Here is a 57,671-nt window from a genome sequence, read left to right as displayed (position 1 = left end):
GCTTCATCTGTTTTAACGTAATTTGCTTTTTCGTAGAAATAATATCCACCAAAGCCTACTAGTAATAAAATCACAATGATTCCAACAATGTTAGTAACCAATAAACGACTTTTACTCATCGGAATTCCTTCTTTCTATAGTTAGTATATTATACAGAGGTTTCTTCTGTTTGAGGTGCCGGCAGCATTTTTCTTTCTTCTTGCGGCTCAGCTTCTTCTTGAACCTCTTCTTTTTGAACAAGAATTCTATTTTCACCGCTCCACGCTTTACTTAGTGAAGCAATGAGCATAATTACGCCTAAAATACCAAGCATGAAAAATAAGTTGTGATACGCATGTAAAATCGATGCTTTTTTAGCGCCTGCTATAACAGCCGTCACAGCCGATGTTTTTGCGTCTGCTTGACTCATTCCCATACCCATATAGCGTTTGATCATTTCAGACAGCTGCATCTTCACCTGAGGATCTACTGAGCTAATTTGACCTCGAAAATCTTCATAATAAATCGCATTTTGTCGAACAACAAACCACCCAATCACAGGTGCTACGATGGCTCCTAATAAATTTCGAATGGAGTGCAGTGAAATGGAACGCATCGAAGCTTGATGTAAATCTCCGGCTAGTGCCGCTCCTAGTGCACCGGATACCAGTGCCATACTAACACCCATACCAAAGAGCATAATGTGAACATATAAACTTACTAGTGATGTATCAGCTGATACGTTCACCCAGCTAAATCCTACAATGACAATAAGAAGTGATCCAATTGCTCCAAGGTAACCTGGACCAAATTTGTCATATAAGAATGTCGTTGTAAATGCTGAAATCAGTACCCCAACAAAAAAGTATAAATAAAAATAAGAAAGCGTGGTGTACGATGCATTTTGCACATTTTGCATGACGCCATTAATACCTGCAATGGCTAGAATATACGCCATATGACCGCCAATGGCCATAATTGTACCCGCAACTGGTTTTACGGCTAGCAGTGATTTTAATGGTACTAACGGATTTTCAGCCGCTAAATCAACTAAGACAAAAATGACAACTAATCCTGCTGCAGCTAGTAAGAACGGCCACACTTGGATAGAAGCAAATCCTTCGTATCTTAGTTCATACAGTGGATAAACTAATAAAATCATAATAAGGCTAAGAATAAAGATACTTTTCTTATCCACTGGACGGTCTTCTTGCTGAGTTGGATCATGAGCAGGTAATACCTTATACCCAATAAACAGACAGACAAGAGAAGCTATTATTCCTAAAACAAAAACCCAGCGCCAATTATCCATGCTAAGAGATACAGCACCTAAAAAGGCTCCAATCGCCGTTGAACCGAACAGTCCGCCGATCGCTAAGACTAAAAAGAAGTTTCGGATTTTATTCGGAAACGAAATCAGCGCAGCTGGAATAATGGTTAAAAACAGCATTCCTGAGCTTAAGCCTTGAATCAGACGACCAAGGGATAAAAACGCAACGTTTTCGGAAAAAACGTTGATAATCGAACCTGCTAAAAAGACTAAAACGAACGTTAAGTATGCTTTACGCACGCCATATTTTTTCGTCAGCATCGGACCAATAGGTACTCCAAGTCCAAATGCCAAGTTAGAAATAATAGATGGCAATAGTAAGCTTTGTGTACTCGCATCAAATCGATTTTGAATTAATACTTGATTGACCGTGTAGGATAAATTCAAAAAATACTGAGGGCCAATTGAAAATAGCGTTAAAATCGCCATAATTAAGTATTTAGGTACGCTTAAACCTTGTTTGTCGGAGGCTACTGCTGGATTATTCTGACTCATATTTATTCCTCCTTTTATTAAATTCTTTTCATAAGACTAACAATTCCTTACATATTTTATTGTACAAGTTGTATCATGCAAGTTATAGCAGCACTACATATTATACATCTTTTAAAGAAGAAATCAACTTCTTTGTTTCAACTTAAAAAGACTATTTTTCAATAGCCTTTTTGTTCATCTATATGTATTCGCTTTAACATCCATTACTGCGCCATCTTTTAAAATCGAGATTCAAGCGTGATAAACTTTTTTCCAGTACTAAAACCTCTTCTTCCGACCAATCTTCTAATACTTCAGCATAGGCTTGTTTACGCTTGCTTTGTACATGCTGTAAAATATCTTTCCCTGCATCAGTCATTTCAATTAAACTAATCCGCCCATTTTCTGGACTCGGAAAGCGGCGAACAAACTGTTTGGTCTCAAGCGCAGATACTTGCCGGCTAGCTGTCGATAAGCTCAGTTTTAAATTTTCAGCTAATGCATTAATCCCCAGCGGACTGCGCTGATCTAGCTCGCTTAACAGTAAATATTCAGACCGGTCCAAGCTTCCAAGCTTGGGACTGTGCGTCGTTGTTAGACGAACAAGCAGCGCAATTTCGTGCTCAATGGTTTGCAGCGAGTCTCGCTTCACCTCTGTCTCCCCCTTTATCTCATGAAACATTCTGTACTTTTTAATATGTTTACTATACCGCAACCGTTCGCGTGAACCAACCTTTTTTCCGTTTTTCTTCTATTATATAGAAAGATATCATAGATGGGGTACATTTAATTCTAGCATCACAGGACAGTGGTCGCTTCCCATTACATGCGGATGAATAGCAGCTTCTTGAATAACGTCTTTCATTCTCTCCGATACGATAAAATAATCAATGCGCCACCCGATATTTCGTTCTCGCACTTTGTTCATATATGACCACCAGGTATAGGATCCTTCTTGATTCGGATATAAATAGCGAAATGTATCAAGAAATCCACTAGCAAGAAGCGTCGTCATTTTCCCTCGCTCTTCTATAGTAAAACCAGAATTCCCTCGGTTTGGCTTCGGATTACGCAAGTCAATTTCTTCGTGTGCTACATTTAAGTCTCCGCACAAAATCACCGCTTTACGGCTATTTAATTTGTTTAAGTACACGAGCAGATCGTCTTCCCATTGAAGCCTTTCTTCAAGCCTTGCTAAGTCTCTTTTAGAATTTGGCGTATACACATTTACTACATAGCATTGTTCAAACTCAAGCGTGATAATACGTCCTTCGTCTTCCGATTCTTTATCGACACCGTATGAAACGGATAAAGGCTTTTGCTTGGTAAAAACAGCCGTTCCAGAATAGCCTTTTTTCACGGCGTAATTCCAGTACTGATAATATCCTTCTAGCTGCAAATCAATTTGTCCTTCCTGCAGCTTCGTCTCTTGAATACAAAATACATCCGCATTCACTTCTTGAAAATAATCTAAAAATCCTTTTCGCACACACGCGCGAATGCCATTTACGTTCCAGGAAATCAACTTCATAAACTCTTCACGTTCTCCTCACTCGATTTATGTATCAGTGTTTAGTGTAGACAATTTCTTGCATGAGTTCAAATAATTTAAAGCGTATACTTTTCTTTTCAATGTATTCCTGATATTTCTTCTTATTTTATTTTCTGTACCTCAAACACTAGATACAAGAGGTGAAACATAATGTCAACAAACCACACGTATGAAAATAACGAAGAAGTTTCTACTGTTTCTAAAAAAGAAGAGCACCCTACTAAAGAATGCGAAACACAGAATCAAACGGCGCTTACTAAAGAAGATTTTTCTTTAAATGATTCTGCTATTAAGCACTTTAGCAGGTAATTCATAAAAATAAAAACCCGTTAACTGGTAGCAAGACTTGCTGTCTCAAGCTCTTGCTATCCATTTCTTAAACATAAGGTGGTCGTATGCTAAAAACCATTCAAATGATAGAAGCCATTAAAAAACATTCTATGCCTTTTGCTGATGTCGATGACTTACTGCCGCTTATTAACACAGCAAGCCGCGCTCAATACGTACTTCTCGGAGAAGCATCTCACGGCACATCTGAATTTTACGAAATTCGAGCAGCTATTACGAAAGAATTAATTCAGCATCATGATTTTTCCTTTATAGCAGTGGAAGGAGACTGGCCTTCGTGTTTTGAAGTTAATCGCTATATTAAAGGATATACAACTCAATACGCGAATGCCGAAGATGTCTTAAAATCTTTTAGCCGCTGGCCTTCATGGATGTGGGCCAATCAAGAAATAAAAGAATTGATTGAATGGCTTCGTGATTATAACAACAACTTGCCAGCACATCAGCCAAAAGTAGGTTTTTACGGCTTAGATGTATACAGCCTGTGGGAATCGATGGAAGCTATTATTGAGTACTTAGAAAACAACCACGCTCCTGATGCAAAGAAAGCGAAAAAAGCCTTTGAATGCTTTGAACCTTTTCATCGCGAAGCACAGATGTACGGAATTTCTTCTGCCCTTTACGGAAAAAACTGCATGTTAGAAATCTTAGAGCTTTTACAAACCATTCAGCAAAAAAAAGATACCTATACTCATGAGCCTGAGGCTGCGCTTAGTATGCAGGTAAATGCGCTGGTAGCAAGCAATGCTGAAGCTTACTATCATACGATGATTACTAACGACAATGAATCGTGGAATATTCGCGATCGTCATATGGTAGAAGCTTTAAAATATATTCAAGCTTACTATAAAGATAGCGCTAAAGGAATTGTATGGGAGCATAACACTCACATCGGAGATGCAAGAGCAACGGACATGAAAAGCAGCGGCATGGTGAATGTAGGTCAGCTTACCCGTGAAGAATACGGACAGAAGCATGTTTACGCCGTCGGATTCGGAACTCATCACGGCACGGTCATTGCTTCTGATAGCTGGGGTAATCCTCATCAGGAATTAACCGTTCCTCCAGCTATAGAAGGAAGCTGGGAAGATGCCATTCACCGAGCAGGTGCTTTTGATCAATATCTCATGTTCACAGAGGAAAACCGAACATTTTTTCATTCAACGATAGGCCACCGCGCCATTGGTGTTGTATACGACCCAGAGATTGAACAATACGGAAATTATGTTCCTTCTCGCTTGTCAAAACGATATGATGCTTTTATGTATGTAGAAAAAACACACGCCTTATCGCCACTCATCTTTTAATGAAATAAGCGGGCTTCCAACGAAGTCCGCTTATTTTTATTGCAAAAAGCTACGAATCGTATCTGCCACAAGTGCATGATCTTCTTCTTGCGACATACCTGATACGGTAATGGTTCCAATTACGCCGACGTTTTTAACCGAAATTGGAAATGACCCTCCTACTGCTTCGAATTCCTGAGGATTCGCTGCGTAAAACTGCGCGTAAGAACGATCTTTTAACTCGCAGTACAGCTTCATATAATACGAGCTGTGATGGTGACGAAGAACGGTGTTTGATTTTCGTTTAATCCATTCTTCATGATCGGGAATAGCCCCTTCCATCGCATGTTGAAAGAGAGTTTGACCATTTCGTTTAATACTTACGGTTACTGCCTTACCTTTGCTTTTCGCTTCATTAATAATGGCCGTTCCGATCTGTAAAGCCTGGTCATTTGTAAATTGATGAAAGATCAGTTCTTTTTCCTGTTGAACTACTTTTTCAAGCAGCGTCTCTGCCGAATGATTACTCACTGTTTCTCGCTCCTTAGTTAAAATAAACCGCTCGTTTTTCTTTGCTGCTTTCAAATGCCGCTTCAATAACTTTAACCACGTCACGAGCTTCTTCTGCTGAAACCGGAAGTTCTTCTCCTCGAAGCAGGCTGTGGGCAATTTTTTGATAATACGTCACATAAGAACCGTGCAGCGTTTGAATTTCTTTCGTTTCGCCTTCGCCAGTTGTCAGCTTACCGTAGTGTTCAGGATGATCTGCTCCCCACGTATCGTCCACAGGCTTCTTGCCGGCTCTTAGCATATCTTCCTGGCCGTCAATCCCGTATTTGATATAGCTTGCTTTTGTTCCATGAACTTGAAAGCGAGGCCCGTTGCTTGGCACAATGGCGCTTGAATGTAAAATAACGCGAAGAGAACCGTATCCAAGCACTACGTGGAAGTAATCATCCGTACGTGCATGATCTCGCTGCCCAAACACATCAGCTTGAACAAATTCAGGCATTCCAAAAAGGTGTAAGGCTTGGTCGATTAAATGAGATCCTAAATCGTAAAGCGCTCCTGACCCAGGTCCTTCATTTTCTCTCCAGCGGTCTCGAACAGCTGGACGATAGCGATCAAAATGAGCTTCATACATTTTAACGTCGCCTAATTTCCCTTCTTCAATCAGCTGTTTCACCGTCAAATAATCATTATCCCATCTACGGTTATGATAGACGCTTAGTTGAACACCTTGTTCTTTTGCTAATTGAATTAATTCATTTGCTTCTTTTTCTGATACGACCATCGGCTTTTCAACAATTACGTGCTTACCTGCGCGTAGTGCGTCTTTTACCATTTCATAGTGCATGCCGCTAGGCGTTGTAATAATAACTAAATCAATGCTGTCATCTTCTAGAAGTTCAGATAGATTGCTCACTACTTCAACATCCTCTAAGTCACTCTTTACTTTTTTAGGATTTGAACTCATTACCTTTGAAATATGAAATTCGTCTAACACGCTTAAAAGCGGCGTGTGAAAGACCGTTGCTGAAAATCCGTATCCTACTAATCCTACTTTTATTTTCTTCATTGTGTTTCCTCTCCTTTATCAAAATCTGTTACGATAAGCTGCACTTGATTTTGTTCTATTTTTTCTTTTACATCCGCTTCTGGCGCTTTATTTGTAATTAGGATATCAATGTCGCTCATATCACATACTCGATGTAAAAATTCACGTTCAAACTTTGTATGATCCGCCAGCATAATCACTTGTCTTGCGCATTGAATCATCTGTCTTTTTAAAAACGCTTCTTCTTCACTTGGAGATGTAATACCATCTGCACCAACGCCGCACGTACCTAAAAACAGCTGATCTACTTTGTATTCCTGCAACGTAGAAATCGTTCTTGGCCCGGTGACGTTACGGTTTTTCCCGTTAAACTTGCCCGGCAGCAAAAACGTATCACACGCTGTATATTGATCGAGCAAATCCACATTATCGATGGAATTCGTAATAACGGTTACATGCTTTACATCCATATACTTCGCCATCAGTGCGATAGTAGAAGACGTATCTAAAAGCACGTCATACCCCTCCGACATTAACGAAGCTGCTTCTTTAGCAATTTGTTCTTTCGCTTTGGTAGGCGTCCGTTCACTGTAATCAATGATATGACTTGACGATAGCGTCGCTCCGCCTTTAACTCTCATAACCTCGCCGTTTTCTTCAAGCTTGACTAAATCACGCCTCGCCGTATCTTTTGAAACGGTAAACATATCGCAAATTTCGTCTAACGTAATCGTACGGTGTGTATGAAGGTATTCAACAATCGCACTCATGCGCTGTTCTTGATACAATGAAATACCCTCCTTTTTTACTTTAATATGAGCTAATTGTAGCGCAAAGAAAAACTAAAAACCACTAAAAAAACTTAAAAAGATTAATTTTTTTAAGTTTTTAACTTAAATTATAAAAGATTGTTTAAACAAATTCGAAAAAAAGCATAAAAGTGTACAAACGCTTTCTGGAAATAACTATCTTATTTTGGATAATACTTCTTTTATATCTGATACCCTTTCACGCTTTTCGCTAATCGCTTATGGTTAAGACTTCCGGCAAACGTATAGGCAAAAAAAGCGGGAATCGTAAAGATTCCCGCTTTTTCGTTACATCTTATGTTCAAGCGCCTTGAAGTTTTCTTGAAATTGCTCCAAGCGAACAAGTCCTTCTTCACGAAGGCGTTTATTTTCCTCTTCAATTGCTTTTGTTTCCTGCATTCCTTTCATAATAATATTCCACGTTTGCTCCATCGTTTCTACTTTTACGCTAGGGGCACCGGACATTTTAGCGATTTTAACGCTTTGCTGTGAAATATTTTCTGCATTTCGAATGAGCAGTTCATTTGTACGTTTGTCTAATTCGTTCATCGACTCGGCTACTAAATTTTGACGCTTTGCTGCAATGGCGTTAATGAGTCCATTTTTAAAAATGGGAATCGTTGTAATAAACGCAGAATTGATTTTTCCGATCAGCTTTGCATTTCCTCGCTGCAGCATGCGAATTTGAGGAGCAGATTGATAAGATACTTGTTTTGCCATTTCTAAATCATATAATCGCTGCTCCATCAGCTCAACCGCATTTTTTAAGGTTTGAAGCTCCATTGCCGCCAGCTGATTTCCACTCGACGCTCTTTCTTCAAGCACCTTTAGCTCTTGTTTTAACTCTTCTACTTTCACTTCGCCCGCTACAATGTATTTTTCAAGCTCCATATAATACTGATAGTTTTGCTCGTAAAGCTGTTCAAGTGTTGTGGTTGAGTGCTTCATTTCGGTTTCATATTTTGTGATTTCAACATATACTTTATCAATTTCAGAGCCCATCGTCTCATATTTTTGAAACAGCTTGTCTACTATTTTTTGACCGCGTTTAAAAAGCTTAGAGAAAAACCCTTTATCTTCAACAAAATCCTTTGCATCAAATTTATCCATAATCTTTCCAAGCTGCTTTAATAATTGACTTGATTCTTCCATGCTAGACGATTTAATTGTACTAAGCACTTTTCCGGAAAAAGAGGAAATTTCATTAGCTGTTTCTTTCCCATACTCAAGTAAAGCCAGCTGATTTTTATAATCAATTTGTTCTGCCAAGCGACGTACTTCTGGCTCTTCTCGCAGTTTTGCTTTTACTTCGTTAGGCTTTGTTTCTAAAACTTCTTCGGCTTCATTTAAATCTAAAGGCTGTAATTCATTTGTTGCCATTTAAAAACCCTTCTTTCTTTAAAAGATTCGTTTTAACCATTTTTGAATGAGCGACGGCTCTTTGAATTCTTCATTAAAGCTAATATCTTCTAGCCAGTGCATATCGAAATACTTTTCTTCGACGAACGCTTCTATATCCAGTTGACCGGTTGGATTAAAGAGAACAATATCAACGCCGAATTCATTTAATAGAAGCAGTAAAGCTGCATCTTCACGCGTAAACGCTTCTCGTTCATTTCCATGATAAATAATGAGACGGGGTACATGCTGCGTATAATCAAACTTTTGAAGCATGCGAAGCACGTTGTTTGGAAGCTTCAAAGACTGATTAAACAAGTACATTTGATGCTGATACGCATCTTCATGATCTAACCGAAGAAGCTTTGAATGTGCACAGTACCTGGAAATAGCTGCAGCTAGCCCTTGCTGAAGCCCGATAGGCAACTCTTTATAGCGCCACCAGTTGCTTTCAATCATTTTATCAGGACTGAGCGTGCCATCACTTCCGAGAGCTCCTTGATAGTGAAAGTGATTATTTCCTTCTATTTTTTTGGCAAAAGGAACAGAATCAATCGTCAGAGCTAACTCATTTTCCGTTTGCATGAGCTCATGCACTTTACTCCAGTACTCTTTTCGGTTTTTAGAAATACCAAGTACTTTTGAAAACAAGACCGGCACGTGTACATATGGCTTTGACACTTCAAAATTAGGACGAATAAACGCCCGTTCTCTCATTAATAAAAAGATTTCATCATACGTCGTTTTGAGAGTAACTGAAGTTGGAAAATACGAACGAAATTGCCACGGTTTATACAGCATGGACTCCTCTGAATGAAGCACTTGCTCAATTTCTTGAGACGCTCTAAATGCTACCGTACCTTTTCGAACCGGTTTATCTTTTGGAAAAGGTACAAGCGAGCTAGTAGAAGAAAACGTATAAACCGTTGTTAAATGCTGATTTTTATCTACTTCTTTTAAATTATCTTTTCCTTCTGGATGAAAGGTAAGGACGTCAAAGCCTAGTAAAATTAAATAATAGAGAAAATACTGCTCGCTTTTATTTGCATCTCCGTACCACATGATGCGAGGCGCGTGCTCTGGAAATGCTTTATCCAGCAGCCAAGGTGTTAGATTATTCCACTGCCACTTTATTAAATCGATTAATACGCGTTGAAAATGCCCGTCCATAAAGCCCTCTGCGTGCTGTTCTTTAAAACACGTTAACGTTTCAATGAATTTTTCACGTACTCTCCTATGTATAGCGGGATTTTCTGACTTCACGATCAGCTTTTTTCCTTCTAAAAAAGCAAATAGCCGATTGACAGAAAGGCCGCGCTCTTCTTGATTAATTTTAAGGATCGTTTGTACTTCTTTTAATCTATCATTAGAAATGGACTTATCAAGCTTATCTTGCAAGACAATAATTGATGGTGATGAATGCGCAAGTTCATAAAGAAAAGCTGCGTACTCGTCCGCATCAAGATGAGTGCCTAAATATCTGCCTGCCACTTGTTTATAGGTAGTTTGCTGCTCATTTTGTACAAAGTCACCTCGCAGAGAAACATCTTTAGAAAAAAGAGAAGTTCCATCCTGCTCGTTAAGATTAATCATATGAGGATCAATTAATTTACTCACACCTTACAGCTCCTTTCTTTTCAGACATATACATGCTAAAAAGAAAGGGTACTCGTTAAAGCACCCTTTCTTTTTCATTTATCGCATGCCTTTTTTATACGGATAACCCGTAGTTGCGGCAAAGATCGGCCAATCCGCCAGAAAAACCGCTGCCAATGGCATTAAATTTCCAGTCGTTTCCGTGCTTGTATAGCTCACACACCACAACAGCTGTTTCGATTGAAAAATCTTCGCCTAAATCATAACGAAGCACTTCTTCATTTGTTTCGGCGTCAATAAGACGAACAAACGCATTGGATACTTGTCCAAAGTTTTGTCCGCGAGTATCTGCATCGTGAATGGTGACGCTAATTCCGATTTTTTCAACGTGGTCAGGAAGAAGAGAAAAATCAACGGCGATTTGCTCATCGTCTCCATCTCCTGCACCTGTACGGTTGTCACCGGTATGCTCCACAGCTCCGTTTGGACTTTTTAAATTGTTGTAAAAAACAAACTCTTCGTCATTTACAACTTGGCTTGATTTATTGGCTAAAAATGCACATGCATCTAAATCGAAGTCCTGAGACCCAGCATATTTATTTGTATCCCACCCAAGACCTACTATTACTTTTGTTAAGCCTGGGTTCGTTTTGGTTAGGTCAATGCGCTGACCTTTTGATAAAGAAATTGACATAAAAACATCCTCCGTACATTTTCTTACTTTAATGATTAGGCGTTTAAACCAAAGTCGTTTACAAGTGCCGCTAAGCCGCCTTGATAGCCGCTGCCAATAGCATTGAACTTCCATTCTCCACCGTGTCGATACAGCTCGCCTACCACGACCGCTGTTTCGATCGAGAAGTCTTCACCTAAATCATAACGAATTAACTCTTCGTCATTTGTTGCATTTAAAATACGAACGTAGGCGTTGCTTACTTGGCCAAAGTTTTGACCGCGTGCTTCCCCTTCATGGATCGTAATGGTAAACGCAATACGTTCAATAGATTGAGGCACATTTTTCAAATCTACTTGAACCTGCTCATCGTCTCCTTCACCTACGCCTGTACGGTTATCTCCGGTATGCTCAACCGCTCCGTTTGCACCCGTCGTATTGTTGTAAAAAATAAAATCAGATTCTGAAGCGCATTTTCCCGCTCCGTTTAATAAAAAGACAGATGAATCTAAATCAAAATCGTTTCCACCGTCATACTTATTTACATCCCATCCAAGGCCTACTACTACGTTTGTTAATCCTGGATTCGTTTTTGTTAAATCTACTTTTTGTCCTTTTGAAAGATTAATAGCCATTTCGTTTCCCTCTTTTCAAGTTGTTTATTTTGTATATTTATTTGCAATTTCTCCTAATCCAGTATCTCTCGTTGCATCTCCAGTTGCTGAAAACTTCCATTCATTCCCGTCTCGGTAAATTTCACCTGCAAATAGAGCGGTTGCTCCTGAATGATCTTCAGATAGATTAAAGTAGACAAGCTCTTCGTTTTTAGCGCTGTCTACAACGCGAATAAACGCATTTTTAATCATACCGAAATCTTGGTTTCGCTCAACACACTGATAGATGTTGACCACAAACACAAGTTTATGTACGTTTCCAGGAACCTTTTTTAAATCAACAAAAATTTGTTCATCGTCTCCTTCACCTGCTCCGGTAAGGTTATCGCCTGAATGCTTAACGCTCCCGCAGTTACTGTGACGATTTCCAAAATACACAACAGCTGAGTTACTTACAAGCTTATCGTTTGAATTTAGCATAAGAACAGATGCATCACAGTCGATACTTGGTCCGTTTCCTCCGAAGCCAAAAAAGCTGCGTTTTTTTACAGGATCCCATCCTAATCCAACTGTAATAGAAGATAGGCCTTCTCTTCCTTTTGTTAAATCAATTTTTTGACCTTTTTGTAGATTAATAGCCACTTTTATTTACTCCTTTACTGTAACGAACATATTCTATTTCAGGTTCTATATAGCTCTATATCATAGCTCAGATAAATGAAAAAATAGTGAAATTTTCATACCACTTTTAACGTTTACGTAAATCTTCTTTCCAAGGAAAGAATACCACAATCTGGTGATTGTTTCAAAAATTAAGGGGTCTGTTGTGACATAAATTAATTGATTTAAAGTTTGAAAGTGAAGATAATCTACTAAAAAAGACTGTCTCTAAACTGGAAATCCGAGTTATGAGACAGTCTTTTTTGGCTTATTGAGCTATTTTCAAAGCAGGTTCTTGCTGTTCAGCTGTTTTAGCATCTGCCACGTTTCGAATACGGCCTTCAGCTTTGTATTCAAACGGGCTCTCAAGTGTTTTAATATAGTTTACCGTTGCTTGTAAATCTTCTGGTCCCACTTCCATATCTGAAGAAAGTGCGCCAATACCATATTTTTCATTTCCGTACATATAGTTATTCACTACTACCGTGTATTCTTTTTCTTTGTCAATTTTACTTCCATCTGGAAGCGTGATATCGACTACTTTATTAGTACTACTGTCCCACGTATAGTTAAAGCCTGCAACATGAAAGTCGAGTCCGGATGAGGTAATTTGGTTATTCAGCACCGTTTCTAAATCCGCTCCGCTTAGCTTTACTTTATTTAAGACGTTGCCAAACGGCTGAATCGCAAATAAATCGCCGTATGTCACGTCACCTGCATCAAGCTGTGAACGAACGCCTCCGCCATTCATTAACGCAAAGTCAGCGTTCATTTCTGCTTTCATACCGTCAGCAATTAAGTTTCCAAGCGCGATATCGCCTGTTGGCCCGCTAGACGGATAGCCTTTTGCTAAATCAGTAGATGACTTCCCAACCACTTCTGCTTTAATAGGTGCCGCTAAGTCTTCATATTTTTGCATAATCTTTGAAACTTCAGGATCTGGCGTATAGTCTTTTTGATATACAGTCACAATTTTTGCATCTTTTTTCACAATGTCACCCGTATTATCAATTTCAACATCTACATCAGAAAACGCTGAACCGTATGAATAAGCTTGAACAATTAGTTTGTTATCTACTACTTTGTTATTGTATACGTGATTGTGAGCTGAAAAGATCACGTCAACTTCATCGTCAACTTTTTTAGCGATATCTGCTGCATCAAACTCGGTAGAAGTTCCATTTTGATTAGATGGATTATGAGCAAGTACCACAATGGCTTTAATACCTTGCTTTTTCAACTCTGCCGTATATTTATCAATCGCTTTTGCTTCGTCCGTAATTTCTAAGTTTTCATTTCCTTTACGAACGATCATGCTTGGCGTTTCTTGTGTTACAACGCCGATGAAGCCGATTTTTTTACCGCCTACTTCTTTTATTGCATAAGGTTCTGTAATTAATTTATTAGTTGACCTATCATAAGCATTTGCCGCTATCACCGGAAAATTCATGCCGTCGTATCCTTCTGTTCCTTTTGGATGATCTCCACCTTCAATCATACGGTGAAGCTCAGCAATACCTTCATCAAACTCATGATTTCCAAGCGTCCCTACATCAAATCCAAGCGATTCCATCACTTCGACCGTTGGCTCGTCTTGAAACAGCGCTGAAACTAACGGGCTTCCGCCAATCATATCTCCAGCATGAACTAAAAGCGTATTTGGATTTTCAGCTTCTTGTTTACGAATAGCCGCTGCTGTATATTTCATATTTCCAGCTAACAGCGTTTGGCCATTTGACTTAATTTGTGTATCTGTATCGAGCTGACCGTGCAGGTCGTTCATGCCCAACAGCTGAATCTTCGTATTATCTTTTGATTCGCCGTTTAAATTAATTTTGTAAATGCCGAATCCTTTGTCGTCCGTTTTATTTGTATACGTAATGTTGCTTCCTTCAGTTAAATAGCTTTCTCCGCGCGGTGAGCTTGTGAACGTCACGTTAGCCGTTCCGTTAATTGGTGCAATGGACCAGTTATCGTCAGCTGTAGGCGTAATTTCTTTTTGTTCGGTGATGTAGTCCATTAGAATTTGACGGTTTTCATCCGCTGAATCAACTACAAGCTCGCTTCCTTTTAGACCAGGGAAGTTTCCGCCTCCGCCAGCTCGGTAGTTATTTGTCACAACGATAAACTCTTGATTCGGGTCAACTGGTTTACCGTTATACGTTAAGTTAACAACTCGGCTTGAATCTGCGTGAATCACGTTTCCATTCACATCGTATTTTGCTGGTTTTGTCACGTCGATTTGGTATTGAACGCCGTCAATGACGTCAAAATTATAAACAGGGAAGCTTGGGTTTAATAATTCCTGCTCTTCTGTTTTGTTCGGTGTAATTTGATTAAACTTACCCGCAGACATATCAATCCAGTCTTTTACAACAGAACCTTTTACTTTAACCGCTTTTAACGTGTTGTCATATAGATACAGGTCGCCAGCGCTTCGGATCGTTAAATCCCCTTTTTTAATTTCCGTATATTCATCAACGCCGTTTCTTCCTGCTTTAAAAGGTGCTCCCACTGATAAAATCGGCAGGTCTTTATATTCCGGCTTGTTTTGAGAAACATATTTTTCTACGTAATCTTTTTGTGCGTTTGTTACCACTTGAATAGATGGATCATCTTGCACAAGAGAAAAATAGCTGTGAATATCATCCGTCGTTTTACCAATTGGTGTGTTCACATATTTAACCGTTGCATCGTGATCTTTTTGAACCGCTTTAACAACACCTTTATCCGGTTCTACCGTACTTTGCGTAACCGTTTTTCCTGACGCGTCTTTTACGTCTTTATACGTTTCACGCGTGGACGATTGAGAGCTTACTACTTTCCACTTTCCTTTTTCTTCTTTTAACGTTAGGTCAATTAAGCCAAGTGACCCTCCGCCGTAACCTGCTTGAACAGCCGGAACGCCGTTGATTGTTCCTTTTGCATTATCAACGCCAGGAAGAGGTTTTTTATCTGTTCCGAGGAACAAACCGTCTAGCGAAGCTTCCGTTTTAGCAGGGAAGACTTTATGGGTGTGTGAAAACGTAATAGCATCAATGCCTTTTACTTCACTTAATGAGTAAATGACATCTTCCGTGTTTTGCTTGTTGCTGCTAAACCCAGAGTGAGCCATCGCGACAACTACGTCCGCACCTTTTTTCTTCATTTCTGGAATGTACTTATTGGCTGTTTCTACAATGCCTTTTGTAATGACTTTTCCATCAAGGTTTGCTTTATCCCAATCGTTAATTTGAGGAGGCACAAAGCCAATGAAACCAACTTTAATCGTTCGTTTCTTACCGTTTTCATCAACGACTTTTTTATTCATAATTTTATACGGCGTAAATTTATTTTTGTCATTTTTCGGGTTGTTGTCATGATCATCAACGTAAACATTGGCATTTATGTAAGGAAAGTTCGCGTCGTTATACGCTTCTGTTAAGAAGTCTAATCCATAGTTGAACTCATGATTTCCAAGTGTTGCAATATCATAATCCAGCTGATTCATTGCTTTAAATACAGGATGAACTTCGCCTTTTTTCAGCGGGTCAATCTTAGCTTTATACGTGCCTAGAGGAGTTCCTTGAATGAGGTCTCCGTTATCTACTAATAAGCTGTTTTTTACTTCTTTTCGAGCATTTTTGATTAAAGTAGCGGTTTTAGCTAAACCTACTTTTTCATAAGGGGCGTCTTTGAAATAATCATAGTTTAATAGATTCGTATGAACATCGGTTGTTTCCATCAGGCGTATGTTCACAAGCGCATCTTTTTTATTGTGGCCTTGATGCTTGCTTTGCTGTGAGCTTTGTCCAGGGTGACGTTCTTCCGCTCCTGCCTGTGTAGTTAAAAGAGGCATTGATAATAGAGAAAGTGCCAGTGATGTGGATAGGATTTTTTTCGTTTTACTACTTTTGTTCTTTTTCATCTACCATTCACCTTTCAAGTAAGTTATCATCGCTATAAATCTAGCAACTGTTCAAAAATAGTATAGCAGAAAAGATTTATAAAGGATGTAAATTTTTTGATTTTTTAGTAAACGATTTGTATGCGTTTTATTAACTTTTTGTAAACCGAAAAAATTTTTTTACTTTCTCTCTTTAAAACAAAGGACTATAGTTTTTATTAATTGGATGAACCCTCCTTTTTAAATGAGTCTTATTACCTAATACATCAACGTTCCCACGCCCTCTTTTAATTCAAAAAAAATTTATTTCAAGCGGTGTGTATATATGTACTATACATAGGATATGAAAAGCAGACATTAAGTTTGTCACAGCTTCTAACAAAATTTCGTAGATATAAAAAAGAAAGAGAAGGTTTTTGCCTTCTAATAAATAGATATATTTATATAATTTTACATTTATAACGAAAAAAATGAGGTTGAGTCATAAGAGATAACTACATCAATCCAAGCTAAAGCATCTATACACATGAAACCTACGTTCACCCTACAAATAAAAAATCCGAACGAAGTTGATTCTCCATCAAGAATCTTGATTCATCGTTCGGATGTTCTTTAGTTAACATACTTTTTTCTCAGCCGCGTTTTCTTACTGACCTAATTCTTTAATTTGTTTCATAATACTTGATACATCTTGAATTGATTGAAACAATTCACTGTTTTTTAGCGCTTCTGGATTGAAGCTGCCATCCTTTATATTGGCTTCATACGCTTCAATTCCACTAATGATTTTTTCGTTTTGTTGAACAAGCTGATCGTGCACATCAGAAGCGATGTCAGGAGCTTTTGTTTGATTAAATTCTTCAGCTTTTCCTTTCATTTCCTGCAGCTTTTGCTCTAGCTTTTTTATTGCCTCATCGTCATTAACAGCCTTTTCCGCTAGAGGCGGTATTTCTTCAGCAAACTTTTGTGCTTCACTCACGTAATCTTTTGCATCGTTTGCGTAGTTCAGCGTACTGCTTGTATCTTCAAGAAAAGAACAGCCGCCGACCATAAAAAGAACAGCAGTTGATATGACTAGCATCCACTTTTTCACTTAGCACTCAACCCTTCTTATTTTTTTCTGCTATCTTCTTTTCGATTTTCGTTTTTTTAACTCTTTCATAATAATGGGTACAGCTTTTTTTATTCCTTTTTTTACAGCGGGGCTTTTTAACAGTCTCGATAGTTTTGACATTTTTAAGCTCCTCTCTCATTTTGAACTAACAAAAAACACCTTTACCACATGTGGTAAAGGTGTTTGTATCCAGACCTTTACCAATGGCAACATTGGCAAAGGTCTCGCTAACAATTTGCATTGTCAATAAAGCCGGAGATAATAATCTCGAAATGACGACTTTACTGCAAGAGCTACTCCCCTTTGAGCAAAACAGCATTTTTTGTTAACACAATCATAACGCACGTTCCTAATTATCGTCAACTTATACGGAATTAGTACACGTCTTTTTTGGTAAATACCAGAAAAGACACGAGCAGCCCGGCAAGTCCCCAAATGGTTAAAACACCCAAGGAAAACCCTAATGTCATTCCTTCAATTGGAGGAGCTGTGCCTTGCAGATAAGAAGTTAAATTTAAATTGACCATAAACAAGTACTTAGCTGAATTCCACGAAGAAACCATGCTGCTTAAAATCGTACCTGCAATCAAACAAGCAAGCATCACACCCATACCCGCAGCTGTACTTTTAATTAAAACGGACAGCATAAAAGCAAGCGTTCCAACCACCAGGGATACAAACCAAGCAAGGCCAAACTCCATTAAAATATATCTCCACTGCGAAATTAAATGAACGTCCGCTGTATTCAAATCATTGCCCTGCACGCTAAATCCCGTAAGAATAGGCGCTGTCCAGCCTTTAAATCCAAATACAACGCCAGAAATGAGATACGACAAAACGCCAAACATTAAAATTAAAAACGAGACGGACATGACGAGCGTGATGTATTTACTAAGCAGAATTTTCCACCGTTTCACAGGCCTCGTCAACAGTACCTTGATGGATCCCAAGCTGTATTCTGAAGACACTAAATCCGCTGCAATAATCATAATCATTAGCGGCAGCAAAAGCTGAATGGCGTTTTCAATGAACCCTCGCACAAACGTTGGTGCCCCTGGTTCCGAAGGATTGATATCATTATCTAAATAATACTGCTGCTGCGCCACGCGAATTTCAAGCTGCTTGCGCCAATCATCTGAAATTTGGCTTCCGCTCAGCCGGTTTTGCGTATCGATAATTTCTTGCTGCAGCGTACTGCGCCAATCGGTCGTTCCTAGCTTTTCTTGAAGGCGCTGTGTTTCGCGAAGCTGAGCATAGGTAAACATGGAAATCAAAACTCCCATGATAAGCGTAACGATTAACAGGCGCTTTTTTCGAACGAGCTTGATCATTTCATTTTGAACCAAACTAATCAATCGATTCGCCTCCTGTCATTTCGATAAATAAATCTTCAAGAGTTGGAAGCTTTCGATTCATTTCTTTTACCGTTACTCCTGCTGCAATGAGCTGTTTGTTCCACTCTCCCACTTCAGCTTCTTCATAAAACGTCGTGACGTACTCCCCCTGCACTTGCACAAAGTCCGTCACTTGTTTTAAAACGTCTATTCCTGCAGGCTGCGGATCTAGCTTCCACAGTAAACGCTCTTGCTGAGTTAACAGGGTCTTCACCGATTCTGTGTGAATAACTTCTCCTTTTGCGATAATCGCTACTCGATCACACATTAGCTGAATCTCGCTCAGTAAATGACTCGATACTAAGACGCTTAGACCTTCACTTTCAGCTAAAAAGCGAATAAATTTACGCATATCCCGAATCCCAGAAGGGTCTAGTCCGTTTGTTGGCTCATCTAAAATAAGCACTTTTGGTTTTCCGAGAAGCGCTTGCGCAATTCCTAAACGCTGCCTCATACCTAACGAATACGTGCGAACTAAATCGTGGATACGCTCTTGCAAGCCAACTAATTCCACCACTTCATGAATGCGTTCTTCTGTCATAGAAGGAATCATGCGTGAAAAGTGCTGCAGATTTTCCCAGCCGCTTAAGTATGGATACAGCTCAGGATTTTCAACAATACAGCCGATATGCTCCATCGCTTTTGTAAACTGCTTCGATACGCTGTATCCACAAATATAAATGGAACCAGCGGTCGGGCGAATTAAGCCGACAAGCATTCGAATCGTTGTCGTTTTACCGGCTCCATTGGGTCCTAAAAAGCCGAACACTTCGCCTCTTTTTAGTTCAAAATCAATATTTTTGATAATTTCTCGTTTTCCTATTACTTTTTTCAGTCCTTTTACTGAAAGCGTTACTTCACTCATATCATTCCCTCCCTTACCACGTAATAAGCGATGCTACACGCTCTGCAATCAGCTTGTAGCCTTTTGCATTAGGATGAAACTTATCAGTATATAAGTAGTCATCTACCTTTAGCTGAAACAAATCAAAGGTCGGAACAAAAACAGTTTGCTTATAATTAGCACTTAATTCACTGCTTTTGTAATTCCATTCTCGTACAATAGCCGTTGTCGTTTTTGCATCTTGCAGGTTGCTAAACGGATTGTATAAACCAATTAAAAAAATTGTTGCGTCTTTATTTGCCGACCGGATGCTTTTTAAAATGCTGTCTACGTTTTTTAAATAGTCATTTTCTAGCTTTTGAATATTGTTTTTATTTAAGTTCTGCAGCGTTTGTCCGCCTTGAAATAAGTCATTTCCTCCAATGGTAATCAACACGGTATCTGCAGACTTAATCTGCCGCTGAATTTCCTGCTGCTTTACTTGACTTGCCAGCTGCGAAGACGTTTGACCTTTTATTCCAAAGTTACTTAAGAGAATTTTCTTCTTCGTTTTTTCTTCAAGATTATCTTTTAAATATCCAACGTATCCTTTTCCCGCTGCATCTCCTGTTCCTCTTGTCAGTGAATCTCCTAAAGCGACAATCGTATAATTCTTTGTACTTTTGTTACTGCTGCTTGTTTCTTGCTTTGGCTTTGGCATTTCTTTTACAGTAGCTTTTGAGGCGCTAACATAATCATAAATAGACATTCCAAGCCCTGCTGCAAACAGCAGACACGAAATAATCGAAATCAAGGATACAATCCATACCCACTTTCCTTTCGCTTTCACTGGCTGCACTCCTTTTCGTCTTTTTAGTTACCTTTTTTTAGAGCTTCAACTGTTTTTAGTAAAGCGGACCAGTCTAAATGACCCCAGCCATTTTCAATTCCTTGTTCATAATGACCTTTCACAAGCTCTCCTAACGGAAGCGGAGCGGACACTTTTTTGGCTGCATCAATAGCCAAGTTTACATCTTTTAGTCCAAGCTCCAGCTTAAATCCAGCTGGATCAAAGGCTCTTTTAGCAATTAAATTGCCGTAATTTTTATACACAGGAGATGCAAATAAGCTATTAACCACTTCAAGAAACTCTTCCGCTTGCATGCCATACTGTTCTACCATGACTACTGCTTCAGAAACAGCTTCTAACATCGATACTAATAAAAAATTATTGCCAAGCTTAGCTACATTTGATAAGTAAGGCTCGTCTCCTACAGTGAAAATAGTTTGACCAATCGCTTCAAACAGCGGCCAAGCGTGCTCTCTTGCTTCTTTATTACCTGCAACTATTACTTTGAGAGCTGCAGCTGCTGCTGCGTCGGGGCGACCTAAAACAGTCGCTGCAACAAAATGCTGTCCTGATGCAGCATGTGCGCTTGTTAATTTTTCGGATAAATCTACGCTAATAGTACTCACAGAGACGTGAATACCACCTTCTTGAAGGCCTGCAAGTACACCGGCTTCTGAAAGCGTTACTTCTTCTAAAGCCTCGTCATTTGAAAGAATCGTAAAGACAAGATTCGCTTCTTGTGCTGCTTGAGCAGGTGTCTCCACAACCTTTGCTCCTTTTTTCACAAGACTTTCCGCCTTCGAAGCAGTGCGGTTATAAATAACAAGCTCATGACCCGCCTCTATCATATTTTCCGCCATCGGTAATCCCATATTCCCTAAACCAATTAAACCCACCTTCATCTTTACCACTCCATTTCAGCACTCAGTATGTACGTTTCTTATGCTTGTCGTCTATCTTTAGAAAAAGCATATTTTCATTATTATATAACTACAGTAAAAGCGAATACAAAGAATAGCCTTTCTATAATGTTCAAAATGTGACATTTTTTAGACATGATTTATAAAAAACTTGTCTAAAAAATACGAATGGTTTTTAAATAAAGCGCTTGCAAACATAGGAAATTTCTGCTAAGATGTAAGAGAATTATTTTTGTTCGGTGGGGATGTATGAGTATTGTCACTTTTCGTCTTTAGATTTGAGCAAGAATAGTACCACAATGTGCGAGTCCGCACGAGGAGGCAACAATTATGGAACAAGGTAAAGTAAAATGGTTTAACGCAGAAAAAGGTTTTGGATTCATCGAGCGCGAAGGTGGAGACGATGTATTCGTACACTTCTCAGCAATCCAAAGCGAAGGCTTCAAATCTTTAGACGAAGGTCAAGCTGTAACATTTGACGTAGAACAAGGTCAACGCGGACCTCAAGCTGCTAACGTTCAAAAAGCATAAGAAACACAACATATTAGAAACAGATCCTTTAAAGGATCTGTTTTTTTGTGTACAAACATAAAAAAGCCCTGTTTTTCAACAGGGCCAGTCGGTACAAATACAGAAGTAAAGTTAATGGTACTCTTAGTATAGCACAAGATCATAACAATCTATACGAAATAATAAAATAAAACTTTTATCCGGCACGTTTACTTATGTTTATAGCTATTCCAGACTCTCTAGGGCGCTCGCAAATCGTTTAATTCCTTCTCGAATGACCTCTTCTTTCCCTCTGCCAAACGTAAAGCGAATAGCTCCGCTTTGAGAACTCAGCACGCTTCCTGGGACAAAAGCCACTCCTCTTTTAAGCGATTCTTCCAATAGACGATAGTCATCGACCGGCTGATTCACTTTGCACCATAAGTGAATCCCGCCTTGAGGCGAATCGAAAGATACTTTCGATCCGAGCAATTCGTTCAGACTCGACGACAGGGCATACTCTTGCTTTTTGAGCTCTTGTCTAAGCTTTTCAATATGAGAAGAAAACGTAGGAGAATCTAAGAATTGATAAGCAATCCACTGCGGAAAGATGCTGTGGCCAAAGTCAATTTGCTGCTTAGCGTCTGCCAGGCGCTGAATCACTTGCTCTGGCCCTACTATCCAGCCAATTCGAAGGCCCGATGCCACAATTTTAGAAAGCGAGCTGATATAGAGGACATTTCCGTTCTCGTCCATCGATTTCAGCGTTTGATGTACATTTCCGTCAAATGCCGTGAGTGAATAAGGATCATCTTCAATAAGCGGAATGCCGTATTCTGAAGAAAGCTCTAAAAACCGCTTTCGACGCGCTTCTGATAACACAATACCGGTCGGGTTTTGATAATACGGATTTAAAAAAACCATACGAATGCGATGCTTTTTATGTAATTCTACTAAGTCGTCCGGATTGGCTCCATTTTTATCTACAGGCAGCAAAAACGTTCGTAAACCTGCTGATTGAAAAAGCGGCAGTGAATAGCTATAGGACGGATCTTCAATCGCTACTGCATCTCCTGGTTTTAACAAACACTGCACAATCAAATGAAGTGCTTGCTGTGCACCTGATGTAATTAAAATGGAATTAGCATCGGTGGAGATTTTCCGGTACTCATGAACATGAGCAGCAATAGCGTCACGCAGACGTTCATTGCCGTGAGGATGATCATAGCCTAAATGCTCATTAAACGGCATGCCCGCTAATATTCGCTGAAAATCTTCACTTGGAAATAAGCTAGGAGCTAATTCTCCGCTGGCTAAGTTTACAAAATCTGTTCGCAAAGCTTCGCTTCTTATTCGCTGTACGAGCGGTAAATTAGGCAAAAATGAACCGTCTTCTACATATCTCCCCCAGTTTGGAATACGTTTACGGGAAATTCCCCAGATGCTCGAACTAACTCGCGTGCCGCTTCCTTTTTTACGTTCTACGATTCCAAGTGCCTGCAGTTCTTCATAAGCAGCTACTACCGTGCTTCTGTTCACGTTTAGCTCAGCAGCAAGCGTTCGTTCTGATGGCAGCATAGAATCCGGCGGAAACGCTCCCGATGAAATACAGCTTTCAATATATTCTGCAATTTGTTTATAAATCGCTTTTTTGCTAGCGCGATCTGGTTTCCAGTTCATGCGGCGTCAGTCCTTACATTTAAACTTTCTTATTAGTAGTTTATCCTTTATCTCTCTTATCTTAAAGAAGTTTTATAAAAAAAGACCATCCAATTCGGTATTTTTTTGCTCATCCACTTTATCAAAAATTATAATAGTAGCTATTTTTCATTTTTAGGTATTTTAGTTTACATAATAATTTTATAGTTAATCATATCGAATGAATTTCACCATGAAAAAGAGATTGAGACATAACCACACCAGTCCAATCTGAAGACGAACAAATGGGATACATGAGCTCATATGGGTTGCTTGGTACACCGCATTTGATTTCCGTGCAAGACTTCGCTTTCCGCGGGCGGCCGGTGAGCCTCCTCGTCGCATACGCTCCTGCGGGGTCTCACCTATTCCGCTTTTCCCGCAGGAGTCTTCGCCTTGCTCTCCAATCAACTGCTAGAAGCAACGAAATACATGAAAACTACATTCACCATGCCAATAAAAAAAACCCAAACGAAGTTGATTCTCCATCAAGAATCTCGATTCATCGTTCGGATCTTTCTTCAACTAAACTACTTTCGTCACAGCCTATTTTTTATAAAGGAGGTAAATCTAGCTTGCCTTCTTGAAACAATTCTTTCACCATGTGCTTGGCATACCCTGTTGCTTGCCCAAGCGTTATTTTTGCTGGCATAGGCGCTTCGTTTGCATCAACGATTACATCGATAATACACGGTTTATTCTGTCTAACTGCACTTTCAAAAGCCGGCAACAGCTCGTCTTCCTTTTCTACTCGGTAGCCAACACCTCCGCAGATATCTGCATACCTAGCAAAATTCGGGTTTGTTAAATCTGTCCCAAATTCAGCATTTCCCATTACTTCTTGTTCAAATTTAATCATGCCGATTTTATGATTATTAAATAGCACTACGACTAGCGGAAGATTGTATTTAACAGCTGTAATAAAGTCAGCCATTGTCATCGCAAAGCCGCCGTCTCCACACACCGCAAACACCTGCTTCTCGGGATAAGCAATTTTTCCAGCAATTCCGCCCGGCAGCCCGCATCCGAGAGTGGCTAACCAGCTTGAAATCACAAACTGCTGATTTGTCATCCGAAAATGACGCGCCATCCATACTGTGACGTTTCCTACATCTACAGACAAGACCGCGTTATCATCCGCTACGTGCTGAAGCGCTCGAATCACTCGCTGAGGCTTGATAGGTACACTTTCTTTGGCTTCTTGGGTATCAAGCTGATTCCACCACTTTTTCATACGTTCTTGACTTTGCTCTAAAAACTGGCGATGCTCTGAGCGGCCAACGTTTTCTAAAAACCACTGAACCGTTGCTTTCGCTTCTCCTGCAAGCCCTGCATCTACAGGATATCTTTTGCCAATTTGTGCAGGATCAATATCAATATGAATCGTTTTCGCATGGTCTGGCAAAAATCCTGTAAACGGATAAGATGTCCCAATCATGATGAGCGTATCCGCTTCTTGCATCGCTTCATACGCTGGCTTTGTCCCGATTAATCCAAGTCCTCCGAGACAATATGGATGTTCATCCGGTATTGCGCCTTTTCCAGGAAGCGTAAGAACAATCGGTGCTGCGATTTTTTCTGCAAATGCAAGCAGCTCTTCTCTCATTTCATGTGTGCCTCGACCGGCTAGGATAACCGGACTTTCCGCTTTACCAATCAAATCTTTTGCTTTTTCAAGATCTTCTCTATGGGGGAAAATGTCTTGCTTGACAATGATGCTTGATGTTTCTCGTGCTTCTGATCCAACTTCGAAACGAGGAATATCATCGGGAATGGTTAGCACAGCCACACCTTTTTTAGCATACGCTGTTCGAATCGCTTGATTAACAACAGTCGGAAGCTGCTCAGCGGACATGACTCGCTGGTTATATACAGCCACATCATCGAACATTCTCTCTAAATTAATTTCTTGAAACGCATCGCTGCCGATGAGATCTGATTCTACTTGCCCCGTAAGTGCTAAAACGGGCGCTTTGTCTAATTTGGCATCATATAAGCCATTTAGTAAATGAATTGCTCCCGGTCCGGCAATAGCCGTACATACACCGATTTTACCCGTTAGCTTCGCATATGCAGCTGCTGCGAGAGCTCCCGCTTCTTCATGCCTTACTTGAATAAATTTAATTTTATCCTGGGCTTTGCGAAGCGGTTCAATAATTGAATTAATGGAGTCTCCTGGCATGCCGTAAATATGATCAACGCCCCATTCAATTAGCAGTTCAATCAGTTTTTCTCCAGCTTTTTGTTTAAACATATGACTACCCCTTTCTTCTTATATATAGAGATAGTGTGACCTGATACGCTCTTTCTTACTTATTTTCAGCCGTATAATTTTCGTTTTCTTTCGTTAAAGGAAGACAACATCTTCGTTAAATTTTCTTCATTCCTTGCAATTATCATTATCTTTTGCTATTCTATAAGAAGAATTATTTTTGTTCGGCAACAATCGATAGGTGAATACTTTCGTCTTAAAGATTTTGATCATGAGCAAGGATAGTAATACAATGTGTGCATAGCACACGAGGAGGCAACATTCATGGAAAAAGGTACAGTAAAATGGTTTAACGCAGAAAAAGGTTTCGGATTTATCGAGCGCGAAAACGGCGACGATGTATTCGTACATTTCTCAGCAATCCAAAGCGAAGGATTCAAATCTTTAGACGAAGGTCAAGCTGTAACATTCGACGTTGAAGAAGGTCAACGCGGACCTCAAGCTGCTAACGTTCAAAAAGCATAAGTAGTAAAAAGACTCTGATTTCAGTCAGAGTCTTTTTTTTATGTAGAGCTACGCATAAATTTTTTTAACATGTAGTTTGTACACGTTATTATAAATAGTAAACTAAAAGAGTCTCTTCATTCCGAAGAGACCTTTTGTGGAAGAAATAGTTGAAGAAATAAAGTGTGGATGTTGCATCGTCCTCATTTTTTAATAATTAGCACCAGCCGCCGCCGAAGCAAGAAGCGCCGATGATGATTAATAAGATGAAAAGTACAATGATTAAAGCGAAACCGCCGCCGCAGCCACCGCCGCCATAACCACAACCGTATCCGTAACCTCCGTAGTATCCCATGTGTTTCACCTCCATTTGCTATACTTTAAGATATGTGGATTTGGTTAAATTGCTCCTAATAATTCCATAGAACTTTTGAAAATGTTTGTCATACACTAAAATACTGAGCTTCTCAAACAAGTTCCACAAAGTGATAAAATATCTGATTTTATAGGCATTTACTCCTCTTTTCTTTATCTTTTAAAAATGTAATCGCTCCCTTTTTCATGAATGTACACCGTGCTGAATACCTTTAGTTATGTACACTCACACGGGAGGGATTTAATATGTTAACACTCGAAATTTCAAAGCAAATCGTTAAAAACGTCTATCCTATTGTCTTATCGAATCGCAGTAAAATCTTTCAAGAGGAAGTGAGCGTCGCCGCTTTGCAAGACTACTTTGGTCTTGATCATGCCTTTAGCGTGTATGCAGCTGCCACCATTATTTATCAGCTAGAAGCTGACGGGTATGTATCCAAACCTCTGAAGCGCAGCGAATACAAGCGAATTTTGCTCAAATAAAAACAAGCATCCCCGCAAGGATGCTTGTCTTATTTATAGCTATACCTGTCGAATAACTGCTCGACTCTTTTGTGGTAATCGGCAAGGTAGTCAGAAAGCTCAGTTTTACTCAATTTATTTGCTTGTTCCTCAAATAGTGACAGCAGCGAAATTTTAATCATTGCCATTTCCGTTTCCGAGCGATTTTCATTTCGCAAATCTTTTCTTAAATTCCACAGGCTTTGCTCCATTTCATGCTTTAATTGTTCTAGTGAGTGTGGTTCTTCAAATCCGGCACGAATGTCTTTTTTAAATCCACTCATCTTATCACTCCTCGCATTTGCACCTGCTAGATAGTATCTAATGTATACTATACCATAAATAACTATACGAGGCTTAAGCATACCTTTTAAGCAATTGGTCACAAAATAAAAAACATCTCTTTGGATGTCTTTACGTTACCTTTTATCTTACTTCGTCTTCTTCACCTTTTACATATTTAAAAAATGAATCAATCATTTCGTTTAAAAAATCATTGCGATCTTCAAAATTCATAATTTCTAAAAATTCCACAATATCCTTATCTAAGCTAATAGAAGCGGGAACATAAGCAGCCGCTTCCCTTCTTTGCGGGAATGGAATCACATTATTTTTCTTCTTCATAAAACACCGTCCTTTTTCTGTGCTTTACTAGTGTAAGCTTTCAAGGAACGATTTGCAAGTCCCTCTGATGTAAAATTTTATATAAACATTCTTCTGAAAAGACAGGGTATATCTTTAGCTACTCAAGTAAGCCCATTTGACATTAGCTTTTTCATGTTCTGGCGTCATATTAATAATTCGCCGCTGTTTTCTCTTTTCCTTTTGGCATCTTTTAGCAAATTTAAATACAAATATTTTAAAAGAGGTTTTTATTTCCTCCGTATAGGTTAAAGAAAGGAAACAACATTTTTATATGGAGGGGTTCCAAATGATTGCATTAACTGGAAAAGTTGCGCTCGTGACGGGAGCGGCGTCTGGAATTGGACGCGCTTCAGCCATTACATTAGCTGAACAAGGAGCGCGCGTGGCTCTTTTAGATTTAGACGAAGAAAAATTACAAGAAGTAAAAGAGACCATCATGTCGAGCGGCGGAGAGTGTATAGCCATTAAAACAGACGTCTCTGACTCTGAAAGTATAAAAGAGAGTATCGAAACGATTAGCAGCTTATGGAGTCAATTACATATTGTTTCTATTAACGCAGGCATCAACGGTACGTTCTCTTCTATTGAAGAACTATCACCAGAAGATTGGACAAAAACGATTGATACAAATTTAACAAGTACTTTTTTAACTGTGAAGCATTCTATTCCTTATTTGAAAGCTCAGGGAGGAAGCATTATTATTACTAGCTCGATTAACGGCAACCGTACATTTTCAAATATCGGCATGAGCGCATACAGTTCCTCAAAGGCTGGCCAAATGGCTTTCGGCAAAATGGCAGCTCTTGAACTTTCTACATACGGAATACGGGTAAACGTCATTTGTCCGGGAGCAGTTGATACAAATATTGAAAGCAATACATTCCGTCAAGAAGACAAATTAAAAGAAGTGGCGATTCCAATTGAATATCCAAATGGCAATCAGCCGCTTGCTAAACGCTCGGCTAAGCCCGAAGAAGTAGCAGACTTAATTTTCTTTTTAGCTTCTGACGCGTCCAAACATATTACCGGAAGTGAAATGTTTATTGACGGCGGAGAATCGCTGCTGTAACGTACAAGCCCCTGCACCAACGTCAGGGGCTTGTTTTTTTACTTTTATGAACAACATCTACTCCACCCGAAGCGGATATAATGCTGCCTGTAATCATATCTGAGTTTTCATCGCAAAGAAACTCAATAATACGCGCAATGTCTTCTCCCGTACCTGATCGGCCCACAGGCGTTTCCTTGTCTTCTAGTAATCTTGCTTTTATAATATCACTTTCTTTCATGTCCCCTACAATATCTCCGGGACAGACCATATTGGCCGTAATCCCGTATTCGGCTACTTCTAGAGCAAGCGATTTGGTCAGAGAAGCTAGCCCTGACTTAGCGGCACTAAAAGCCGCGCGGTACATCCATCCAGGGGTGTGCTCTACATCTTGAAAACCGTATGTAATAATCCGTCCAAACTGCTGCTTTTTCATAATAGGAACAACCGCTTTTACAAAGTGAAAAACGGAGCTTAAATTCCCTTCCAGCATTTCATACCATTCACTGTCTGTGTACTCTATTAATTTTTTTCTTTCAAATACATACGGACCTGCATTATTAATTAAAACATCAATACGTCCAAATCGCTCCATAGCCTGCGCAACGACGTGTTCAATATCTGCTTTGTTTGTTATATCTCCTTCTAAAAACTGTACGTTATCACTATATTGATGCCATTCTTCCTGCAGTTCTCGCACTTTATTTTTATCACTGCGAAAATGGACGGTAACGGAATACTGCTTTTTTAAAAACTGTTCTGTTACCTTCTTGCCAATACCTTTATGACCCGCTGTAATCAATGCATGTTTCATCTACCTTCACCTCTTTCACTCTACTTATCTACTATATATATTAGACAGCTCCTTAGTTTCTCCTTTACTAACAGAAAAAAGCCCTTCACTAAAGGGCCTTTCTTTTACGGTCTTAACAAAATTTTCCCTGTACTTTTCCGGCTTTCAAGCAGCTCATGTGCTTTTGCTCCGTCTTTTAAATCAAACACCACGGGATCGGTTAGCACAAGCTGACCTTTACTGATCCACTCAAACAGCTGCTGTGAACGTACTTTACGTTCTTCATATGACACAAGCACGTTCCATAAGTCTCCGCCTGTAAGCGTTTTAGAGGTGTCCATCAGCATACGCGGGTCGACCGGGGCCGGATCGCCTCCTGCCATTCCGTAAAATACCACGGTTCCCCCTGTTTTTACGGCTTCAAAGCTTTTTTCTAGCGTAACTCCTACAGATTCGTAGGCAACATCTGCGCCTCGCTTCGTTACTTCTTTCACTTGTTCCACCCAGTTATCTTCGTATAAAAAGACATAGTCAGCGCCTGCTTGAGCCGCTGCTTTTGCTTTTTCAGAAGATGACGTTAAGCCAATGACTTGTCCGCCTAATAGCTTGGCAATTTGAACTAAAAGCTGACCTACGCCTCCAGCAGCTGCGTGAACAAGTACATAATCGCCGGGCTGAATGCTGTAGCTGTCTTGTGTTAAATAGTGAGCCGTTAACCCTTGCAAAAGCACAGAAGCAGCTGCATCAAACGAAATATCGTCAGGTACAGCAATTATTTTATCTTGTAGCACGGCAACAAGCTCTGCATTTGCAAAAGGAACGTCAGCAAAAGCAATGCGGTCTCCTACGTTAACGTGACTTACTTCTGCTCCTACTTCTTCTACCACACCTGCTCCTTCATATCCTAAAATATACGGAGGTGTACCCGTTAAGTGATAGTTCCCTTTTCTTCGGTACACATCGGCAAAATTAAGTCCAATTGCTTTTGTTCTTACTAGTACATCTGTTGGTCCAATAGAGGGGTTCGGTATATCTTGATAGTGAAGAACGTCAGGTCCTCCAAATCTTTCAAATACTAATGCTTTCATAGATAAGTTACCTCGTTTTCTTTATGTATTCCCTTTCATCGTAATTCAACGAGATAACAAACACAAGTTTCTTACTCAGTGGAAAAACGCCTTGTCTCCTCATGAGACAAAGCGTTTTTTTAATTTGTTTGTGCTACGGTTTCTCTCATCGTTCCATTTTTTTGATAAGACGTATGAAAAGAAAAGGCTTTTTCAAGAACGTGCGGTGTTTGGCCGCCTCGCGTGAGCGCTTCTTCGTAATACGCCATAAGCTGGTCGCGGTACATTGGATGTGCACAATTTTCAATAATGCGCTTTGCCCGTTCTCTTGGAGCAAGTCCGCGTAAGTCTGCATATCCTTGCTCTGTTACAATTACATCCACATCGTGTTCCGTATGATCAACGTGTGAAACAAACGGCACTACGCTTGAAATATCACCGTTTTTAGCGATGGATTTTGTTACAAAAATACCAAGGCGCGCGTTTCGGGCAAAATCCCCTGAACCTCCGATTCCGTTCATCATTTTTGTTCCCATCACATGCGTTGAATTAACGTTTCCGTAAATATCTAGTTCTAGCGCGGTATTAATTGAAATCAGCCCTAAACGACGAATGATTTCGGGATGGTTTGAAATTTCCTGCGGACGAAGAATGAGTTTATCTCGATAGGTTTCAAAATTAGAGAAAACTTGTTCCATTTTATCCGCTGAAAGCGTAATCGAGCAGCAGGAAGCAAACGTAACTTTTCCTGCGTCAAATAAATCAAACACGGCGTCCTGCAATACTTCGGAATATACTTCTAAATCATGAAACTCCGAATCTAACAAACCGTGGAAAACGGCATTTGCCACAGATCCAATTCCAGATTGTAAAGGAGCAAGCGATTCAGTTAATCGTCCTTCTTTAATTTCTTGGCGTAAAAATGAAATCAAATTTTGAGCCATTACAACCGTTTCTTCGTCAGGTGCTACAATCGTAGACGGTGAATCTAGCTGATTTGTAAACACAATACCTTTTACTTTATCTAAATCAATTGGTATGCCTAACGAACCAATCCGGTCATCAGATTTTTTCAAAGGAATTGCATCCCGCTGTCCTTGAGCGCCTGGATCATACAAATCGTGAATGCCTTCTAACAGCTCTGGCTGCGCTGTGTTAATTTCAATAATAATCGATTTTGCATGCTCGGCAAACACCATCGAATTGCCAATGGACGTTGTTGGAATCATCATTCCGTCATCCGTGATAGAAACCGCTTCCAAAATAGCGAAATCTATTGAATCTAACACGCCTGAACGCACCCATTCAGAAGTATGCGATAAATGCTGGTCAATAAACTGAAATTCACCTTCATTAATTTTTTTACGCATCGTCGGGTCCGCTTGAAACGGCAGGCGTTTATTTAACATGCCTTTTTCTGCAAATAGCTTATCCACATCTGACCCAAGTGAAGCACCGGTATACACGCTTACTTTTATCGGTTCTGTTTCCGCTCGTTTCGCTAGCGCAAACGGTACAGCTTTGACATCCCCCGCGCGTGTAAAACCGCTTAGACCAAGAGTCATTCCATCTTGAATCCAAGACGCTGCTTCTTCAGCAGAGACAACGCGATTCTGTAGTGCTTCATGTTTAATTCGACTGCAAACGTTCTCCATTCTGTTCACTCCTTGTTTTTGCTCTTTTTTACCATTTTACTGTAAAGCAAGCGTCTACAAGAGTTTTTGGAATGAAATGGACAAAAATAGCGATAAAACAGCATATTTGATGATAATTAAGCAAAATGACGGTTAAAACCCAAGGAGTTTTCGAAAATAGCTGGCGTACGACTGACTGACCGGAATTTTTTCTCCGCTGCTCATTACTAGTAAAAAAGTTGAATGTGTATCAGGATAAATTTCTTGAATTTGCGTCACATTGACGATAAAGGAACGATGACAGCGCACAAACTCTTCTTTTGGAAGCACATAGTCAAATTCATTTAACGTGTATTTATGCGTACCCGTATACTTCTGTGCGTACACATAGGTTTTTCGGTCACGCGCTTCTACGTAGATAATTTTTGAGAAAGGAACCGGTATCCATCCCTCGTTCACCTTTAACGTCACAACTGATTTTCCGCTCGTTAACGCGGGAAAAATCGCCGTCACGCATCCTTGAACCTCTCCTTCGTCTAAGAAAGGCACGGCCATGCCGTAGTAAGGCGTGCCAAACACGTCTCGGTGAATAAATTCCGATACTTTTTGCTTTCGCTCTAATGCTTTATATGTAATCGTTCCTTTTTTAATGTGATCTCCAGGGCTGATTTTTAAATTGATTCGTTTACTTGCGCGGTAATACACGTACATTTCTAGATCTGACACGGCAATCGACGCTTCATCAGAGAACAATTCGCTGATAACGTCTAATAATGCTGAAGCTTTAAATGGTTTCATCTTTTCACCTTCTTTTGTCTAGTCAAACACGCTGCTTCTTTATTGTAGCGCAAAAGCAAAAGCGAGTGGGAAAGAAGCATGGAATTTATCTTTTCAACTGCATAAAATTTCTATTTTTTCACAACATAAAACAAGGAAATGAAGGAAGGGTGAAATGTATGGGCTATGCTGAATCGACGTTTCGAATCGCCTGTTCATTTTTTGTGCTGCTTCTTTTAACGCGGCTCATGGGAAAAACAGAAATCAGCCAGTTAAATGTGTTTACGTTTATTACGGCGATTACGATTGGTAATATTGCTTCTTCCCTCTCCACTGATAAGCGAGTAGAGATTGATAAAGGAGTTTATTCACTGCTAGGATGGACATTTTTAACGATCGCTATGGGCTATCTTGGAATGAAATCGAAAAAAGCACGGCATCTTATTACCGGTGAGCCTAAAATTGTGATTAAGCAAGGGAAAGTAATGGAAAAGGCATTAAAACAAGTCCGGCTAGATATTGAATCTCTTTTAGGCATGCTGAGGCAGCAAAACGTATTTTCCATAAAAGATGTCGAGTACGCTATATTAGAAATCAACGGAAACCTTTCCGTTATGCAAAAACAAGATAAAAAGCCGAACTCGTGGTCAAAAACGCTTTTATTTCCCACTTCAACAGGCGTTATTTACGACGGAAAAGCGAATGAAGATGCGTTGAAGGACCTACACGTAGATAACAACTGGCTGCATAAGCAGCTAGAAAAAGCGGGAGTCAACTCAATTGATGACGTCTTTTACGCTGAGGTTCAGTCGGACGGATCGCTTTATATTGACTATAAAAAAGATAAATTTAACTCATAAAAAAAATCCGTACCATATAAGGCACGGATTTTTTATTAGCTTGCTTTTTTTACACGATTTGTAATGGTATCTTCTTTTGGTGATGTTTTACGAATAAAGAAGGCTAAAACAAACGCAATCACACTTAAAATCGTTGCGATCATAAACGCATCGTTAATACCCATTGCTGTACCTTGATTCACGGCTTCAGCCATACTGCCTTTATCTGTCGGCAAAATTTGCTGATTCGTTACGATGTTTTTCACGTGTTTTTCACCTTGATTCATCATAATGGACACAAAGAACGCCATTCCTACAGCTCCGGCAACCATTCGAAGCGTATTAACCATCGCCGTACCGTATTTATTTAGACTAAGCGCAAGCTCATTTAATCCAGCTGTAAAGATTGGCATCATAAGCAGTGACATACCAAACATACGCACAGTATAGACAATCATCACATACATAAATGTTGTTGTCGTTTCAAGTTTTGTTAATTCATATGTTGTCACAACGGTAATCGCTAAACCAATAACAGCAAGCCATCTTGCGCCGAACTTATCAAACAGCCGTCCTGTAATCGGAGACATAATCCCCATTACAATTCCCCCTGGCAGTAACAGCAGACCTGAAAGAAACGGTGAAAAACCCCGTACGTTTTGCATATAAATCGGCATTAAAATCATACCTGAAAACATTGCCATTGTCACAATCACGTTAATGATTGTTGTTAAAGTGAACATACGGTAACGGAAAATACGGAATTCAAGAAGTGGCTGATCGATTTTTAACTGACGGAAAATAAAGAACAGAATTGAAATACCGCCTACAATGAACATGGCTAATACTTCAGTGCTGGTCCAGCCCTTTGTACCGCCCGTAGCGAACGCATAAAGCAAGCCGCCAAATCCAATTGTTGACAAAATAACGCCAAGCACGTCTAGCTTAGGTCGGCTTGTTTCTGTCACGTTTTTCACTAAAATAATAGCCGCAATTACGTTAATAAGTGCAATTGGAAACATCATAAAGAATAAAACGCGCCATGAGTAGTGCTCAACTATTAAACCAGAAAGCGTCGGCCCTACTGCCGGTGCGAAGTTCATCGCTACACCAAAAATCCCCATCGCAAAGCCGCGTCGGTCAGGCGGGAATAATGTAAAAATAACGTTGGTAATTAACGGAAATAAAATCCCTGCTCCTGCTGCTTGCACGACGCGTCCCACTAAAATAATGGAAAATGTCGGTGCAATACCGCAAAGCAGTGTTCCTACTGTAAACAGCCCCATTGCTGTAATATACAGCTGCCTTGTAGTAAATCGATTCATTAAAAATGCTGTAATTGGAATAACAATTCCGTTTACTAACATAAAGATGGTTGTTAACCAGTTGCCCGTAGCCGCCGTTACATGAAAATGATCCATCATTTGCGGAAGCGCAATGTTAATCAGCGTTTGATTTAAAAAAGCGACGAGCGCTCCCATTATCATTACGCCAAAAATAGACCGAGTTCGGGCTTGATCGGACTGTTGTGTTTGTGTATTCATTTTAACAAGACCTTTCCCTTTAAAATTATCTGTATGTAAATCTTCAGATGACAAACAGGTTAAGAATATATTTTATGTGTTCATTCTATTAATTTATGTCACGAATATTTAATGAACTTAATTATATACCGAATAAATATATCCGTTTCCGAAATATTTGTCAACAAATATGATCATTTTCGTAAAACTTTTCCATCAGTATATATAAAGTAGCATACCCTTTAATGAAGAAAAAAATGAGAGCCCTTCAACGAAGGCTCTCATTTCCTTAAGAAATACTTATTTTAAGATTTGAACTTTTACTGTTTTTCTTCCCCATTTTAACGCTTCTTTTTGAGAAGGAAGCAGAACATCAATTTTATTTCCTTTAATCGCACCGCCTGTATCAGCTGCGATTGCCGTGCCGTAACCTTCTACGTATACTTTTGAACCAAGTTTTATCACTTTTGGATCGACAGAAATCACTTTTTGATTTGGATTCTTTTTCAAGTCAATTCCAATCGCCGTTTTTCCGCTGCAGCCTTTGCAGTTCGCTGTGTACGCTGTTGCTGTTACTTTAAATTCTTTCACAACGTTTGAAGACTTCGCAGGCGCTGCTTTAGCAGGCGTGCTTGATTTTGCTTGAGATACTTTTAATACTTGTTTCGGATGAATACTGTCTGACTTTAAGTTATTCCACTGTTTCAGCTGACTAACCGATACTTTATATGTCTTTGCAATTTTGTATAGCGAATCTCCGCTTTTTACTGTATATGTATTTGTTGCAGCTGATGCACCACTTGCCACTCCGAACAGTGACATTAGAACTAAACTGAACGTAATCATTGTCTTTTTCATGTAATTGATTTCCCCTTTATCTACCAATACATAAAAAATAACACATGAATATTACAGTTATATTTCAGTAACATGTCAATAGTTTGATAGTTTAGTTACAGTAAAAATAAATATTCTTCCTTTTAAACTAGTAAATTAATCACCTTAACATTTCAAAAACATACATATTTAGGCATATAACGGTGCTTTTACACACATTTATACTGGATTATTTCATTTGTAACATTTAACTGGTTCTAGAGGCTTATACTTTATTTTTTATTGGTTACTTAGAACATAGTTTATTTAAAAATAAATAAATGCGTTAAAGTAGCTAAAATAGCTTAATATAAATCACTTTTTACACCGCAGTTGATTTCCGTGCAAGACTTCGCTTTCCGCGGGCGGGCGCTGAGCCTCCTCGTCGCTTACGCTCCTGCGGGGTCTCATCTGTTCCGCTATTCCCGCAGGAGTCTTCGTCTTGCCCTCCAATCAACTGCTAGAAGTACCTACATACGTAAAACCTACGTTTTCCCTACAAATAAAAAATCCGAACGAGTTAGATTCTCTATCAAGAATCTCAATTCATCGTTCGGATCTTTCTTCAACTAATATAATTTTTTCATATCCTCTTTATTTGAAATTAAGATACCTGCAATACTTGTTAATACGGCTGCCACTGAAGCATTCTGGCTGCCTCAAATCTTTTTTCTACATTTGGCCAGTAAACTATTTTCCACCAATTATCAACGTACGGATCACGTTCATTTTTGTACTGTAAATAATATGCGTGTTCCCATACGTCTAATACGAGCAGCGGAATCGTATCCCACTGCGTGAGAAGCTGATGGCGCTCAGCCTGCAGAACTTCAAGCTTTCGCGAACGCGGCGACCATACTAAGATTGCCCACCCCACACCTTCTACTTTTTTAGCAGCTTGAGAAAAGTGCATCATAAACTTCTCATAGCTGCCAAAGTCTTTTTGAAGCTGCTGCAGCAGCTGTCGTCTCGGCCTCCCTCCTCCTTCTGGACTCATAATTTCCCAAAAGATTGTGTGTAAGTAATGACCGGAGCCATGAAAAGAAGCTTCCCGTTCCCAATGTTTTATGAGGTCAAAATTGTTTGTGTTACGGGCTTGCTGCAGCATGAGCTCTGCTTTATTTAATCCATCGACATAGCTTTGGTGATGCTTGCTGTGATGAAGACGCATGATCTCTCGGTTAATATACGGTTCAAGAGCTGAATAGCTATAGCCAAGCGGCGGCAGCTCGTGCTGTCCTGGCGCTATCGATTCTCGCTCCCTGCCATCGTCTCCAAGCCGCTCTTTTAAGACTTTATCAATATGCCGCACTGCATTATTGATTTCTTCTAACGTATATTCGTTGACATCTTCTTCACTTAAATATTCAAGAACGTCTTCTTGCGTGCGCGTTATATATGACGTTATATCTACTTCTGTAATGGCTTCTTCAAATACAGGATCACATACTTGTTCAAGCCAGGTCTGAACTTCCATCAAGTATCTTTTTCTCTCATCTTGATCGGCCATACTTTCCCTCCTTACACCTCATCTTCACTATCATATTCAAAAGAAAAAGCAACATAACTTCCTACTTGTATCTATTGAGTTAGAAAATTCGACATAAAAAAGCAAGAGCTCCTTAAAGGATAAACTCTTGCCTTTTTTCTTATATCTTCTTTGCCATATTCACATAATCAATCGTTTCTTGCTTACTAACAGCTGCGTGCTTCAGCTTTGGATTATAATAGAGCTCGACTTTTATATTATTGATTTCACAGTCATCTGGCATATCCTGCAAATCCGTTAAAAACGGCAGCAAGTGATTGTTCATATCGTATTCAAACGCCCCGTTTTGCAAGTAATACACCTTCGGCACATAGTTAATATGGCGAAAAAACTTCACTACGTTGATTCGCTCACCGTATGAAGCAATCACTTCCTCTTCTGTGAGGTTAGGATAAGATAAATTAAACACTTGCCGAACCGGCGTTTTCAGCCACTTGGTCAAGCAAGTCTGCGGATTGTTGACAAGCGCTTTTGCTCCTTTTACGTACCCCGCTAAAAACATCGACATAAAGCCGCCGCCCGATGATCCGTAAAATAGCACATTAGACGAACTCACCTGTACTTTTTTCATAAATTTTTCAATTAAAACCGCAATGTCTTTTAAATAAAAACGATCGCTTGTCCCTTGTCCCCACGCAAGCGACACCTTTCCTAAATAAAGCGTAGGATCGTTATAGTAAATAATTGAATCTTGGAATTCATTCATCCACGAATGGCGCTGAAAATATGGAGGGCCTGCAGGCATTTCCTGACTTGCTCCTCCTCCTGAGCCAAACACAAGCAAATGAGAAGACTCTTTTTTTAACCTGACTAAAAACTCAAACAGCACTCCGTTCCACTCGATTCCTACTAAAACGGGCTTATCCAACGGCAGCTGAAGTTCATCCAGCTTTTCATACGTACTAGTTATCTTTTCATATTGATCAAGCAACAGCTCTGCAACTCACTTTCCTTAAAATGATCTGTCGTATGCGTCTGACATTGATCATGGCTCTGTAAAAAAGAACCTGTTACAGTGTATGAAAATCAGTGGACAAATGTTTGTACACGTTATCAAAAATAGGCCTTACCTACATATCCTCCTAGGCTTCTGTCACGACATAAAACTCTTCGCATACGATACAGCATCATAAAAAATTCAAGGATCGGAGCTGAAGACCCTTGTCAACGTCTTATATGGATTACAATAATCCAAACGTACAATACTTTTCTGATGTGAATAAAAACAGACTTAATACGCGCAATGATGAAAACTATATTAACCGGCTAGGAAGAGATGTGCTAAATACTCTTGGAAACGTATCGTTACTCGATATTTACTTAAGCAAAAGCCGCGTGGTCGAACCGCACTATCATCAAAATGCCGCTGAGCTAGTCTACTGCATTTCAGGCTCAGCCGTCGTTTCATTAATCAATCCGTTTAACAATGAAGTGACAAATATTCCGATTGCCCCGGGTCAAGTAGCTAATATCCCTCAAGGCTGGTGGCACTGGGAGGTTGCGTCTGAAGACAATACGCATTTACTTGCCATTTTTGACGCCCCTTACCCGGAATACATTTTTGGATCGGACATTTTAAATAATACGCCTATTGAAGTCCTTGCTCACACGTACTGCTTAGATCCGGAGCAGCTAAAAAAAACGCTGGCTCCGTTAAAAAATCAAACCATCGTGATTGGACCAACGGACGAATGCGGAGAAAAAGAACAATATAAAAAGAAAAAACAAGGAGGCCCAGCCTACCATCACACGTCTCCTTATACGTATCCTCCGCCTCAGAATTCTTATTATCAACCTCAAAACCCTTATCACTATCGATACTGGTAGAGGCAAAAAACCCCGCTGCCAGTGCAACGGGGTTTCTTAATGAATACATAACGTTATTAATCTGTATATGTACTATGAAAGGCTGCTTCAATATATGCAACTTGGAAATGATAATGTCCAATTAAATATTTCACAATGTCCACTTGATCAATTTTGCCAGGCTTATCGACCATCGCTTCTTTCACCATTTTTTCAAATGTACCTTGATCAAACTGTTCTTCATGAACAACAATTGTCTCAGAGTACGTTTCATCTTGTCCTTCTGAAATGCGGTAGTAATACAATTTTTTCACCTCAATTTATCTTAAATGTATGTATACCCTTAACTACTCATTTTAAAACATTTTTTCAGCGTTCTTTTTCTACTTTACGATAGGCTGCGGCTTTTGCTTTTACAAGCAGCCTTGTAACCCAATACGCCACTAGCGTTATTCCTATATCAATCAGAAAAATATAAAACAAGCTCATTCCTTTTCCTGAATCAATAAATTTAAAATGGTGTTCAAGAGGGGCTAGCCCAAATGAAAAAACAGCGCTCAGCAGAATTGTATACAGATAAAAATTCTTTTGGTGATTCGTACAATATTGATAAAGCAGCAGAAAGCCTACCGGCAAAATAGAAGCGGTAATATTCGTTGCGTTCGGAAGCAGCGGCGTTAAGAAAAACGTGTGTGTTAAATGACCGCTTCTCCCGAGTGCAATATCAATATATGCCCAGAGCATGTGCACTGTGTAACCGAAGAAAAACACCTCAAAGATTCGCGTCCGGTCTACGGTAAAATACAACAACACAAGAGGAAGAACGAGCGAAGCAAGCACCACCCAAAACTGCCAGTTTCCAAAATCTGAATACTGATGCCAATACGACGATAATAACTCCTGCAGCTTATCGCTTTGTTCATGTATGTTTCCCCAGTATCGTTCATAACTCACTGAAGTAACCTCCTATATAGAGTCTCTGCTTATGTATGTACGAATAAGCTCGATTTTATGCAGAGAAACATGGGAAGCGGCCATTTATTGCTTGCGATTACCTAAATAGTTCATCGGAAGCTCACGTTCAATTACTTCCTTCTCTTTTTGATTAACAGCATACGCTTTTGCTGTTGCCCTTGAGCTAACTGACGCGGATAGCTTCTCATCTTTAAAATGCAGCGCAACTCCGTCATCTACAGCATAGCCTTCTTTGATTTCACCGCTTGCCATTAACTCATGATATGAAGGTCTTCGATTGCTTTCTCCGTCGTAGTGAGGACAGTTGCTTCCCGTTAAAAACCCTAAACCGTCGATTTTAGACAGGTTGTCGTTCATTGAATCAGTGACGCCTTCTTCAAACCAGCAAAGTGAACCTGCGCTTATTCCTGCTAAGATCACTCCTTTTTCATAAGCTTCTTTTAAAATCGTATCAAGTCCCCATTCTTTCCATAAAGAAAGCATATTCCTTGTATTACCGCCGCCTACATACAAAATATCGTGCTGCAGCACATATGCTTTTAAATCTATAAAGTTCGGTGAAAACAGCGATAAATGGAAAGGGTCACACGTTAATTTATTAAACGTTTCATAAAACCTTTCTATATAATTATCCGCATCTCCGCTGGCTGTAGGGATAAAGCAGATTTTCGGCACATCTGTATAAGCTTGTGAAAGTATGTATTGATCCAGAAGCAAGTTATCCGGCTCCATCGAAAAACCTCCGCCGCCCATGGCTATAATTTGTCTCATTTCCATCCTTCCTTTCAAAAAGGTTATAGATAAAAGGTAAATTCATACTATTTCTCATAGATGAATTTCCGTATAATGGAAGAGTGATACAAAGGTGGTGCAAAGCTTTTGAAAATAGTACGAACACTTTTACTAATACTAGGCATTTTTATTATTTTGTTTTGTATTTTTGGCTATATCGATTATAACGGTCAAAAAATGGATTTAGGAGCCAAACAAGAAAAAAACATCCCATCTTCCATTAACACTGACGGGGGAACTATTACGCTATCTGCTGTAAGTAAAAAATACGATAAAACGCAGTTTGGCTTTTTTGTTATTCAAAACAATTCGACGCATACCTTAACGATTCCTTATGAAAATACGGCGGATCACTTAAAAGGCGGAAAGTGGTACGAAGTTGTGCTAAAAGGATTAGAGTTTCCTGATAAAACTGTCACGCTGAAGCCAGGGAAATCTCTCAAACTAGATATCGCAACTCCTAACTACAAAGTAGGAAAATACCGTTTTGTTCAGCACTTTAAAGATGAAAACGGAAAAGAGTATGTGTTAGCTGCTCCTTTTGAAATCGTTTGGCCGAGTCTTAAAAATGTTCTCGGACAGTTTGATTAAAGGTAAAAAGAGAGATTTAGAAATACCGAAATTCATCTCACCTAAAGACGAACAAATCGGGTGAATGATTAGTATGAATTGCTTGTTATCCCGCTGTTGATTTCCGTGCAAGACTTCGCTTTCCGCGGGCGGCCGGTGAGCCTCCTCGTCGCTGACGCTCCTGTGGGGTCTCACCTGTTCTGCTTTTCTCGCAGGAGCCTTCGTCTTGCCCTCCAATCCACAGCTAGAAGCAGCTACGTTCACTATAAAAACAGAAAAAACGAACGGTTAATCGATAAACCGTTCGTACATTACTTCAACTTATCTTTGCCTCTCTTTATCAGCTCTGATTTAAAACACGAAGCGTAATTTGCTTTGTTCCGACTTTTACCGTCTCTCCATCTTCCATCGTTTCTGTCACGCTGAGACTGTGCAGCAGAAGATTTTCTTGAAGCAGCGTTTCAAACTTCTCGACGGCTTTCTGCACTTCTTCGTCTCCGCTAAGCTCCAAATCGATACGTAAATTCACGGGTAAATCCAGCTTTTTACGATAGTCTTGAACCGCTCGAATTACTTCACGAGCGACTCCTTCCTGCACGAGTTCTTCGGTTAACGCCGTATCCAACACCGCAGTATACGTGCCGTTTGATGCAACCGAAAAACCTTCTTTTGGCACTTTTTCAACAAGTACGTCTGCCGTTTCAAGCGTTAAGTTTTCTCCTGAAGCAAGCGTAACACTCAGCTTGCCTTGTTCCACAAACTCTTTTCCTTGCTCTTCTGAAAGGTTCTTTAATGCTTGATTGACCTCATTTACTTGTTTTCCAAACTTCGGTCCCGCCTGTTTAAAATCAAGTTTTAATACATAAGAAACAAGTTTGTCGTCGTCTTGCTCCACGTTAAAGTTCTTCACATTAAGCTCATCTTTGATGACATCATGGTACGCTTCCCACTCTACATCTTCTTCCGTTACCACAAGCGAAAGACTTTGCAGAGGCTGCTTTACTTTTAACGAATGCGTATTTCGGATGCTTCGGCCTAGTTCAACTACTTGCAGTACCGCTGCCATTTCTTTTTCCAGCTTTTCATTCACTTTGGTTTGATCATACACAGGATAGTCTACTAAATGGACGCTTTTCCCTGTCAGATTTTCATGAACGTCATCCGCAACAAACGGCGTAAACGGCGCTAACAGCTGACTAAGCGTGACTAACACTTCATGAAGCGTATCGTAAGCCGCTGCTTTTTCTCCGTCCATCCCTTCTGACCAAAAGCGATCGCGGGAACGTCGTACATACCAGTTGCTTAGCTCTTCAATAAATGCCGCGATTTCACGAGCGGCGCTTGTAAACCCGTAATCTTCAAGATGTGCTGTTGCTCGCTTAACCGTACTATGCAAACGTGAAAGAATCCACTCATCCAATTTTGTTTTTTTCGATTCATACGTTTGCTTCGGGTCATAGCCGTCAAGCTTAGCGTACAGCACGTAAAAGCCGTACACGTTCACAAGTGTATCAATGACTTTTGACTTCGCTTCTTGCACGACGCGCTCTGAAAATTTCTTCGGATTCCACGGGGCACTGTCTGCTAAAAGCGCCCATCTAAGCGCATCGGCACCAAATGTATGAATAAGATCAACAGGGTCCAGCGCATTTCCTTTACTTTTAGACATCTTTTGACCGTTTTCATCTAAGACGTGACCAAGAGACAAAACGCGCTTATACGGTGCTTTTCCTGTAAACAGCGTTGAAACTGCCATCAGGCTGTAAAACCAGCCGCGCGTTTGATCAATTCCTTCTGCGATAACGTCTGCTGGAAACTGCTTTTGAAACAGCTCGTTGTTTTCAAACGGATAGTGATACTGCGCAAACGGCATCGAGCCGCTGTCAAACCAAACGTCAATCACTTCCGGCGTTCGCTTCATTTCTCCGCTGCAGACCGGACACGTTAGCTTTACATCATCTACATAGGGCTTATGAAGTTCAATGCTGTCATTCACAGAATGTGACGCATGTTTCTGAAGCTCCTTGATGCTTTTTGGCGCTACTTGATGCTGACATGCTCCGCATTCCCATACGTTCAGCGGCGTTCCCCAGTAGCGCTTTCTGCTGATGTTCCAGTCCACCATATTTTCTAAAAAGTTACCAAAGCGACCGTGCTTGATATGATCCGGGTACCACGTCACGCTTTCATTGTTTTTCAAAAACTGTTCCTTCAACGCCGTCGTTTGGATAAACCAGCTTTCATTTGCGTAATAAAGAAGCGGCGAGTCGCATCGCCAGCAAAACGGATAGCTGTGCTCATGCTTTTCTTTATGATACAGCACGCCTTCATTTGCTAAATAACGAACGATATCAACGTCGCAGTCTTTCACGAAACGTCCTTGAAAAGGCGGCACTTCAGCCGTATACTGCCCTTTTTCATCCACCACGTTCACAAATGAAAAGCCGTTTTCTTTTACTACTCTGTAATCATCTTCGCCGTAAGCAGGTGCTAAATGAACAACTCCTGTTCCGCTTTGATCCGTTACATAATCAGCTGTTACGACTTCGTGCCCTTTTTCCACTTTCACAAAATCAAACGGCGGCTCATATGACATCCCTTTTAACTCATTTCCTTTATGATGAGATAAAACCGTATACTCTCCTTTTAACACCTTGTCTGCGAGTGCTTCTGCCACTATATAGACGCTGTCGCCTTGCTCAGCGCGAACGTAGTTCATCTCTTCATGCACGGCAAGCGCCACGTTTGACGGAAGCGTCCAAGGCGTTGTCGTCCAGCCTAGAAAATACTCATTATCGCGGTTTTTCACTTTAAATTTCACCGTTACCGTTAAATCTTTTACATCTTTATATCCTTGCGCTACTTCATGCGAACTCAGCGACGTTTGACAGCTCGGGCAGTAAGGTGAAACGCGGTGGCCTTTATAAAGAAGTCCTTTTTCATGAATCGTGCCAAGCACGTTCCATACGCTTTCAATGTATGAATTCTCCAAGGTGATGTAAGGATCTTCCATATCAACCCAATAGCCAAGCTGCTCCGTGAACGTGCGCCACTGCTTTTCATACACAAACACACTTTCCTTACACTTGTTGATAAAAGCTTCTACGCCGTATTTTTCAATATCATGCTTCCCCGATATCCCGAGCTGCTTTTCAACACCGAGCTCAACCGGCAGTCCGTGCGTATCCCAGCCTGCTTTTCGAATCACTTGATGCCCCGTCATCGTTTTATAACGAGCCACCACGTCTTTAATCGTCCGGCCTAGCGCGTGCCCCACGTGAGGCAAACCGTTTGCTGTCGGAGGCCCTTCATAAAATACAAACGAAGGATGCCCTTCTCGGTTTTGAACCGACTGCTGAAACACATTTCCCTTTTGCCACTGCTGCTGGATACGCTGTTCGCGCTCTTGCGAAGACTCCCTTACATTCACTTCTTTCATGTGATACCACTCCTTTTAAAGTTAAAAGCACACAAAGAAACCCGTCCCTATGACTAGGGACGGGTTTTAACCGCGGTACCACCCTGGCTTCTATTGATCCGTTCATCAATAGCACTCAGCAACGTACAATCATACGCGTTCTTTTTAACGGTAGACTACCGTTCAAACTTACTTATCGTTCAGTTTGACTTCTCAGAGAGGATATTCCCCTGCAGCTTGAACGCCGGCTTTCAGCTATCACCAGCTCTCTGTGGAACAAACTTGCAGCGTACTGATTCTCTTCAACGAATTTGTGTGCTTTTATTAGTAGCTATTGTATGCGGTTTGGGAGGGAATGTCAATGTTTTAAAATCCTTATTGAAATCCAAAGGTTTAGATCTAAGTTATTTTGTTTCTGCACTTAACATTTGATCGATTTTATTACGCGCTGTTATCCCGTTCTTATCTTTCCATTCAGAAGTTCCACTGCTTCTTCGCTGTGTCACAAACACTGCCGCAGCTGAGATAGAAGAAAAAATTTGATCTTGTACCAGCACGTATCTACCATCTTTTATTTCTAATACACCGTTTGCTAAGAAAGTATTAATATGGTCTTGCTGCCTTTTAAGTTTAGCTCCTTCTAGCTGTTGTTCGCTCGCAAGCAAAGCTCCTTTATAGACAAGAAATCCATCGCTAACATATTTCCCGGTCGCGTACGCATCTCGGCGTTTACAATATAGAACATCCTCTACTATTACTGATTTTATATCTTTTGACAAGTGTGTCTCAACTTGAACAACCTTTTCTATCGGTTGCTCTGCTTCACTCTTTGGTATATAAACAGACTGTACAGCTTCACTTTCATATTCTCCTCCACTTGAAGCATCCGCAAAAATTGAAAATCCTAATCCACCAAGTAAAACTTTAATAACATTAAAAATATCTATCAGGTCGTCTCGTCTAAATTCACGCACAAACGGTTTTGTCGGAACGGTTTGATTAATATCATATGTACCAGAGCTCATGGCTGCTAGATAAGAAATGTGTTCTAAGTATTTTACATCAACTTTATCTAATTGATCTTGAGAAGCATTAGAGACAATTAACACGGCCACATCCCAAAAGCTTTTACCTGTTGATGGACTAGCATGCTGTCTTAAACGGTCATATCCCACTTCTGCCTCTCCGATATATGCCTTTTTATCTTCTCCAAATAAAAAATAAATGCCGGGCTTTTCTACTTCGCTTTCACCCTTTAAATCTTTCAAACTATTTCTGGGAATGAATACAGCCTGTATTGTTGTATTCGGCACCTCAGATACTTTAATCCCGTTTGGATCATCATCGTAAAACCAAGCCTGTATTCGTTTCGCGCCGCTTTTTCGTAGCATCTTTCTTCCTCCGTTTATATCTTCTTGAACGTATTTTAACTGACATTACAATATGTAAATCACTTCCTAATTATAGACGCAGCAATCTATCATTCACAAAAATTAATTTATATCACCTGCTTGATATCTAGCAGGTCCCCTAAATACTTCTCTAACATGCCATCCAAGAAAATCTTCACTCGGCTGATACGCAGGGTGAATAGGGTCTCTAAGCTTTTGCCCGTGAAATTTCATAAGCCATTCTTCAAATCCATTCGTCCCGTGCGCTTGAGTTGCCACTAACAGCTCATTATGATCTGAAAAAGTAAAAACTCCTCTATCGAACAATTTATGATGCATTGAACATAACGCGATTCCGTTACTTTCAATATCTGGTCCTCCCGCTTGATGCCACTTAATATGAGCAGCCTCCACGCCAACTAAATTATGACCAAGACGAACGTTAAACCCACAAACAGCGCAGCTATATCCGTAAGCTTGAAGAATTTTCTCTCGAAACTTCGGATCTCTTCTTCGCTTTAACTGTGTTTCAAAATCCAAGCCTACGGCTCTTAATATATCTTCATGAATTGTATCTGGAAAATGCTCATTTAATAAAAATTGTGCTGCGTCTTGAAGAAGCGTAGGATCATTATCAAAAAGGTTATAAACATCCTGTCTAAAACCGCCCATTATATTTGTACTCAGCAAATATTTATCGGTAAAGCTACGCTTATCAATTTCTTCACTTAGCTCCCATATTCCATCTCCTGTCAAACGAACAAAAGGATGCTCTGGATGGTAGGAACTCCGAGAAGGTCCAAACTCCATAAGCAGCTCTTTTAAAGGGATTTTCACCTCCCTATACGGCAGGTGCATTCGTTGCTTGGCCTGTAGCTGACCTAGGGCATACAGTATCAACAATGGTTTGTGCGGAGCTCTTTGATCCCTTTTTTTCCAGATGTTTAAGTTCTTTATTTTTTGTAGTACTTCTTCTCTGTTCATGTTTATTTTTAGCTCCTATATATAGTTTTGTTGCAAATTATCTTTTCGCTCTTAAGTGAATGATTTCATGTTATCACTTTTATCCAACTATTACTCTCCTAATCGTACATAAATATGTTAACATTCACTTATGAAAATAGGGACTCCATTTGAGCTATCTTCGTCTACGTCACCAACTTGATGCTCTTTTCACTAGCTGAATTTCGCCCTTTAGCTACAAAAAAAGCACTTATTTCCTGTAAAATAAGTGCTTCTCTAAGTTAAAGTTTTCTTTATATAATATATTAAAGAGATACCTTCTGTTTAATTCTCTCTTTTTTCATTATTTCTTTGATGCGCTGATCAATTCTTTCAATTTCTCCAGAAGGATTTTTCCACCAGTTCCGGCTCCAAATCCGATCAATATTCCATCCACGTGACTCTAAGAAACGCTGGCGATAAACATCTCGTTCTTTAGCGCTTGGAGAACTGTGGTACATAGCTCCGTCACATTCGACTCCTAATATATAACGCTGTGGATCATCAGGGTGCACAACAGCAAGATCAATACGATATCCTGACATTCCTACCTGTGTTGTTACGTTATAACCTAGGTTTGTTAACTGTTTGTATACTTGTTCTTCAAAAGGAGAATCGAATTGAAGTGTACTGTTTTCTTGAATATGTGTATTCACACTTTCAGTAATTTCATTGATGACACTCTTAATTTGATCATGCTGAATACCAGATACTGCTTTAACATATTTCAAATAAGATTTTAATAATCTTGGTCCGATATTTGCTGTCGCTGATACATTTAATTCTTCTGGCTCTATGCTTGAAATTACCACTATGTTTTCTTTTGCACGTGTAATTGCTACATTTAATCGATTTTCTCCACCCTGTTGATTAAGCATACCAAACCGGTTGAAAATCTTTCCTTCTTCATTTTTAGCGTAACCGATAGAAAATAGAATGACGTCTCTTTCATCTCCCTGAACGTTTTCTATATTCTTCACAAAAATTCGCTCGTCTAAGTCTTTCCCCATCACTTGAGTGTATAGAGCATTAAACTCAGGATCTTCTTGGAGCTTTTTATCAATAACATCCAGTATTTTATCTTGTTGTTTTGCATTAAATGTAATAATTCCCAATGTTTGATGAGGTTTTTGAACTAAATGCTGCTTTAATACGGCTACAACTTCTATTGCTTCAATTTCGTTACATTGATTTAACCATTGGCCCTCTACTTTTCTCCATAACATATTAGGCGGTTGCTTTAATGGCTCCACATTTGGTGCGATTTGTATTTGACCTTGATAAAAGGCATGATTAGAAAAATTAATAAGCTCTTCAGACTTAGATCGATAGTGCCATTGAAGAATTTTTTCCGGAAATCTGCGCTTTGCTAGATTTAACAAACTTTCTGATTCATCAATATCATACTCTGCTTCATCATCTTGATTATTAGCAGCAGCTCGAAACATATTGAAGGGTGGAAGTTGTTTCTCATCTCCTGCTACAACAATTTGCTTTCCACGATAAACAGAAGGAATTCCGCTTTCTACCGTACATTGAGAAGCTTCATCAAAAATAACCAGATCAAATAAACCTTCTTTTAGAGGAAAAATAGAAGATACGGTTTCGGGCGAAGCTAGCCACACTGGCATCAAATTGAATAAGCCATCATTATGGAATTGTTCTACCAAACGGCGTATTGGCCAAATTCTGCTTTTTTTAGTTACTTCATGTTTTAATTCTTTAATTCTTCTTAAGTTTGTACTCTTCACATCCATAGACATTTCCGATAGCTGATGGCGTAAGTATCTTTTGGAGGCTTCCCTTTTATCTATAAGTGCTTTGGCAAATATATCTCGAATTCGACTAAATTCGTTTGTTGATATTTTTTGAACTTCGGGATATTTCTTTTCAATTAAATCAATCCAATGAATATAAGTAGAATTCTTCACTACATCTACCCACATTTCAGATAGAGATGAAAAACCGGAATCGTTTAAAGCTTCAATATCGCCTTTATCCTTTAATTTATTTATAACAGTTCGTGAAAGATCTGAACTGTCCTCATAAAATGCATCCATCTGCCTAACATCATCAAAGTCTCGATGGATGTATTCCAACATTTTATCTAACTCTTCATACGGTATGTCACCTTTAGCAATGCGCTCTTTGATTCTACCTATTTCTTCATTATCGATATAACTTTTCAGCTTATCAATTTCGTTGGCCATCGCTGTTGTTTCATTAGCTAATTTATGCATAACAATTAAGCCGTCACGGACCTTCATCCATTCTGGTGAGTTCAAACCTTTAAATTTGCTTCCCAGCAACAATTCTTCAACAATAGCTTTTCCAGTAAAAGATGTCCAGATCCACAGTCTGATCCCTTGCATTGTACGTCTTTTTTCGACGTCCAAATCATCATATATTTTTTCAAGTTTATTATTAATCATCCAAGTATAGGCAGGAGTAATTTTTTCATGATTTAGTTCGTTTATAAATTCAACAGATTGCTTTGCTCTTTCAAGAACACCCTTCAATGTTTCAATCATTTGAAGCTTATCTTTTATCTCAAGCTTAGCGTAAGATTTTCTGTTTTTTAGCGGATAATCTTTTTTTCCAAATTGTTCATACCACTCAGCATAAGTATATAGATTGGCTAAAAGATCCTCTAGCTTCGTTTTATTTAGCTGTGAAATCGAATCAGATAAATCTATATAATAATGAAGTTCGTCCATTTGCTTCGCTTGTCCATACAAATCATATAATCGATAACCAAACTTTTGATGCTCAAACAAGCCTTTAGATATCCTGCTAAGCAAGGCTTCCTGATTAGCGATGTTAGTGGAAATATCATGAAACTCTTGAGAAGCTTGCGAAAAAGATTCTTGGGAGTGATTCAAGAGTTGTTGTAAAGCTAAATAGAGTTCTTTTCGATCTGACTTTTCATCATGTATTAAAGCTGTATGTGAAGCCAACTGTAGACTATCCAAACGCTGATAGATAACATCTAAAGCTGCTCGTTTTTGACAAACAACCAATATTTTCTTATTTTGATGAAGAGCATCTGTTATTAAATTTACAATAACTTGTGATTTCCCCGTACCTGGAGGACCATGAACCACTAACCCTTTTTGAAAACGCGCTTCCCGTAGAATATCTTCTTGAGAACCATCTGTCTCTAACAAGTAGAGTTGATCTTGCTCTTTAATTATTTTATCTTCTTTACCCTCTACACCAGAACCAAGCATTGATTGGTCAATTAATTTATCTTTAGGATCAACTAATTCTTCAGCCAATGCTAAATTATTATCTTCACTTTTTTTAATTAGTTCTTCGTAATCTTTTACTAAAGATGAGCCACCTTGTGGAAAATCACCAATAACAGCATGTTCTAGAAGCGTTAGATTTGAAATTTCTGGTATATCTTCTCTTTTATATTCTTTTAATTTAACCAAACCTGTCTCTTCATAAGATATATGACGATCAAACTCTGCTAACCAACTTATCCATGATTTTAAATCTCTTTTAACTGCTAAATTGTTTGCTTCTTCAAGCCATTCATCAGAAAAGGTTAAGTTATTTACTTTCTTAAATGCTAAAAAAAGTGTTCGATTCAGTTGAGGTTCTTCCTCCGTTTTTCGCAATATCCACTTTTGTTGATTAGTATTATTTTTCTCCAACCTTACTGGATAAAGAAAAAGCGGTGCTTGAAAAAATGTACCATCGCTCATTGTACCTGCTAAAAACGGGTACCCCAAGTAAAAGTCGTGAACACCTGATTCATCTTCTATAGATTTGACGTTCCGATAAAGGTCTGTTAGCTTTTTTGACAAATAAAGCGTTTCTTCATCATCCATTTTCGGAGAGACGATAGAAATATCGCTTTTCGAATTAGTAAATACCTGTTGGACAACTTTCTCTGCTAAGCCATTTTCTATTCTTTTATCAAGTTCCGTCAGATCAAAGCTCCATTTGTTATATAGTTTTAGCAAACGTATAGAGCGGTTTCGTTTACTAATGTCATTTAGCTTATCTCGCATATGAAGTAACTTTTCTTTCATTGTGATATGCCTCTTTCCTTACTCTCATGATTTTCCTTTAACCACTATTTATATGGCTATTCGATTGGCCACTTTTTTAATCTTATTACTTTGTACTCGTTTTTCATCTTGAAGTGTATGGCAGATAAATAGGTATACTATAATAAACAGTATACCTATTCAAAAATATATTCTTTCATACAAAAGAATTTGATTTTAATTATTTTATAAGAAATCGATAGGATTATTTGTTAAATGATTTATTTTATCTGCTGTTCGCTTTTCAATATAAATATTTAAATATCCAATAAGTATTATATCACTCATTGCGGAGCTATTCATGTAAACCACTTGACTCTTTAAACAGCCTATCCTTTATTGATTCCTCCAATTACAGTTATTATCTTTGATTAAGATTAACACATTTTCCTTCAAGCCTTTTTGAAGCTTGTACTTTATAACTTTCTCATCACCCATTATAAACAAAGTATGTGCATAATAAATGCCCACACTGCCAATTAAGCGTATCCTCACCCTATTCTCGTTGTATTTTTATATACTTAATGGAGCCTTTCCTCATATGCTTACCTACTTACCCGACTCCTAAAGAATCAAATAAAAGAGATACTCATACCTCTACAACACATAAAATAAACATATACAGAATAATACCTCTCATGAAATTCGAAAGGAGAAATCACCTTTGACAACATATCGGATTATGACCTTTGATGGAGGCGGTACTTTAGGTGCTTTAAGTTTACAGCTTTTGAATAGATTGGCTCATCAAAACCCAAAGTTAATTAGGGAAACCAATGTTTTTTCAGGAAATTCGATTGGTTCATTCACCGCTCTTGCATTAGCAAGCGGAAGATCACCAGAAGAGACGTTTCAGTTTTTCAAAGATCACATCTTACCAGCGTTCAGCGTTTCTCGACCGGGCGGACCTGTTTTTAACCAACAAGTACCTTATTCTGGTTTTATTAAAGCCATACGAACGTTTTTCCCCCGAGACCTTCGCCTTAGAGACTTAAAGAAACGAATTGTTGTGCCTGCCTTTCACTTGTTTGCACCGGAGCTGAATCGTTGGAATCCTGTATTATTTCACAACTTCCCAGGTTCTCCCTATCTTACCGAAAAAGCGAGTGACGTAATACTTAGGAGCAGCGCTGCTCCCGCAACGCAAAGAGCTTATCAAAACTACGTGGATGGGTATACAGTAGCAACTAATACCAGCACAGCTAGTATAGCGTTTGCAGTAGGGAAAGCAAAACAGCCGCTAGATCAAATTGCCGTATTATCCATCGGAACAGGTGAACAGCCAACTCAATTAAGAAGAGATACAAAGGGATGGGGAATGGTGAGTGCCGATAACATACGACCTGAAGATATGGAAGATCTTCCGCCAAATTGGGGAGTACTTTTAGACCGGTCTCCAAATGAGCCGTTGCTGCCGTTTCTCCAGATTATCTCCGGTGGATCAAGCTACTATGAATCGATGGTCAGCTCTGAGCTTTTAGGCGATCAGTTTTTTAGGCTAAATCCGAGGATTCCTAATTTCTCTAAAACAGATCCTTCGGTAGTGCCCGCTCTTATTTCAATTGCTAATAAAACTAATTTACAGCCTACGTTTCAATTTATAGAGAGAAACTGGAATTGATATAATCACCCTGTCAACCTAATTAATCTTTGTTCCAACTACAATAATCAGGATTTTCACAAAAATATATAATAAAACAACATAAATATTCGAAGTTTAATACCCTTATATTTCTATAACAGTAACGAATACAAACCTAATAAATTAAATTTTTTCTATATAACATAACAGTTTTTTGTTTTTTATAGGTACAAATTTTTTGAGGATACCTGAGGACAATAAGCTTTATAAAAAGATCTCTAAGTAATTTTATGCTTCTAGATCTCTTTTTTCATTATGAGTGAATAATTTATTGAATTTTTCATCACTTTCTTATCACCCTCCTGCGAAGCATGACCAAATACATTCATTATTGTTCTAATATCATCTTTTGATAACACCCTTAAATAAAGCAGTAAATAAATCCGTTATTCCATCAAGCAGAAATAACGTACTGCTTACACCTAATAGATTAAAAACCCTAAATATTTACAATAATTTTAAGTAACTAAATATATAAAGGAATTTGCTGCTTTTAGATATTTTATTTATATTTAAAATCCATAACCACTAGGTAACCCCCATATTGTTCCCTTAACTCATCATACCAATGTTATTTGTCTTCTTTCTAATGGTTGATATATGGTTTTCTGCTTACCAGCACGTTCTATAAATTTAAACTCTCTCCTCTATTTTTGGAATGAATTATTATCCAACACTTAGAAAATAGGAGTTTTGCTTGGACTCACTTCTCGAATATAATAATTCCTTTGCAATTGAGGATAAATATCCATCCTCTAGAACTTTTTAAAAATAATAGGATCAAAATATAGTTTCCTTTTTGAAGTACTATTTTTCATATTTTTTCTCCTTCTTTTCATCATACAGAATATATTCTAATAACTTTAGAATTTTTAAGTAAGTTGTAAATAAAAAAACTCATGACGGTACTGCCATCATGAGTTTTTAATTCTATTCTTATAAATATCTTTTAAGGTATAAACGTTACTTCGTGCAGGTATCACCATTATGAAGTATAAAATTATTGTGAGAACATTCATTTACTTGTAAGATAAACTCTAACTAATTTATTCAAATTATAATCTGCAACAATAGGTTCCAGGTATTCAGTAATTAGTTTAATTTCATCAGGGTTGATTATTTCTTGGGAATATTCCACTGCTGCAGAGACAGATCTTAGTAACATGTCTAAGGTTCCACCATTAATCTTCCCAGATTTTTCATTTTCCTTTTTCTTATTTATTTGTGTTTTTAGATCATTTAAATTAGACGTTTGATTTATATTTAATTTTGAACATATATAATAAAAATTAGTATCAGAATTTATACTTAGAATATAAATTAATAAATCATAAATACTTTCAATTGCTTTTTTCTCAAAATAAGTTTCTGTAGTTACTGAGTAATATAGCTGTAAAGAGTTCACCAAGTTGATTAACTCATTAACTCCAGTAATTTTATAAATGTCAAAATAACGATCGCTATTCCGGGAATGTAAGCTATCGAAGCTATTGAGCTTTTTATACTCGTCAAATGAAATGCCTTTCTTAAGCCCCAGTTTATTCCTCTTAAGAGAGGGGTCGTATGTATACATTACCATAGGGATAAATTCATTAGTTAACCAATGATACGCTTGTTCTACTGTCCAATAATCTCTTATCCCATAATTTTTATTCTTTTCAACATCCCACCAAACTAGCCATACTTCCTCTGTAGGTTCCCAACTATCATTGGACTCTACTAAACTATGAATAACACAATGAAAACCTGAATTATACTGTAAGGTTGGTTCACTATTATAAACTTTAATTATATTTCGCCCTGATGAATCAAAAATATGCCATTTACCTTTTCCTTGGTAATTATCATGTTCATCTGCAAACTTTAGCATTAATCTCCAAAATTCCTTATGTAGCTTCATAAGCTTATACTTTTTCAAATCCTTACTTAATGGAAGAAACTCTTTGCAAGATAATACTTTCTCGATTTTTTCTATAGCTATTATATACTCGTTAATAAACCTATCTACTACTTCACAAAGATGTATAGTTTCATCCTTACTCAGATTGAACCTACTACTTCCTAATTGTATAATATAATTGTCTCCGCTTAATTTATCAATTACGTAAGGACGCATTAATTGGTCTATAGGAGTTTTTGTTCCCTTGAATAATGTTTGAAGAATTTCATTATGCGATAAAGTTAAGTTCATACCACGTATATAAAAACTACTAAATGTGAATAAGCAGCTTCCTTCAGGTTCGTTAAGTCTTGGGAGATAGCCATCCAACTTTACTGAAAAATATTTTATTGAACGAAAATTTGTGAATTCATTTTCACACTCAAAATATTCATTACCATAGTCAGAAACAAAATTATTAACTTGATCTATGTATTCCTCTAATTTTAGTTCTCCAGATTTAACAGCCTTCCGCATAGTCTCTATTTCAAGTACATAATTTGATTCTTCTAAGTATTTTTTTATTTCTCTATTTACATCACTTATTTTATTCTTGGCTTTTCTTAACAGTTTTGCAGTTATTTCCTCAGGTGCTTCATAGTAACTTTTTTCTCTATTACAATAACCACATGCAGGTCTCAAATTATATAAACTATTCACCTGAAAATCCTTATGTAGTTGATATTTTTTTAATACTCTGCAAAATTCATTATAATTTTTTTCAATACTCTCTGCAATGATATGGTCTATCTGTAGCTGTGTGTAACCTATAGGCTCTCCACAAATTGCACACTTCTTACTATATGCTTGCCATAGAGCATACCTAACTTCTGACTTTCCTTTAAGATTCTTCATTTTTCCTCCTAATAAAACAAGACCATTTTATTTTGTGTAACTAAAGAGGTGAAAGATCAAATCTTCTCACCTCTTTAAATGATTTTAAATTTTAGAAACATCAATATACTTTAATGCTTCTTGGTACCTCGAGTGACTCCAAACCTTATTAGAGGTTTTTTTAGGAAATTAATAATAAAGTCTATTACTCCTCTCACTATAAACGATTCAATAAACTTTTTATAATATTTGACTGCATTTTCAGCTATTCCTTCCCAGTATCCTTTAGCTCTATTTTTTGATCACTAACTGGCGGAACAAATTCAAATCTCTTTCAATATCTATTTAAATCATCCATCTTTTTAATTCTACGCACAATAGTTTTAGACTGCTTGACTTTGTTTTTATAAACACCCTCTAAATTTGGATACTTTAGCGCATGATCTTCTATTTCTTCAACTACATTTCTTATTGCATCTTCGATATTCACCGGAACAACTCATACCAAATTGAATTATAATACAACTGAAAAAGGATATAATAAAAGACCACAAAAAGTTTCTTAATGTCTCTGTATCATATTAAGAATACAAAAGGCACATAATTTTAAAAATCATACACCTCTATGTATACAAACAAATTATAACCTATTATAATAATCATGAATTTTTTCAACAATAAGTTTTCGTCTTTCTTCTAAGAAACCTTCGTAATCACTTGACTTCATTTCAAATATAGATTTTGGAATACAGTTCATTTTTAGATTCTTTTCAAGACTATCCATGTTATTAATTTCACCAATTTTCATTTGCTGCCCATTAATCTGAGCCTTTATCAGTGCCATGTATTCCTTTGGAGAATTTGCTTTAATGGCTAAATTAACAACTTGTTCCGTATAAGCGTAGTTTGCAATTTGATTATACTGCCTATTACTGTTGTAGCCGTTGGATTGTAGATATTTTTTAGGGAAAACGTGATGAACATCCCCTCTTTCTTCAATTAATTGCTGAACAGTTACTGATTTTGATAAAAAAGCCTTGTCTTTATCATAAATTTGAGACATTACGTATAAATTGAAATATGGACTACTTGAGACAGAAGTGTTTAAATTTGCAGGCATTATATTATCCCAATAAGCATTAGATAACTCACCGGCCTCCATTTTATTTACATAATCTATAGGGTTTTCGTGCACTGCAAAACGTTTAATATCAAAGTCGAACATTGACTCCGGTGAACCCGAATACCGTTCAGTCATTATTGACGCAACAAGCCACTTTCTAACAACTTGATTTATGAGGGAGTCATTCACATTTTTCTCACGTAATAACAAAAACAATGTATAGGCAAAGTTTAGAGCATTTTGCGAACGTACCATCTTAGAATTAATAACACCAGCAGATTTTAAAATCATAATAAACCTCTTAAAGTTCGTCTCGTTTACAAA

53 protein-coding genes and 1 other annotated feature (2 of these 54 running past the window's edge) are annotated in these 57,671 nt (G+C 38.7%); of the genes, 10 read left to right on the top strand and 43 right to left on the bottom strand.

The window, feature by feature from the left end:
• The 4 genes from MMB69_RS11125 to MMB69_RS11110 all read right to left on the bottom strand — a co-directional run.
• A protein-coding gene (locus MMB69_RS11125; RefSeq protein WP_025751627.1) for an HlyD family secretion protein crosses the window boundary here: on the bottom strand, positions 1–119 show its 5' end (the start). It extends 514 nt beyond the left edge of the window; 119 of the gene's 633 nt are visible here — the first part of the coding sequence; it begins with the start codon at positions 117–119; its stop codon lies off the left edge, out of view.
• 29 nt (positions 120–148) lie between these two features.
• A complete protein-coding gene (locus MMB69_RS11120; protein ID WP_264407666.1) occupies positions 149–1,804 on the bottom strand; it encodes an MFS transporter in 1,656 nt (551 codons plus the stop codon).
• A 193-nt stretch (positions 1,805–1,997) separates the two neighbouring features.
• The gene (locus tag MMB69_RS11115) at positions 1,998–2,435 is read right to left on the bottom strand and encodes a MarR family winged helix-turn-helix transcriptional regulator (RefSeq protein ID WP_221784968.1); all 438 of its coding nucleotides are present in this window, start codon (positions 2,433–2,435) and stop codon (positions 1,998–2,000) included.
• Positions 2,436–2,552: 117 nt separating this feature from the next.
• Positions 2,553–3,314 (bottom strand): exodeoxyribonuclease III, encoded by a 762-nt coding sequence (locus MMB69_RS11110; RefSeq protein ID WP_221784967.1) that lies wholly within the window; start codon positions 3,312–3,314, stop codon positions 2,553–2,555.
• A 171-nt stretch (positions 3,315–3,485) separates the two neighbouring features.
• On the opposite strand from MMB69_RS11110, the gene MMB69_RS11105 reads away from it, so the two are divergent.
• Positions 3,486–3,644 (top strand): hypothetical protein, encoded by a 159-nt coding sequence (locus MMB69_RS11105; protein WP_193345426.1) that lies wholly within the window; start codon positions 3,486–3,488, stop codon positions 3,642–3,644.
• A gap of 86 nt (positions 3,645–3,730) precedes the next feature.
• The gene (locus tag MMB69_RS11100) at positions 3,731–4,990 is read left to right on the top strand and encodes an erythromycin esterase family protein (protein WP_264407668.1); all 1,260 of its coding nucleotides are present in this window, start codon (positions 3,731–3,733) and stop codon (positions 4,988–4,990) included.
• Between the two features lie 36 nt (positions 4,991–5,026).
• Here MMB69_RS11100 and MMB69_RS11095 read toward each other — a convergent pair whose 3' ends face one another.
• The 14 genes from MMB69_RS11095 to MMB69_RS11030 form a co-directional block, all read right to left on the bottom strand.
• Positions 5,027–5,500 (bottom strand): heme-degrading domain-containing protein, encoded by a 474-nt coding sequence (locus tag MMB69_RS11095; protein ID WP_221784965.1) that lies wholly within the window; start codon positions 5,498–5,500, stop codon positions 5,027–5,029.
• A 13-nt stretch (positions 5,501–5,513) separates the two neighbouring features.
• A complete protein-coding gene (locus tag MMB69_RS11090) occupies positions 5,514–6,548 on the bottom strand; it encodes an oxidoreductase (protein ID WP_264407671.1) in 1,035 nt (344 codons plus the stop codon).
• The gene (locus tag MMB69_RS11085; RefSeq protein WP_264407672.1) at positions 6,545–7,315 is read right to left on the bottom strand and encodes a DeoR/GlpR family DNA-binding transcription regulator; all 771 of its coding nucleotides are present in this window, start codon (positions 7,313–7,315) and stop codon (positions 6,545–6,547) included. The genes MMB69_RS11090 and MMB69_RS11085 overlap by 4 nt, the downstream gene beginning before the upstream one ends.
• Before the next feature lie 309 nt (positions 7,316–7,624).
• On the bottom strand, positions 7,625–8,716 hold the full coding sequence (locus MMB69_RS11080; protein WP_264407674.1) for a toxic anion resistance protein: 1,092 nt from the start codon (positions 8,714–8,716) through the stop codon (positions 7,625–7,627).
• Positions 8,717–8,734: 18 nt separating this feature from the next.
• On the bottom strand, positions 8,735–10,351 hold the full coding sequence (locus tag MMB69_RS11075) for a YceG family protein (RefSeq protein WP_277447730.1): 1,617 nt from the start codon (positions 10,349–10,351) through the stop codon (positions 8,735–8,737).
• A gap of 94 nt (positions 10,352–10,445) precedes the next feature.
• The gene (locus MMB69_RS11070) at positions 10,446–11,024 is read right to left on the bottom strand and encodes a TerD family protein (protein WP_221784960.1); all 579 of its coding nucleotides are present in this window, start codon (positions 11,022–11,024) and stop codon (positions 10,446–10,448) included.
• A 35-nt stretch (positions 11,025–11,059) separates the two neighbouring features.
• Positions 11,060–11,638: a TerD family protein gene (locus MMB69_RS11065; RefSeq protein WP_025751616.1), complete on the bottom strand. Its 579-nt coding sequence runs from the start codon at positions 11,636–11,638 to the stop codon at positions 11,060–11,062.
• A 24-nt stretch (positions 11,639–11,662) separates the two neighbouring features.
• A complete protein-coding gene (locus MMB69_RS11060) occupies positions 11,663–12,259 on the bottom strand; it encodes a TerD family protein (RefSeq protein WP_034651381.1) in 597 nt (198 codons plus the stop codon).
• Between the two features lie 286 nt (positions 12,260–12,545).
• Positions 12,546–16,184: a multifunctional 2',3'-cyclic-nucleotide 2'-phosphodiesterase/3'-nucleotidase/5'-nucleotidase gene (locus MMB69_RS11055; protein ID WP_277447729.1), complete on the bottom strand. Its 3,639-nt coding sequence runs from the start codon at positions 16,182–16,184 to the stop codon at positions 12,546–12,548.
• Between the two features lie 625 nt (positions 16,185–16,809).
• A complete protein-coding gene (locus MMB69_RS11050; protein WP_028408237.1) occupies positions 16,810–17,256 on the bottom strand; it encodes a DUF6376 family protein in 447 nt (148 codons plus the stop codon).
• A gap of 395 nt (positions 17,257–17,651) precedes the next feature.
• Positions 17,652–18,632: an ABC transporter permease gene (locus tag MMB69_RS11045; protein WP_277447728.1), complete on the bottom strand. Its 981-nt coding sequence runs from the start codon at positions 18,630–18,632 to the stop codon at positions 17,652–17,654.
• Positions 18,625–19,536 carry an ABC transporter ATP-binding protein gene (locus MMB69_RS11040; RefSeq protein ID WP_098333044.1) on the bottom strand — a complete coding sequence of 304 codons (912 nt, stop codon included), beginning with the start codon at positions 19,534–19,536 and terminating at the stop codon, positions 18,625–18,627. The genes MMB69_RS11045 and MMB69_RS11040 overlap by 8 nt, the downstream gene beginning before the upstream one ends.
• Positions 19,537–19,549: 13 nt before the next feature.
• Positions 19,550–20,344, bottom strand: a complete 795-nt coding sequence (locus MMB69_RS11035) for an SGNH/GDSL hydrolase family protein (protein ID WP_221784957.1) — start codon at positions 20,342–20,344, stop codon at positions 19,550–19,552.
• Between the two features lie 23 nt (positions 20,345–20,367).
• Positions 20,368–21,246, bottom strand: coding sequence for an NAD(P)-dependent oxidoreductase (locus MMB69_RS11030; RefSeq protein ID WP_277447727.1), 879 nt, complete (start codon positions 21,244–21,246; stop codon positions 20,368–20,370).
• Positions 21,247–21,594: 348 nt separating this feature from the next.
• Here MMB69_RS11030 and MMB69_RS11025 point away from each other — a divergent pair, with 348 nt between their 5' ends.
• Positions 21,595–21,795 (top strand): cold-shock protein, encoded by a 201-nt coding sequence (locus MMB69_RS11025; protein WP_013057405.1) that lies wholly within the window; start codon positions 21,595–21,597, stop codon positions 21,793–21,795.
• Between the two features lie 204 nt (positions 21,796–21,999).
• On the opposite strand, the gene pdxR is transcribed toward MMB69_RS11025, so the two are convergent.
• The 3 genes from pdxR to MMB69_RS11010 all read right to left on the bottom strand — a co-directional run bounded on the left by pdxR (position 22,000) and on the right by MMB69_RS11010 (position 25,705).
• A complete protein-coding gene (gene pdxR / locus MMB69_RS11020) occupies positions 22,000–23,433 on the bottom strand; it encodes a MocR-like pyridoxine biosynthesis transcription factor PdxR (protein ID WP_277447725.1) in 1,434 nt (477 codons plus the stop codon).
• A gap of 186 nt (positions 23,434–23,619) precedes the next feature.
• A complete protein-coding gene (locus tag MMB69_RS11015) occupies positions 23,620–23,862 on the bottom strand; it encodes a hypothetical protein (protein WP_257042364.1) in 243 nt (80 codons plus the stop codon).
• Between the two features lie 142 nt (positions 23,863–24,004).
• Positions 24,005–25,705, bottom strand: coding sequence for a pyruvate oxidase (locus MMB69_RS11010; protein ID WP_048019148.1), 1,701 nt, complete (start codon positions 25,703–25,705; stop codon positions 24,005–24,007).
• 282 nt (positions 25,706–25,987) lie between these two features.
• Between MMB69_RS11010 and MMB69_RS11005 the strand changes: the two genes are divergently transcribed.
• Positions 25,988–26,188 (top strand): cold-shock protein, encoded by a 201-nt coding sequence (locus MMB69_RS11005; RefSeq protein WP_013057408.1) that lies wholly within the window; start codon positions 25,988–25,990, stop codon positions 26,186–26,188.
• Positions 26,189–26,384: 196 nt separating this feature from the next.
• Here the strand turns inward: MMB69_RS11005 and yjcZ are convergent, their stop codons facing one another.
• Positions 26,385–26,522, bottom strand: coding sequence for a sporulation protein YjcZ (yjcZ, locus tag MMB69_RS11000; RefSeq protein WP_013057409.1), 138 nt, complete (start codon positions 26,520–26,522; stop codon positions 26,385–26,387).
• Between the two features lie 266 nt (positions 26,523–26,788).
• Between yjcZ and MMB69_RS10995 the strand changes: the two genes are divergently transcribed.
• A complete protein-coding gene (locus MMB69_RS10995) occupies positions 26,789–27,025 on the top strand; it encodes a hypothetical protein (protein WP_014459745.1) in 237 nt (78 codons plus the stop codon).
• 29 nt (positions 27,026–27,054) lie between these two features.
• Here MMB69_RS10995 and MMB69_RS10990 read toward each other — a convergent pair whose 3' ends face one another.
• Together MMB69_RS10990 and MMB69_RS10985 are read right to left on the bottom strand one after the other, a co-directional pair.
• A complete protein-coding gene (locus MMB69_RS10990) occupies positions 27,055–27,327 on the bottom strand; it encodes a hypothetical protein (protein WP_043983023.1) in 273 nt (90 codons plus the stop codon).
• A 142-nt stretch (positions 27,328–27,469) separates the two neighbouring features.
• On the bottom strand, positions 27,470–27,667 hold the full coding sequence (locus MMB69_RS10985; RefSeq protein ID WP_013057412.1) for a hypothetical protein: 198 nt from the start codon (positions 27,665–27,667) through the stop codon (positions 27,470–27,472).
• Positions 27,668–27,974: 307 nt separating this feature from the next.
• Here MMB69_RS10985 and MMB69_RS10980 point away from each other — a divergent pair, with 307 nt between their 5' ends.
• Complete coding sequence (locus MMB69_RS10980; protein ID WP_025751605.1) at positions 27,975–28,757, top strand: SDR family oxidoreductase; 783 nt, start codon at positions 27,975–27,977, stop codon at positions 28,755–28,757.
• A gap of 22 nt (positions 28,758–28,779) precedes the next feature.
• Here the strand turns inward: MMB69_RS10980 and MMB69_RS10975 are convergent, their stop codons facing one another.
• From MMB69_RS10975 to MMB69_RS10960, 4 genes are all read right to left on the bottom strand, one after another.
• Positions 28,780–29,550, bottom strand: coding sequence for an SDR family oxidoreductase (locus tag MMB69_RS10975; protein WP_221784954.1), 771 nt, complete (start codon positions 29,548–29,550; stop codon positions 28,780–28,782).
• Positions 29,551–29,654: 104 nt separating this feature from the next.
• Complete coding sequence (locus tag MMB69_RS10970) at positions 29,655–30,617, bottom strand: quinone oxidoreductase family protein (protein WP_264407695.1); 963 nt, start codon at positions 30,615–30,617, stop codon at positions 29,655–29,657.
• Between the two features lie 119 nt (positions 30,618–30,736).
• Positions 30,737–32,251: an acetyl-CoA hydrolase/transferase family protein gene (locus tag MMB69_RS10965; RefSeq protein WP_277447722.1), complete on the bottom strand. Its 1,515-nt coding sequence runs from the start codon at positions 32,249–32,251 to the stop codon at positions 30,737–30,739.
• A 132-nt stretch (positions 32,252–32,383) separates the two neighbouring features.
• Entirely contained in the window at positions 32,384–33,028 is a 645-nt protein-coding gene (locus MMB69_RS10960) for a LytTR family DNA-binding domain-containing protein (protein ID WP_221784951.1), read from the bottom strand.
• A gap of 158 nt (positions 33,029–33,186) precedes the next feature.
• Here MMB69_RS10960 and MMB69_RS10955 point away from each other — a divergent pair, with 158 nt between their 5' ends.
• On the top strand, positions 33,187–33,867 hold the full coding sequence (locus tag MMB69_RS10955) for a DUF421 domain-containing protein (protein ID WP_028408225.1): 681 nt from the start codon (positions 33,187–33,189) through the stop codon (positions 33,865–33,867).
• A gap of 35 nt (positions 33,868–33,902) precedes the next feature.
• On the opposite strand, the gene MMB69_RS10950 is transcribed toward MMB69_RS10955, so the two are convergent.
• The 5 genes from MMB69_RS10950 to MMB69_RS10930 form a co-directional block, all read right to left on the bottom strand.
• On the bottom strand, positions 33,903–35,390 hold the full coding sequence (locus MMB69_RS10950) for a DHA2 family efflux MFS transporter permease subunit (RefSeq protein ID WP_221784950.1): 1,488 nt from the start codon (positions 35,388–35,390) through the stop codon (positions 33,903–33,905).
• Between the two features lie 279 nt (positions 35,391–35,669).
• Positions 35,670–36,227, bottom strand: coding sequence for a 3D domain-containing protein (locus MMB69_RS10945; protein ID WP_013057420.1), 558 nt, complete (start codon positions 36,225–36,227; stop codon positions 35,670–35,672).
• Positions 36,228–36,567: 340 nt separating this feature from the next.
• Positions 36,568–36,702, bottom strand: coding sequence for a hypothetical protein (locus MMB69_RS10940; RefSeq protein WP_260507837.1), 135 nt, complete (start codon positions 36,700–36,702; stop codon positions 36,568–36,570).
• A 168-nt stretch (positions 36,703–36,870) separates the two neighbouring features.
• Positions 36,871–37,755 (bottom strand): superoxide dismutase, encoded by an 885-nt coding sequence (locus MMB69_RS10935; RefSeq protein ID WP_016764472.1) that lies wholly within the window; start codon positions 37,753–37,755, stop codon positions 36,871–36,873.
• Positions 37,756–37,894: 139 nt separating this feature from the next.
• The gene (locus tag MMB69_RS10930) at positions 37,895–38,725 is read right to left on the bottom strand and encodes a glycosyl transferase family 2 (protein ID WP_221784949.1); all 831 of its coding nucleotides are present in this window, start codon (positions 38,723–38,725) and stop codon (positions 37,895–37,897) included.
• Between the two features lie 230 nt (positions 38,726–38,955).
• Between MMB69_RS10930 and MMB69_RS10925 the strand changes: the two genes are divergently transcribed.
• On the top strand, positions 38,956–39,621 hold the full coding sequence (locus tag MMB69_RS10925) for a cupin domain-containing protein (protein WP_277447720.1): 666 nt from the start codon (positions 38,956–38,958) through the stop codon (positions 39,619–39,621).
• A 56-nt stretch (positions 39,622–39,677) separates the two neighbouring features.
• On the opposite strand, the gene MMB69_RS10920 is transcribed toward MMB69_RS10925, so the two are convergent.
• From MMB69_RS10920 to MMB69_RS10910, 3 genes are all read right to left on the bottom strand, one after another.
• Positions 39,678–39,914, bottom strand: a complete 237-nt coding sequence (locus tag MMB69_RS10920; RefSeq protein ID WP_224357852.1) for a hypothetical protein — start codon at positions 39,912–39,914, stop codon at positions 39,678–39,680.
• A 55-nt stretch (positions 39,915–39,969) separates the two neighbouring features.
• On the bottom strand, positions 39,970–40,554 hold the full coding sequence (locus tag MMB69_RS10915; protein ID WP_047750788.1) for a hypothetical protein: 585 nt from the start codon (positions 40,552–40,554) through the stop codon (positions 39,970–39,972).
• A gap of 84 nt (positions 40,555–40,638) precedes the next feature.
• Positions 40,639–41,346: a Type 1 glutamine amidotransferase-like domain-containing protein gene (locus MMB69_RS10910; RefSeq protein WP_277447719.1), complete on the bottom strand. Its 708-nt coding sequence runs from the start codon at positions 41,344–41,346 to the stop codon at positions 40,639–40,641.
• 108 nt (positions 41,347–41,454) lie between these two features.
• On the opposite strand from MMB69_RS10910, the gene MMB69_RS10905 reads away from it, so the two are divergent.
• The gene (locus MMB69_RS10905; protein WP_277447718.1) at positions 41,455–41,958 is read left to right on the top strand and encodes an immunoglobulin-like domain-containing protein; all 504 of its coding nucleotides are present in this window, start codon (positions 41,455–41,457) and stop codon (positions 41,956–41,958) included.
• 319 nt (positions 41,959–42,277) lie between these two features.
• Here MMB69_RS10905 and ileS read toward each other — a convergent pair whose 3' ends face one another.
• From ileS to MMB69_RS10885, 4 genes are all read right to left on the bottom strand, one after another.
• Positions 42,278–45,376 carry an isoleucine--tRNA ligase gene (ileS, locus tag MMB69_RS10900; protein ID WP_277447717.1) on the bottom strand — a complete coding sequence of 1,033 codons (3,099 nt, stop codon included), beginning with the start codon at positions 45,374–45,376 and terminating at the stop codon, positions 42,278–42,280.
• 52 nt (positions 45,377–45,428) lie between these two features.
• Positions 45,429–45,670: a binding site (T-box leader), on the bottom strand.
• An 89-nt stretch (positions 45,671–45,759) separates the two neighbouring features.
• Complete coding sequence (locus MMB69_RS10895) at positions 45,760–46,746, bottom strand: GIY-YIG nuclease family protein (protein ID WP_277447716.1); 987 nt, start codon at positions 46,744–46,746, stop codon at positions 45,760–45,762.
• Between the two features lie 102 nt (positions 46,747–46,848).
• Entirely contained in the window at positions 46,849–47,730 is an 882-nt protein-coding gene (locus MMB69_RS10890; protein WP_277447715.1) for a phosphorothioated DNA-binding restriction endonuclease, read from the bottom strand.
• A 284-nt stretch (positions 47,731–48,014) separates the two neighbouring features.
• Positions 48,015–51,791 (bottom strand): AAA domain-containing protein, encoded by a 3,777-nt coding sequence (locus tag MMB69_RS10885; protein WP_277447714.1) that lies wholly within the window; start codon positions 51,789–51,791, stop codon positions 48,015–48,017.
• 682 nt (positions 51,792–52,473) lie between these two features.
• Here MMB69_RS10885 and MMB69_RS10880 point away from each other — a divergent pair.
• Positions 52,474–53,430 (top strand): patatin-like phospholipase family protein, encoded by a 957-nt coding sequence (locus tag MMB69_RS10880; RefSeq protein WP_277447713.1) that lies wholly within the window; start codon positions 52,474–52,476, stop codon positions 53,428–53,430.
• A 1,036-nt stretch (positions 53,431–54,466) separates the two neighbouring features.
• On the opposite strand, the gene MMB69_RS10875 is transcribed toward MMB69_RS10880, so the two are convergent.
• The 3 genes from MMB69_RS10875 to MMB69_RS10865 form a co-directional block, all read right to left on the bottom strand.
• Positions 54,467–56,245 (bottom strand): HNH endonuclease, encoded by a 1,779-nt coding sequence (locus MMB69_RS10875; RefSeq protein ID WP_277447712.1) that lies wholly within the window; start codon positions 56,243–56,245, stop codon positions 54,467–54,469.
• Between the two features lie 313 nt (positions 56,246–56,558).
• Positions 56,559–56,714 (bottom strand): hypothetical protein, encoded by a 156-nt coding sequence (locus tag MMB69_RS10870; protein WP_277447711.1) that lies wholly within the window; start codon positions 56,712–56,714, stop codon positions 56,559–56,561.
• Between the two features lie 150 nt (positions 56,715–56,864).
• A protein-coding gene (locus tag MMB69_RS10865; protein ID WP_277447710.1) for a GmrSD restriction endonuclease domain-containing protein crosses the window boundary here: on the bottom strand, positions 56,865–57,671 show its final stretch. The gene runs 990 nt beyond the window's last position; the window shows 807 of its 1,797 coding nt (coding positions 991–1,797); its start codon lies beyond the right edge, outside the window; the stop codon is at positions 56,865–56,867.

Origin of the sequence: Priestia sp. P5 (assembly GCF_029522155.1) — a bacterium.
GTDB classification, from domain to species: Bacteria; Bacillota; Bacilli; order Bacillales; family Bacillaceae_H; genus Priestia; species Priestia megaterium_E.
Note: the sequence above shows the minus strand (reverse complement) of the source record. Positions and strands in the feature narration are given on the sequence as shown.

Excerpts from the sequence above, each read along its gene's own strand:
- MMB69_RS11120 (WP_264407666.1), bottom strand. The coding sequence starts at position 1,804 with ATGAGTCAGAATAATCCAGCAGTAGCCTCCGACAAACAAGGTTTAAGC.
- MMB69_RS11110 (WP_221784967.1), bottom strand. The coding sequence starts at position 3,314 with ATGAAGTTGATTTCCTGGAACGTAAATGGCATTCGCGCGTGTGTGCGA.
- MMB69_RS11105 (WP_193345426.1), top strand. The coding sequence starts at position 3,486 with ATGTCAACAAACCACACGTATGAAAATAACGAAGAAGTTTCTACTGTT.
- MMB69_RS11100 (WP_264407668.1), top strand. The coding sequence starts at position 3,731 with ATGCTAAAAACCATTCAAATGATAGAAGCCATTAAAAAACATTCTATG.
- MMB69_RS11090 (WP_264407671.1), bottom strand. The coding sequence starts at position 6,548 with ATGAAGAAAATAAAAGTAGGATTAGTAGGATACGGATTTTCAGCAACG.
- MMB69_RS11080 (WP_264407674.1), bottom strand. The coding sequence starts at position 8,716 with ATGGCAACAAATGAATTACAGCCTTTAGATTTAAATGAAGCCGAAGAA.
- MMB69_RS11070 (WP_221784960.1), bottom strand. The coding sequence starts at position 11,024 with ATGTCAATTTCTTTATCAAAAGGTCAGCGCATTGACCTAACCAAAACG.
- MMB69_RS11065 (WP_025751616.1), bottom strand. The coding sequence starts at position 11,638 with ATGGCTATTAATCTTTCAAAAGGACAAAAAGTAGATTTAACAAAAACG.
- MMB69_RS11055 (WP_277447729.1), bottom strand. The coding sequence starts at position 16,184 with ATGAAAAAGAACAAAAGTAGTAAAACGAAAAAAATCCTATCCACATCA.
- MMB69_RS11040 (WP_098333044.1), bottom strand. The coding sequence starts at position 19,536 with ATGAGTGAAGTAACGCTTTCAGTAAAAGGACTGAAAAAAGTAATAGGA.
- MMB69_RS11030 (WP_277447727.1), bottom strand. The coding sequence starts at position 21,246 with ATGAAGGTGGGTTTAATTGGTTTAGGGAATATGGGATTACCGATGGCG.
- MMB69_RS11025 (WP_013057405.1), top strand. The coding sequence starts at position 21,595 with ATGGAACAAGGTAAAGTAAAATGGTTTAACGCAGAAAAAGGTTTTGGA.
- pdxR (WP_277447725.1), bottom strand. The coding sequence starts at position 23,433 with ATGAACTGGAAACCAGATCGCGCTAGCAAAAAAGCGATTTATAAACAA.
- MMB69_RS11010 (WP_048019148.1), bottom strand. The coding sequence starts at position 25,705 with ATGTTTAAACAAAAAGCTGGAGAAAAACTGATTGAACTGCTAATTGAA.
- MMB69_RS11005 (WP_013057408.1), top strand. The coding sequence starts at position 25,988 with ATGGAAAAAGGTACAGTAAAATGGTTTAACGCAGAAAAAGGTTTCGGA.
- yjcZ (WP_013057409.1), bottom strand. The coding sequence starts at position 26,522 with ATGGGATACTACGGAGGTTACGGATACGGTTGTGGTTATGGCGGCGGT.
- MMB69_RS10995 (WP_014459745.1), top strand. The coding sequence starts at position 26,789 with ATGTTAACACTCGAAATTTCAAAGCAAATCGTTAAAAACGTCTATCCT.
- MMB69_RS10990 (WP_043983023.1), bottom strand. The coding sequence starts at position 27,327 with ATGAGTGGATTTAAAAAAGACATTCGTGCCGGATTTGAAGAACCACAC.
- MMB69_RS10985 (WP_013057412.1), bottom strand. The coding sequence starts at position 27,667 with ATGAAGAAGAAAAATAATGTGATTCCATTCCCGCAAAGAAGGGAAGCG.
- MMB69_RS10980 (WP_025751605.1), top strand. The coding sequence starts at position 27,975 with ATGATTGCATTAACTGGAAAAGTTGCGCTCGTGACGGGAGCGGCGTCT.
- MMB69_RS10975 (WP_221784954.1), bottom strand. The coding sequence starts at position 29,550 with ATGAAACATGCATTGATTACAGCGGGTCATAAAGGTATTGGCAAGAAG.
- MMB69_RS10970 (WP_264407695.1), bottom strand. The coding sequence starts at position 30,617 with ATGAAAGCATTAGTATTTGAAAGATTTGGAGGACCTGACGTTCTTCAC.
- MMB69_RS10965 (WP_277447722.1), bottom strand. The coding sequence starts at position 32,251 with ATGGAGAACGTTTGCAGTCGAATTAAACATGAAGCACTACAGAATCGC.
- MMB69_RS10960 (WP_221784951.1), bottom strand. The coding sequence starts at position 33,028 with ATGAAACCATTTAAAGCTTCAGCATTATTAGACGTTATCAGCGAATTG.
- MMB69_RS10955 (WP_028408225.1), top strand. The coding sequence starts at position 33,187 with ATGGGCTATGCTGAATCGACGTTTCGAATCGCCTGTTCATTTTTTGTG.
- MMB69_RS10950 (WP_221784950.1), bottom strand. The coding sequence starts at position 35,390 with ATGAATACACAAACACAACAGTCCGATCAAGCCCGAACTCGGTCTATT.
- MMB69_RS10945 (WP_013057420.1), bottom strand. The coding sequence starts at position 36,227 with ATGAAAAAGACAATGATTACGTTCAGTTTAGTTCTAATGTCACTGTTC.
- MMB69_RS10935 (WP_016764472.1), bottom strand. The coding sequence starts at position 37,755 with ATGGCCGATCAAGATGAGAGAAAAAGATACTTGATGGAAGTTCAGACC.
- MMB69_RS10910 (WP_277447719.1), bottom strand. The coding sequence starts at position 41,346 with ATGAGACAAATTATAGCCATGGGCGGCGGAGGTTTTTCGATGGAGCCG.
- ileS (WP_277447717.1), bottom strand. The coding sequence starts at position 45,376 with ATGAAAGAAGTGAATGTAAGGGAGTCTTCGCAAGAGCGCGAACAGCGT.
- MMB69_RS10895 (WP_277447716.1), bottom strand. The coding sequence starts at position 46,746 with ATGCTACGAAAAAGCGGCGCGAAACGAATACAGGCTTGGTTTTACGAT.
- MMB69_RS10890 (WP_277447715.1), bottom strand. The coding sequence starts at position 47,730 with ATGAACAGAGAAGAAGTACTACAAAAAATAAAGAACTTAAACATCTGG.
- MMB69_RS10885 (WP_277447714.1), bottom strand. The coding sequence starts at position 51,791 with ATGAAAGAAAAGTTACTTCATATGCGAGATAAGCTAAATGACATTAGT.
- MMB69_RS10875 (WP_277447712.1), bottom strand. The coding sequence starts at position 56,245 with ATGAAGAATCTTAAAGGAAAGTCAGAAGTTAGGTATGCTCTATGGCAA.